The sequence below is a fragment of the Zoogloea sp. genome (genome assembly GCF_041914405.1).
GTDB lineage: Bacteria > Pseudomonadota > Gammaproteobacteria > Burkholderiales > Rhodocyclaceae > Zoogloea.
This window is the reverse complement of sequence record NZ_JAYSDK010000004.1, coordinates 52,893-109,666: the sequence shown is the minus strand read 5'-3', so window position 1 is coordinate 109,666 and position 56,774 is coordinate 52,893. Positions and strand designations below refer to the sequence as shown.

Sequence of the window (56,774 nt, the reverse complement as noted above, 5' to 3'; positions counted from 1 at the left end):
TCGTTAAACCGCTCGGTAGCAATCCTTCTGGCTGCATTGAATGTCACTGCTGACAGTCCTTTTGTACTAGGGAAAGGCGCTCGATTAGCATCTTCCGACTATTCGTGGCGCCAGTTGTCAGCCTTTTTAGCTTTGGACTATCCAGCAGAGCCTTGAGCTTCTCAGGGGATATTGACTTCTTGCCAGCAATTGCTAACGCTGTACCAACACTAATTGCCTCAAAAAGGACTATCGGCGTAGTGTTTTTACGAGGGGTGCGAACGATTCCATCAGGCAAACTACTGTTCAGTACTTTGAACGTTGAATTGAATATTGTTCTTAATTCTTTCGTATTCTTGAAGGACGAAGTCTTGCGCTCCATATAGTTGTTGAGAAAGCCTTCGACACTATGAACGAACTTATCTTGGTCCTCGTAATATGCGAAGAATTTTAAGACCAATTCTTCGAGGCTGCCACTACGTTCTGCATCCTTTGGCAATTTGATGACATTTCGGAAGTCTTCGTTCTCGGCGCAAGTTTTGATAAAGTCATTGAACGGTCCAAGGAAGATGCAATTCCGGATTTCCTGTGGATGTAACGTAATGCCGCCGGTATTAAGGCGCTCAAACAAATCAAATCGAACTCCAAAATCACTGCGGTCATTTAGAACAGTTACCCTGATTGGACGGGTGAGAAACATCATTTGAACCGATTTTGGAAGGTCTTCAAATATCAAGCCATTCATTGTTGTCAGTTTTTCAAGGCCAGTTAGTCGTAGTTTACTTCCTTGAGAGTTAATCTCTTCGATCTGTTCAGATGTGCCGATGAAATTTATGATCGTAGTTAGCCGCTGCAGTCCATCAATGACTTCCCACGATGAGTCTCTGTTTGTTGCCATAAATAGGCTCGGGACAGGTATCCCAAGCATAAGCGATTCTATTAGTTGAGACTGTCGTTCAGGGTTCCACTTAAAATGACGTTGATATTCAGGAGCGATATCGATCATTTTCTCCATAAGCATATCAACTAGTTGCCGAACAGCAAGGTCATAGCTGTCAAAAGCAACGCTACGACGATTATTATTAAGTTGATCTTGAATGCTTTCGACATTCATCTCTTTGCTCCTCTTGTCTTGTCTATCCGTGGTTTTGCAGTACATGTAATGGAATCATACTGCTTTCTTTTATTTGAATCGTGCGAAGCATTGTGGGTGTCTTCGGAGTCAGTTTTGCACTGCATGTGTATCGTGTGATGGATGGAGGGCAGAGGACAGCATTGGCCGAGATGCCTTCATTCAATGCATCCAAGGCCATTCGTTGAGTGCTGGGCTGTCTGCAGGGGGCGATGAAGAGCGAAGGGCCATTAATCGTGACGATGGGACCGAACTGACTTGTGGATATTTTAGGGAGATATTTCCACGATCTCCGCCACGAACGCTGTGGCGTCCTTCACTTCCCTCGCGCGGCATCCGGCGAGCTCCATGCAATCTGATTGACATAATCTACCCCTCTCTCCCAGAATCCGCTTCGCACAATTTCGTGCCAATGTCATGAATCGGCAAGCCGAGAAGGAGCGAGAGGATGACCCAGAATGTGATTTCACTGCCGCTGTCTGCGGAGCAGATCGACCTGGTCCAGAAAGCCCTGGAGGTGCTGGAGCAGCAGTTGGCGGGTTTGATTTCCCTGTCGGTGGATCAGCGGCGTGAGCTGAGCAAGATGGGCCCCAAGTCCGAGATGTTTGCGCGCAAGGCGTATGACGTGATCGCCCAGTCTCCGGAGATTCTGCCGGGGACTTTCGATCTCAAGGAGTTTGGCGCGGACATCCAGGCGCTGGATCGCCTGCGTCCGGTGCTGGCCCGTCTGACCGCGCTGACCCAGCGTGGGGACGACACCGAGATGGCGCTGGGCAGCGACATCTACGGCGCGGCGCTGGAGGCTTACCGTTTTGCCAAACTCGCGGGCAAGGGCACGGCGCTGGATGAACTCCGCGCCCAGGCGTCGACGCGTTTCAAGGGGCAGAGTCGGCGTCGCGATGAAACGGGTGCCGTTCCGGCCTGATGGTCCTCGCTTGCAGGGGAGTGCGCGAGGTTCGGATTGAGACCCGTGTTGCACTGGGCGGCACGGGTTTCAATTTTTGGGAAGCCAGCCTCCTCCGGACATGAGTGGGTTTCCATCAGGGGTGAGCCAGCTCATGTCGCAGCCTCTAGCGCTTCGCTCCGAGGGAAGTGGGCTTCAATCACGGGATCAAAAGTTCAGCTCCGAGGGAAGTGAGTTCAAGTCCCGGCATCAAGCGTTCGGCTCCGGGCATCGAAGGTTCAAGTCGGGGGGGCGAGCGGCCAGGTCTGGCGCGTTTTATCCGCGGGCATGTCAGGCGGGCCGGGCCTTCCCGTCCTTGCCGCCGCCCCGCCCGCCTTGCTTGAGCATTCCGCTATTTCCCAATCTCGTACCGCAATTCCACCATGCTGCTCCCCATCTGGCGAACTGACATCAGCCGCAGCGTTGGGCTCAGGACGCGGCGTGGGAAGATCTGTTTCCCCTTGCCGAGTGTCACGGAGCCGACCTGGATGATGATTTCATCGAGCAGCCCGGCGTCATGAAATTGCCCGGCCAGGTCTCCGCCGCCGACGATCCAGATGTTCTTCGACCCCGCTGCGGCGCGCATCTGCTGGTGCACCTCGCGCACGTCGCCTTTGACGAAGCGGATGTCCGCTGCTTCCACGACGGGGAGCTGGCGGGTGGTGAATACCCAGGCCGGCTGCGTGTAGGGCCAGGGGGAGCCGGTCTCGGCGGCCACCTGGTCGGCGTTGCGGAGCATCCATTCATAGGTGGAGGACCCCACGGCCAGCGCGCCGACTTCGGCGATGAAGGCGGGATAGCTGGACGCGTTCAGATCGCCAAGGGGAAACAGCCATTCCAGCGAGTCGTCCTCGGTGGCGATGAAGCCATCGAGACTGGAGGCGGTGTAGTACTGGGTCTTCATGATTCACCTCTTGGGTCATGCTCAGGCCACCACCAGCCGCAGCACGGTGATTTCCGACGGCGCGCCGAAGCGTTTCGGCGGCCCCCAGTAGCCGGTGCCGCGGCTGGTATAGACCTGCAGGCCGCCGTGGCGGTGCAGGCCGGCAGTGAAGGGCTGCTGCAGGGGCACGAAGAAGTTCCACGGCCAGAACTGGCCGCCGTGGGTGTGGCCGGAGAGCTGCAGGTGGAAGCCGGCGGCGTCGGCGGCAGGGGCCGAGCGCGGCTGGTGGGCGAGGAGGATGCGCGGCAGGTCGGCGGGGCTGCCGGCCAGCGCCGCATGTGGGTCGCTGGCGTGGGCGGCGTCGAAGGCGCCGGCGGAATAATCGGTCACGCCGGCCAGCACGAAGCGGGCGCCCCGGTGGTGGATGACTACGTGGCGGTTGTGCAGCCCGCGCAGGCCGATGCGCTCAAACTCGCGCATCCACGGCGCCGCACCGGAATAGTATTCGTGGTTGCCCGTCACGAAATAGCTGCCATGCCGGCTCAGCAGGCCACCCAGCGGCGCGGTATGGGCGCGCAGCTGGTCGACGCTGCCGTCGACCACGTCGCCGGTGATGGCGACGAGGTCGGCATCCAGTTCATTGACGCGGTTCACGATGGCCTGCACGTAGTCGCGCTTGATCGTCGGCCCGACGTGGATGTCGCTGAGCTGCACGATGGTGAAGCCGGCCAGTTCCGGCGGCAGGTCGGCCAGCGGGATATCCACGCGGACGATGTCGGCCAGCCGCCGCGCATTGAAATAGCCGACCAGCGTGAACAGGCTGGCCAGCCCGACGACGGCGAGGGCGCTCGGCTCGGCCAGCGACGGCGCATCGGCGATCAGCAGGGCGACATCGCGCAGCACCGTCAGTACCAGCACCGAGGACAGCCAGCCCATCGCCAGGCTGCTCAGCCAGGCGAGCCGGTCGGCCAGCGCCTGGCTCACGACAAGGAAGCGCCCCAGCAGGCCGAGCGGCATGAGGCCGGTGGACAGCACCAGCCCGCCGATGGCCAGCGTCAGGCCGGCCGGGCCCAGGTCGAGGGGCGGCAGCAGCCGCCAGCCGATGTAGGCGTGCAGGGCGCCGATCAGCGGCAGCATGCGCCACAAGGCGCGGCGCAGGTGGCTGGGCAGGCGCGTGTGGCTGTGTGCAGGCGCTGTCTCGGTGCGGGTTTGGGGCATGGGGGGCATTCCGTTCTGGTTGTCTCAGGCGGTGCCGGAGGGTTGATCGCTGTTGCCACCGGTGTTCTCCGGTGCTTCGACCTTGCTCGGCGCACCGCAGTTGCCCCAGCGGCTGTGGAAGCGGCCCTTGAGCTGCTGGCGCTCTTCCGGCGTCAGGCTTTCCCACTGGGCCCGGCGCTCGCGCCAGTGGCCGTGGCAGCCGCCGCGCAGCCCGCCGAAGAGGATCCGGCTGAGCACCAGCACGCCCAGCGCCTGCCAGTAGCCGATGCGCGAGACGCCGGTAAACAGGTCGGGCAGCAGGCAGTTCCACAATTCCATGACGACCCAGGTGAGGGCGCCGACGCCCGCCACGGCCAGCAGGCCGATCTTGATGCAGCGCGACACGCAGCTGGATTTCTCGGTAGAGCATTTCATCTTGGTGGTTTCCCGTTCAGTTTCGTTCGTCGTAAAGGGGCTGGAGGCGCTCGCGCAGGTGCAGCACCGCCTGGCGCTTCCAGCCGAGCAAGGTGTTCAGGGGGACGCCGCTGTCGGCCGCCATGTCCTTGAAGCTGCGCCCGTCGATCTCGTGGCCGATGAAGGTGTCGCGCGGCCCCGGCGGCAATTCGTCGAGGGCCGCCGCGATGGCTTCCAGCCACAGCCGCCGCAGATGCGCCGCCTCGGGCCCGCCGTCGCTGGCCGGTAGCGCGTTGTCCAGCCAGTGCGTGTCGTCGTCGCCGTCCTCCGGCCCGGCGAGCGGCAGGGGCTCGTCGCGCCGCTTGCGAAAGCGGTCCACGATGCGGTTGCGCGCCACCCGGAACAGCCACGCGCCAACCTGCTCGATCGGCTGCGGCAGGCGCCAGGCCTGGACCAGCTCGAAAAAGACATCCTGCAGGATGTCCTCCGCCTCGCCCGAGTCCGGCACCCGCTGACGGATGAAACTGCCCAGCCGCCCGCTCTCGCGGGCGATGGTTTCAGTCAGGCGTCGGTCCTGCTCGGCCATCGGCGTGGGCTCTTCGTGGGGCAGAGGAAGTGAAAACGGTGCATCCATGCCTGGGGAGACGAACGGCAGGCGGGGATATTGTGGGGTGGGGGAAAAATAGTTGCTTATCAGAACTTCGCATAAGCGCAGCCCTTTCCGCGCAAGGTTCGCCCAAGCCCTGCGCGTTATCATCAGCGCCCCTTCATGACGTTTCCGAGCCCCGCGCCATCATGTCCCTGATTCCCCGTCGCCTGCCCCTGGCCGTGTTTCTTGCCGTACAGATGCTGATGCCCGCTGCGGAGGCCGCGGGGAAAACCGAGGCGGTCGTGCCGAAGGCGGAGGCCGAGGCGGGCGGGTTTGCGTCGTACCGGCTGGCCAATGGCTTCAAGATCATCCTGGCGCCGTTTCCGTCGGCGGCGAGCGTGCGGGTGGAGTTGCTGGTGAAGACCGGCAGCAAGCAGGAGGGCTATGGCGAGACGGGCATGGCGCATCTGCTGGAGCACATGCTGTTCAAGAGCGCCGGCCCGCGCGCCGACCTGAAGCGGGATCTGACCGCGCTGGGGGCGACGTGGAACGGCACGACCTCCACCGACCGCACCAACTATTTCGAGGTGGTGGCCGCCGAGCCCGAGAAGGTGGACGAGGTGCTGCGCCTGGAGGCGGACCGCTTCATCCGCGCCAGCTTCACCAAGGCCCATCTGGCCAGCGAGATGACGGTGGTGCGCAACGAGCTGGAGCGCAACGACACCGATCCGGGCAGCGTGGTGATGCGCGCGCTGCAGCGCCAGTCCTATTTCTGGCACGGCTACGGGCGGCCGACCATCGGCGCGCGCAGCGACATCGAGGATGCGCCCTTCGAGGCGCTGCAGGCCTTCCACCGCAAGCATTACCGGCCGGACAACGCGGCGCTGATTGTCACCGGCAATTTCGACGCCCAGCGCGTGCTGGCGCTGGCCAGCCGCCTGTTCGCCGAGGCGCGCAACCCGGCCGAGCCGAAGCCGGCCACGTGGACGCGGGAGGAGCCGCGCGCCGTCATCAACCGCAGCGAGCTGTTCCTGCCCGCCGGCACCACCATCGCCGCCAGCGGCTGGAAGCTGCCGGGCATGCGCGACCGCAGCCTGTACGCCTTCGATCTGGGCGTCAGCGCCATCTGCGCGCAGGACTGGGGCAGCCTGCGCAAGGACCTGGTGCTGGAGCGCAAGCTGGCGGTGTCGGCCCAGTGCCGTACCCAGATCCAGCCCGATTACAGCCTGCTGGTCGGCAGCGCCTCGGCGGGCAAGGACGCCGATGCCGAAGCCCTGGGCCGCGCGTTGCGCGAGCACCTGGAGACGGCGGCGCGCCAGGGCATCAGCCAGGAGCAACTGGAGCGCGCCCGCCAGGCCGAGCTGAACGGCTACGAGCGCCTGGCCAGCAACCATGAGAGCGTGGCCAGCCTGCTGTCCCGCGCCGAGGTGGCTGGCGACTGGCGCCTGTTCTTCTGGCAGCGGGACCGGGCCCGCGACGTGACGCTGGACGAGGTGAACGCGGCGCTGCGCAAGTGGGTGGTGCCGACCAACCGGGCCGATGTGCTGCTGCGCCACGGCGACAAGCCGGAGGTGCCGGCGAGTTCCGCCGCGCCGTCCGCGCAGGAACTGGTCGCCGGCGGCAACTGGCCGGCGTTGGCTCAGGCCAGCGACCCGATTCCCGCCAGTGCGGCGGAGCTCGCCAAGGCCAGCGTGCCGGTGCCGCTGCCCAGCGAGATGGCCAAGGCCGTGCTGATCCCGCGCAAGACCCAGGGTGCGCTGGCGTGGATCAGCCTCAACAACGACTACGGCAACACCCAGGCCTTCACCGGCCGCCGCGTGGCCTGCAACTTCGGCAGCAGCCTGCTGGCCTATGGCGGCGCCGGCCTCAACCGCGACCAGCTCGATGCGAAGCTCGAAGCCCTGCAGGCCCAGTGGTCCCTGAGCCTTGGCGAGATCACGCTGGAAGTGCCGCGCAAGAACGCCGAGGCCGCGCTGGATATCCTGCTGGCGGTGTGGGCCAAACCGAGCCTGCCGCAGAACGAGTTCGAGCGCATGAAGGCGGCCTCCATCGCCCGCCTGGAGGCCGCGTTGAAGGACCCGGCTTCCGTCGCCTCCAGCCAGGTCGCGCTGCGCTTCGACAACTACCCGGACGAGCATCCCAACCAGCCCTGGTCGCTGGAGCGCCAGCTGGCCGCGGTGCGGGCCGCCACCTACGAGCAGGCCCGCCAGTGCGTCGCCGACCTGCATGGCGTCGGCCGGCTGCGCCTGGCGGCGGTGGGCGACTTCACGCCGGCCGACGTGCAGGCGGTGTGGGGCAAGGTCGCTCAGCTGCCGAAATCCCCGGTGCCCTACGAACGCATCCGCGAAGAGGCGGCGCCGGCCGCCGTCGATACAGCGCCCATCGTGGTGAGCATGCCGGCCAAGCCGAACGCCTCGGTGGTCGGCCAGGCCCTGCTGCCGATCACCGACGATTCACCGGATTTCCCGGCGCTGCGCATTGCTGCCAAGGTGCTCGGCGGCGACGCCGACAGCCGCATCTGGCAGCGCCTGCGGGAGAAGGAAGGCCTGGCCTATGGGGCCGGCGTCAGCCTCGCCGGGCGCAGCTTCGACCCGCGCAGCAGCTTCCGGCTGCAGGCCTCGGCGGCCAGCCCGCAGGCAGAGGCCGCGTTGGCCAGCCTGAAGGCCGAGCTGGCGCGTGCCTTGAAGGACGGTTTCAGCGAGCAGGAAGTGGAACGCGCCAAGCGCACCTGGCTGGAGGAGCGCAAGACCGGGCTGCGCAATGAGAAGGGCTTTGTCGGCGTGCTGTCCGCCGGCCTGGAAAACGGTCACGACTACGCGTGGATCGCCCAGTACGACGCGCAGATTTCCCGCCTCAGCGCCGCCGACGTGACCGCGGTATTCCGCAAATACCTGCAGGGCGCGCCGCTGGTGTGGTCGGTCGGCCGCGGCGAGTAGGCGCGCCGTCGCCAAAGCCGTTGAATGTAGGGGCGAATTCATTCGCCCGTGGACTCCGTTCCTGCGACCAAGGGCGAATGAATTCGCCCCCACGACAGCCGCAGGCTAGCTGTGGATGGCGCCCAGGTAGTGCGCCATGTAGTCCTCGAAGCTGCCTTGCTGCTCGTATTCCAGCCTGGCCTGGGCGGCCAGGGAGTCGCGGGCGGCCTGTTCGAAGCGGGCTTCCGTGGCGGCGTCCAGCGGGTGCTGGCGGAACCACTCGGCGTGGCGCTCGGCCTGGCGGCGGCCGAAGGCGAACAGGCTGATCTGGTCGTCCTGCAGGCTCTTCAGCACCTGGGCAGACGGGGTCAGCGACACGTCTTCCAGCTTGGCCCGCTGGGCATCCAGTGCGCGGCGGTGCTGGTCGTGGCCGAAGGCGGCATCGAGGCGGTCGGCACAGGCGCCGATGCGCTCAAGCAGTTCCAGCCCCCATTCCTTGAGGCCGATCGGCTTGCCGTGGCGCTTCAACTGCAGGCCCGGTTTGCGCCCTTCATTGACGCTGCGCGCGAAGTTGCCGGTGCATTCGCCGCATTCGCCGGAGATCAGGCCGGGGCCGTCCTCCAGCGCGCAGAACAGCAGGAAGGCGTCGAGGAAGCGCGTCTCGGTGAGGTCGATGCCCAGCGGCAGGAAGGGGTTGAGGTCCAGGCAGCGGACTTCCACGTACTGCACGCCGCGGGCGCCCAGCGCCTGCAGCGGCCGCTCGCCGCTGTTGATCACGCGCTTGGGGCGGATTGTCGAGTAGTACTCGTTCTCGATCTGCAGCACGTTGGTGTTGAGCTGCACCCACTCGCCGTCCCGCTGCGTGCCGACTGCGGCGTAGGGGGCGTAAGGCGTGGTCACGGCGCGGCGCAGGCTGTCCAGGTAGCTGTCCAGGCTGTCGTAGCAGGGCGTCAGGCTGGCCTGGGCCTCGCTCTGGTAGCCCAGGTCGCTCATGCGCAGGCTGGTTGCCCACGGCAGGTACAGGGTTTCGGCGTCCAGCGTGTCGAGGCGGTGCGGCTGGCCGCGGAAGAAGCTGGCGCCCACCGCCGGCGAGGCGCCGAACAGGTAGGGCAGCAGCCAGCTGTAGCGGCGGAAGTTGCGGATCAGCGCGATGTAGCAGGCCGATTGCCAGTCCTGCGCGGAGCGCGTGTCGCCTTCCTCCTGCTGCAGCAGCGGCCACAGGGCCTCGGGCAGGGAGAAGTTGTAGTGGATGCCGGCGATGCACTGCATCGTCTTGCCGTAGCGCACCGCCAGGCCCTTGCGGTAGACGTGCTTGAGCTGGCCGACGTGGCTTTTGCCGTAGTCCGCGATGGGAATGGTGGCTTCGTCCGGCAGCCGGCACGGCATGGAGTTGGGCCACAAGCGCTCTTCGCCGAGGTGGGCCTGCACGAAGCGGTGGATGGCGTCCAGCTCGTCCAGCGTGTCGGCGGCGTCCTCGCGGGCGTCGGTGATGAACTCCAGCAGCGCTTCGGAGTAGTCGGTGGTGATCTGGGTGTGGGTCAGTGCCGAGCCGAGGGCCAGCGGGTGGGGCGTCAGGGCCAGGTCGCCGGCGGGATCGACGCGCAGGCTCTCCCGCTCCACGCCGTGTCGGCAGTGACGCAGCAGATCGTGCTGGTCGGCACGGTCGAAGAGGGCCAGGCGGCGCAACAGGGGATCGCTCAAAAGTCGGATTCCTAGGGGCAGATTCAGTCGGGGCGGATGGGGCGGCCGGGTCGCAAGGGCGCTGACCCGGCGCGGCTTCATCCTCCAGTATCGGGCGGCATTATGAAGTAAGCCGGTGTATGCACGCTTATTGTGCGCGCTCTATGCGGAGCTGGGGACTGGGGGTTCCCGCAGTGGGATAGCCGGGCGCCGCGTTGGTTCCCGGCGCAAGGGGCGTCGTGACGCAAAAAAAGCCTCCGCGCCGGGGCCGGCGGGGAGGCTGAGGAGATGCGGATGCCGGGGCATCCGCGTCAGGGATCAGGCCTGGGCGGGTTGCAGCTGGGCTTCCGCTTCGATCAGCGAGCTGGCGCGGGTGTCGCGCATGAACCAGCACACCAGCAGCGTGCAGGCGATCACCGCGGTGGCGTACCAGTAGAAGCCGCTCTCCAGCCCGGACTGCTTGAACCACAGGGCGATGTATTCCGAGGTGCCGCCGAACACCGACACCGCGAAGGCGTAGGGCACGCCGACGCCGGTGGCGCGGATCGACGCCGGGAACATCTCGGCCTTCACCAGCGCGTTGATGGAGGTGTAGCCGGACACGATGAGCCAGGCGCAGGCGATCAGGCCGAAGGCTTCCCACGGGCCGCTGGCGTGGCGGATGGCGGTCAGCAGCGGCACGGTGAACAGGGTGCCGAGCAGCGCGAAGCCGACCAGCAGCGGGCGCCGGCCGATACGGTCGGACAGCGCGCCGTAGAGCGGCTGCAGGCACATCGCGAAGATCAGCGAGGCGGCCGACACGGCGGTGGTCTGCGCGTCGGTGAGGCCCACGGACAGGCGCAGGAACTTCTGCATGTAGGTCGTATAGACGTAGAAGGCCAGCGTGCCGCCCATCGTCAGGCCGACCACCAGCAGCACTTCGCGGGGGTGCTGGGCGAGCTGCTTGAGGCCGCCCATCGACGCGGCCTTCTTGCGGGCGTTCTCGAAGGACTGGGTTTCCGGCAGGTCGTGGCGCATACGCAGGGCCAGCAGGGCCAGGCCGGCACCGACCACGAAGGGGATGCGCCAGCCCCAGGCGCGCAGCTGTTCGGCGTCGAGCAGGAAGTTCTGCAGCACGAGCAGCAGCAGCAGGGCCAGCAGCTGGCCGCCGATCAGCGTCACGTACTGGAAGCTGGCGTAGAAGCCGCGATGGCGCGAGTCGGCCATCTCCGACAGGTAGGTGGCGCTGGCGCCGTATTCGCCGCCGAGGCTGAGGCCCTGCAGCAGGCGGGCGATCAGCAGCAGGATCGGCGACAGGATGCCGGCGGTGGCGTAGGTGGGCGCACAGGCGATCAGCAGGGAGCCGAAGCACATCAGCAGCACCGACAGCATCAGCGCCACCTTGCGGCCGTGGCGGTCGCCGATGTGGCCGAACAGCACGCCGCCGAGGGGGCGGATGAAGAAGCCCAGCGCGAAGATGCCGGCGGTGGACATCATCTGCGCGGTGGGGTCCTGGGCCGGGAAGAAGGAATTGGCGAAATAGAGGGCGAAGGCCGCGTAGCAATAGAAGTCGAACCATTCGACCAGGTTGCCCGCCGAGCCGACGATGATCGCGCGCAGGCGTTGCCCGCTGATGCGCTCGCCGCGGGCCGCCGCCAGCGGGCGCTCCAGGGCCAGTTGTGCCGTGCCAGTGCTCATGTCTTGTCTCCTGTGGAACCGCGTCTGCCCCCGGATGGAGGTTCGCGTTATGGAGCGAGTATCCGCAGGCGGCGGGGCGGGCACATCCGCAGCATTCACCCCCGGTCCCTCCGTAAAACTACGCAGAGCGCGTCTGTCTGCCCCGTTGTGGGCGGCAGACGCGCTATCGTTGACGCTCCCGAATGCCGCTGCCGCGATGACGCCGACCGCCCGTTTTTCCTTCCTGCGCCACTGGCGCTGGGGCCTCGCCGCCCTGGCCGCGCTGCTGCTGATCGTCGCGGTCGGGCGCTGGGCGGAGAACCGCGAGTTCCAGCTCAAGGCCGCCACCCTGCGCCAGGCCGCCGCGGCGCATGCGCTGGGCCTGCGCGGCATCGTCGAGAAGCACGACTACCTGCCCTACGTGGCGGCGCGCCATCCGGACGTGCTGGGCCTGCTGCTCCACCCGGCCGATGCGGCGCTGCCGGACCGGGTCAATCGCTATCTGGCCGACCTGCAGCAGCGCACCGGCGCCGCCGCGTTGTTCGTCGTCGATGCCCAGGGGCAGACGCTGGCGGCCAGCAACTGGGGCACGCCGACCAGCTTCGTCGGCCAGTCCTACCGCCAGCGGCCGTATTTCGAGGACGCGCTGCAGGGGCGGCGCGGGCTGTTCTACGGCCTCGGCCTGACCACCGGCCAGCCCGGCTTGTTCATCGCCGAGCCGGTGCGCAGCGGGGCGGCCATCGTCGGCGTGGCGGTGGTCAAGCTGGGGCTGGAGCGGCTGGAGCAGACCTGGTCGCGCAGCGTCGATCCGGTGGTGCTGCAGGACAGCCGCGGTATCGTCTTCCTGAGCTCGGTGCCGGAATGGCTGTACCACAGCGACCGGCCGCTTGAACGTGCCGACCTGGACTGGCTGCGCCAGCATGGTCAGTACGGTGCGCGGGAGCGTTACGAGCGCCTGCCGTGGCAGCTCGAGCGCAATGGCGACGGGGACGGCTTCACCTTGCAGGCCAGCCTGCAGAACCGCCGCAAGGACTATCTCGCGGTGCAGACGACGTTGCCGGAGCTGGGCTGGACGCTGACCGTTACCAGCGATCTGGTGGAGGTCCGCCAGGCCCGCCAGGAGGCGCTGGTCATCGCCACGCTGGCCGCTGCGCTGCTGCTGCTCGGCGTGCTGTACTGGCGCCTGCGCGAGAAGCGCTATGCGGAGCAACGCCAGGCCCGCCTCGAACTCGAACGCCGCGTGCAGGAACGCACCCACGACCTGCAGGAAGCCCACGCCTTCCGCAAGGCGATGGAGGATTCCCTGCTGATCGGCATGCGCGCCCGCGACCCGCAAGGCCGCATCATCTACGTGAACCCGGCCCTGTGCGAGATGGTCGGCTACAGCCAAGAGGAGCTGCTCGGCTGCATGCCGCCTTACCCCTACTGGCACCCGGACGACCTCGACAAGCACATGCGCGAAAGCGACGACGCGCTGCAGGGCCGCGCCGCGCCCCATGGCTTCGAGTCGCGCATCCGCCACCGGGACGGCCACGATGTGATCACCATGGTCTATACCGCGCCGCTGATCGATGCCGAGGGCGAGCACCAGGGCTGGATGAGTTCGGTGGTGGACATCACCGCCCAGAAGCAGGCCGAGGCCCGCCAGCGCGAGCAGGAGCGCCAGCTGCAGCGCAGCGCGCGCCTCGCCAGCGTCGGCGAGATGGCGTCCACGCTGGCCCATGAACTCAACCAGCCGCTGATGGCGCTGTCGAACTTCGCTGTCGCCGCCCGCGCGATGATCGGTCATTGCCCACAGGACATGCTGGTCACGGCCCTCGACGAGATCGTCGAGCAGGCCACGCGGGCCAGCGAGATCGTCAAGCGCGTACGCGCCTTCATCAATCCCCAGCGGGGGAGCTACGAGGGCTTGGCCATCGACGGCGTGATCGCCCACTCGCTGGCACTGCTGCAGCCCGAGCTGCAGCGCGGCCACGTGGCGGTCCGCAGCGTGCTGGCGGACGGCTTGCCGCCGGTACGCGGCGACCGCGTGCTGCTGGAACAGGTGCTGGTCAACCTCGTCCAGAACGCCGTGCAGGCCATGCACGACACGCCGCCGGCGCGGCGTCGCATCGAGTTGACCGCCCGCCAGGCCGGGCCGGCCGTCGAGGTGACGGTGGCCGACAACGGCCCGGGCATCCCCGCCGAGCAGCTGGAGCAGGTCTTTTCGGCGTTCTTCAGCACCAAGTCCGATGGCCTGGGGCTGGGCCTCAACATCTGCCGCACCATCGTCGAGGCCCACGGCGGCCATCTGGCGGTGGCCAACCGTCCCGGCGGCGGGGCCGCCTTCACCTTCACCTTGCCGACAAACCCATGAAAGACACGCCGCTGACCCTCTACGTGGTGGACGACGACGAGGCCCTGCGCCGCTCGCTGCTGATGCTGCTGTTCTCCCAGGGGCTGGCGGTGCAGGCGTTTGAGTCCGGCGAGGCCTTCCTGAACGCGGTGGACATGCGCCAGCCCGGCTGCGTGATCCTCGACCTGCGCATGGGCGGCATCAGCGGCCTGGAAGTGCTGGAGCGCCTGCGCCTCGGCCACAGCCCGCTGGTGACGCTGTTCCTGTCCGGCCACGGGGATATTCCCACCGCGCTGGAGGCGATGCGCAACGGCGCCTACGACTGGGTCGTCAAGCCCGACACCCAGCAGCTGCTGCAGAAACTGCCCGCCGCGATGGCCGAGGCGCGGGCCCGCAGCACCGCGCTGCGCCTGTGGGCCGAGCTGACCCCGCGGGAGCGGGAGGTCGCCCGCCTGGTCGGTGTCGGCCAGCCCAACAAGGAGATCGCCCGCCTGCTGGTGCCGCCGTGCAGCCCGCGCTCGGTGGAAACCCACCGCGCCAACCTCTTCGCCAAGCTGCAGGTGGCCAACGACAACGAGCTGGGACGCTGGCTGGCGTCCCATCCGTGGCTGGCCTGAGCGGCGGAAGCGCCGCGGATCAGCCGCCCGCGGGCAGCGGCAGCGGGTCCATGTCCTTGAAGCCGGGAATCGCCGCGACCCGCGCCAGCCAGGCCTGGATGTTCGGGTAGGGGGCGAGGCTGATGCCGCCCTCCGGCGCGTGGGCGATGTAGGCGTGGCAAGCCAGATCGGCCAGCGTCGGGTGATCCGCGGCGAGGAAGCGGCGTTCCGCCAGGTGGCTTTCCATGAAACCGAACAGGCGCGCGGCGATGGCCTTGGCGGCGGCCAGATCGCCGGGCAGCTGCCACTGGCTGATGGCTCGCGCGATGGCCGGGCCGAAGCGGACCTCGGCGGAGGCGATCGACAGCCAGCGCTGCACCTCGGCGCGGGTCAGCGGATCGCGCGGCAGCCACGGGCTGTCCGGCGCGTATTTCTCCGCCAGGTAAATGAGGATCGCGGTGCTGTCGCAGATCACCGCGTCGCCATCCACCAGCACCGGGATCTGCCCCAGCGGGTTCAGTGCCAGGAACTCCGGCGTCTTGCGCACGTCGGCCGTTGCCGTCACATAGGTATAGGGCAGGCCCAGCAGGGTCAGGAAAACCTCAACCCGGTGGGCATGGCCCGACGGCGGGGTTCCGTAGAGGGTGATCGAAGCGGCGTGGCTCATCGCAGTTCCTCGGCTTGATGGGGGAGGGGAAATGCTGAATGGTTTTCCTGGGCTTGGCAACCGACAAGCCCGGCACGCTCACCCGCCGTGGTAGAACAGGTAGCCCACGATGATCGCCCCGATCAGCCCCACGAAATCGGCGATCAGGCCGCAGGCGACGGCGTAGCGGGTGCGGGTGATGTTGACGCTGCCGAAATAGACCGCCAGCACGTAGAAGGTGGTTTCGGTGGAGCCCTGGATGATGGCGGCGAGGCGGCCCTGGAAGGAGTCGACGCCGTAGGTCGTCATCACGTCCACCATCAGCCCGCGGGCGCCGCTGCCGCTGAGGGTCTTCATCAGGCCGACCGGTAGCGCTGGCACGAAGTCGGCGTTGATGCCGAGGGCCACCACCACGTGGCGGATGCCGTCGATCAGGTAACCCATGCAGCCGCTGGTGCGGAAGATCGAGATCGCCACCAGCATGGCGATCAGGTAGGGGATGATCTGCACCGCGACGCCGAAGCCTTCCTTGGCGCCTTCCACGAAGGATTCATAGACGTCCACGCCGCGCCACGCGGCGACGCCGACGAACAGCACGATCAGCGAGACGATGATGCCGCTGCCGAGCAGGCCGATCATCTGGGCCATCTCGGTCGGCGGCAGCGGCGCGAGCCATGCGTAGAGCGCGCCCATCAGCAGGCCGAAGCCGGCGAAGAAGGCCAGCATCGGGGCGGACAGCAGGTTGATGCGCTGCCAGGCGGCCACCGCGACCAGGCCGGCGCAGAAGGAGATGAAGGTGCTCAGCAGCGTCGGCAGGAAAATGTCCGCCGCGTTGAAATGGGTGAGCCCCTGCTGTACGGCCATGCTCTGGCGGATCGCGATCACCGACGTAGGGATCAGCGTGATGCCCGCCGTGTTGAGCACCAGGAACATGATCATCGGGTTGCTGGCGGTGTCCTTGCGCGGGTTGATCTCCTGCAGCTCCTGCATCGCCTTCAGGCCCAGCGGCGTGGCGGCATTGTCCAGCCCGAGCAGGTTGGCGCTGAAATTCATGACGATGCTGCCGCTGGCCGGATGGCCCGGCGGAATGTCCGGAAAGACGCGGCGGAAGAAGGGCGCGACGAGCCGCCCGAAGAGCTGGATCAGGCCGCCTTTCTCGCCGATCTTCATCACGCCTAGCCACAGGCTCATGACGCCGGCGAGACCGAGGGCGATCTCGAAGCCGCTCTTGGCGGTGTCGAACAGGCCGGTCAGCAGGCGCGAGAAGATGTCGAGATCGCCCTGGACGGTCTGGACCAGGGCCGCGACGAAACCGACGAGGACAAACGCGACCCAGATCCGGTTGAGCACGATGACGGGAGCGGCCCGGCGCCTCGCGGGGCGCGGGCGGGGAAGGGTTGAAATGCCGGCAGTCTATCGGCGGTGCCGGCGCCTGTCACCGCCGGGGCAGACCCCAGGCGTGCTGGTACTGCGCGAACGCTGCGTCGGGGAGTTGCACCAGCAGCGGCTGGCGCTCGCCGTCCAGCCAGGTGGCAAGGGCCTGCATGTCGGCGAGGCTCATCGCGGTGCAGCCCGCTGTCGGTGTGTCCGGTGTTTCCCACACATGCAGGAAGATGCACGAGCCCGCGTCCGGCAGCGGTGGCGCGGTGTTGTGGGCGACGACGGCGCCAGCCTCATAGCGCCGGTCCTGGCGCAGCATGTCCTCGCAGGAGGCCCAGTCGGCTGCCACCGCGGCTTGATCGACGAGGCAGTTGTAATGGGCCGAGGCCGGATCGTCGACGCATTTGAGTCCGGGGCGCGCCGCGAAGTAAGGCAGGCGCAGGCCCGTCGTCCACCCGTCGCCCGCCGCCGCGTAGCCGAACAGCCCCGTTATCGCGAACACCCCGGCCGGCGCCCGGCCATCGCCTTCGCATTTGCCCGGGCCGTCCATCGGTGGATGCAGGCCGCGCCCCCAGGCCATGCCGTTGCGCCCGAGCGTCACGGCGATCGGTGAGCCCACGGGTTGCCAGTCTTCGCCGGCCTGCCGCTCAAAGCGCTGCAGGTGACCGGCCGGCGCGTCCCAATTGGGCGACAAGCACAACACTAACTGTGTGGGGCCCGCGGGGATCATGGCTGCATCGTCCCGCCTGCATCGCCCTGCACGTGCGGGTTCCTGAGCGGCAAGCTCACGACGAAGGTGCTGCCAGCGCCGACCTCGCTGGACACCTCGATGCTTCCGCCGTGCTTCTTGATGATGTCGTAGGACAGGGACAGCCCGAGGCCAGTGCCTTTGCCGACGGGCTTGGTGGTGTAGAAGGGCTCGAAGATCCGTTTCAGCACGTCCGGCGGCATGCCCTTGCCGGTGTCGCTGATCTCGATGCGTGCGTGGTCCTCGTCGCTGCGGGTGCGGATCGTGATCGTGCCGTGGTTCTCGATGGCCTGGGCGGCGTTGACGACCAGGTTCATCACCACCTGGTTGATCTGCGCGGCGATGCACGGCACCGGTGGCAGCGTGCCGAAGTCCCGCACCACGTCGGCGCGGTATTTCAGCTCATGGGCGACGACGTTCAGCGTGCTGTCGATGCCGGCGTTGAGGTCCGCGTCCTGCCATTCGGCCCGGTCCACGTGGGAGAAGTCCTTCAGGTCGGCGACGATCTTCTTCACGCGGGCCAGGCCGTCGCTGGATTCGTGGATCAGGTCGACGATGTCGGTCTTCAGGTAGTCGAAGTCGATCGCGTCGTAGTCGGCCTGGATGGCCTCGCCACGCCGGCTGCGTTCAAGCAGGTCGATGACACTCTCGCTGTAGCGCTTCAGCGTACCCATGTTGGAGCTGACGAAGCTGACCGGGTTGTTGATTTCATGGGCCACGCCGGCCGCCAGCTGGCCGATGGCGGCCATCTTCTCGGACTGCAGCAGCTGACCCTGGGTGGCCTGCAGTTCCCGTACCTTGTCGTCGAGTTCCAGCCAGCGGCGCCGCAGCTGCTCCAGTAGCAGCCAGCCGACGGCGGTGCCGAACAGGAACACCGCGCTATGCGTGAGCAGCGAATCGCGGATGCCGGCGGCGACGGCGTCCTCGATGGGTTGTTGCCGCTGCGATACGCTGAGGCCGCCGCGCACGTCGCCGACCTTGTAGCCCTGGTCGCCGTGGCACTGAAGACAGCTCGGCTCGACCTTTAGCGGTGCCATGAAGCGCAGCATGTTGCCGTCCGGCCCCTTGGCATTGCCGATGTACTCCCGCGCACCGCCCTCGAAGGCCCGCAGGGCCTCGGCCTCCCACGGGTCGGGGGCGTTGCCGGGGCGCAGCGGCTTGAGGCTGGTGAGGCGGAACACCGCGCCCGATGAGGATTCCGCCGTCTCGCCAATCAGGCGGGTCATGTAGGCGGGGTTGACCAGGGTCAGCTGCTGCCCGTCGCTGGTGATCACGTCCCGGTTGGGCACGTGGAGGTAGGGGTTGGGCTGGGTCTGCGGCGTGACCGGCACATAGACGCCGCCGTGGCTGGCGTTCCAGTTCCGGGCGAGCAGCACCGAGCGGAACATGTTGCGGGCGCCCTCGATCGCCACCGCCGTGGTCTGCTGCCTGATCTGCTCTCCGTGGGAGTACAGCGACAGGGCCGTGGCGGCGAACCACGCGGCGAGCAGGAGCAGCCACCAGCCGCGGTTCCGGATGCTGCTGGGGACGCGGCTGGCGGGGTGGGCCGGATTTTCCGGTGGGGGAAGCGGGCTGCTGGCAGGCATGGCGCGGGCGGGCGTGGATCGGATGAAGCCTAATTTATAGCAAGCCAGGCTTGTGCTTCCTTGAGACATATCATCAAGGCGGCCCGCCTGACCGCCGGAAGCGCCGTTCAGTGCCCGGTCAATGCCTGGCGCAGCACCAGCACGATCACCACGATGGCCAGCAACACGGTGCTGCCTTGCCAGAAGCGCACCGGATTGCGTTCGATCAGCGGCGGCGTCCGCGGGTTGCGGAACTGCTGGCCGGGGGCGTGCAGGTCGTGGACGAACTCGGAGACGACTTCCTGGCGCTTGCCCGGCGTGACTTGCAGCGCCTTGCCCAGCACCGCGTCCACCCACGCCGGCAGATCGGGGCGGTGGTGGCGCAGCGGCACGTAGCGCAGCCGGCGCAGGTCCTGCGGGTTGCGCACGCGGGCCGCGTCGAGGCCATAGGGCAGCTGGCCGCTGAGCATGCGGTAGGTGAGCGCGGCGAGGGCGTAGAGCTCGGTGCGCGGGCTGCCGGGGTGGCCGAGCAGGCATTCCGGCGCCAGGTATTGCAGCGTGCCGGGGGCGGCGTCGGCGTGGCGGTCGGGCTGGTCCTCGGCCAGGCCGGCGACGTGGACGGTGGCCAGGTCGATGAGCTTGACCGTGCCTTGCGAGTCGATCATCACGTTCTCGGGGCGCAGGTCCTGATGCACCATCTCGCGCCGGTGCAGGGCCTGCAGGCCCTGGCCCAGCTGCGTGACGATGGCGCGCACGCTGTCGAGCGCCGGCTGTGGGTGGTCCACCATCCACTGGGCGAGGGTCTGGCCGTCGATGTACTCCATCGCCACGTAGAGGTGGCTGCGCGGCCGCTCGCCGGCCCAGGCCTTGATGACGTGGGGGCTGTCCACGCGGCGGGCGACCCATTCCTCCAGCACGAAGCTGTCCAGGTAGGCGGCGTCCTCGCGCCGGTCGACGGATGGCGCCTTGAGCACCACCGCCGCGCCGCTGGCGTCATCGACGGCGAGGAAGACGTGGCTGCGGGCGCTGACCTGCAGCTCCCGCACGATGGTGAAGCCTTCAAAGGCCATCCGTGGCGCCAGTGGCGGCGGCAGCGCCAGCCCGTCGCGGCGCAGGTCGGCACGCGGCGCGCCGGCGTCGGGCAGCGCGTCGATGCGCAGCAGCTGCAGCGTGGCGTCGTCGCTGCTGCCGCGCAGGCGGGCCTGCTCCACCAGCCATGCCGCGGCGGCGTCCAGGTCCTGCGGGTGGTGACGCAGCGCGTTGTGCACCGTGGCCGCGTCGAGCTGGGCATAGGCGCCGTCGGTGGCGAGCAGGTAGAGCTCGCCGGCCTCCGCCTCCCAGCTGCGGTAATCGATTTCGATGTTCGGGCCGATGCCCAGCGCACGGCCCAGGTAGGACTCGACGGACGACAGCCGGACCCGGTGGTCTTCGGTGAGCTGTTCGAGGGCCTGGGCGTGCACGCGGAAAATGCGCGAATCACCGACGTGGAACAGATGCAGGTCGCGCCCCTTGAGAATCAGCGCGCTGAAGGTGCACACATAGCCCCGATCCTTCTCGAAGCGGGCGTCGCTGGCGATGGTCTGGGAATGCAGCCAGGAATTGGCCGCACTGAGCACCCGCTCGGCGGCCCGGCGCACCGACCAGGCTTCGGAGGTGGCGTAATAGTCTTCGAGGAAGGCGCGGACGGCGGTCTGGCTCGCCACCTGGCTGACCCGGCTGGAGCTGATGCCGTCCGCTATCGCCAGCGCGATGCCCTTGCCAGCGAGCTGGCTGCCCTTGGGCAGCACGGCGCCGTGGAAGTCCTGGTTGGTGTCGTGGGCCCCGGCCAGGGAGGCCTGGCCGAGACTCACGCGCAGGGTTGCCGACATGGGCAGCCGTCCGTGCCGGTCAGGCGGCGCTGCGCTTGGGGGCGGTCTTGTAGTGGGTGGAGTAGAGCGTGGCGCCGACGAAGGTCAGGCCGCCGACCACGTTGCCGAGCACGGTGGGGATCTCGTTCCAGATCAGGTAGTCCATGAAGGTGAAGTTGCCACCCAGCATCAGGCCCGACGGGAACAGGTACATGTTCACCACGCTGTGCTCGAAGCCCATGTAGAAGAACACCAGGATCGGCATCCACATGGCGATGACCTTGCCGGACACGCTGGTGGACATCATCGCGGCGACCACGCCGGTGGACACCATCCAGTTGCACATTACCGCGCGCACGAACAGCGTCAGCATGCCCGCCGCGCCGTGGGCAGCGTAGCCGACGGTGCGGCCTTCGCCGATGTGACCGATCTTCTGGCCGATGGCGTTGGCGGGCTCGGAGAAGCCGTTGGTGAAGATGATCGCCATGAAGACCGCCACCGTCAGCGCGCCGGCGAAGTTGCCGGCGAAGACCAGGCCCCAGTTGCGCATCACGCCGCTCCAGGTGGCGCCGGCGCGCTTGTCGAGCACGGCCAGCGGGGCCAGCGTGAACACGCCGGTCAGCAGGTCGAAGCCCATCAGGTAGAGCATGCAGAAGCCGACCGGGAACAGCAGCGCGCCGATCAGCGGGTTGGCGGTGTTGACCGACACCGTCACCGCGAAGGCGGCGGCGAGAGCCAGGATCGCGCCGGCCATGTAGGCGCGGATCAGGGTGTCGCGGGTGGACATCAGCAGTTTGGATTCGCCGGCGTCCACCATCTTGGTGACGAACTCGGCGGGAGCGAGATAAGCCATTTCAGTTCCTTTCTGAATTCGGGGCGGGGCTCAGCCCAGGGCGACCAGCACGCGCTGGTCGTCGATGCGCACCGAGTGGGCGCGCACGGAGTGCTCGGGCGCCTCCAGGCACGCGCCGGTGGCCAGGTCGAAGTGGTTCTTGTAGAGCGGCGAGGCGACCACGACGTGCTCGCCGAGGTTGCCCAGCAGGCCGCGCGACAGCACGCTGGCGCCGGACTTCGGGTCCACGTTGTCGATGGCGTAGAAGTCGGCTTGGCCGACACGGAAGACCGCCACGTGGCGGTCCTCCACCAGCGCGCAGACGCCGGTATTGGGCAGGATTTCATCCACCTTGCAGATGGTGGTCCAGACGAGGGGGGCGATGCTCATGGCGGGTCTCCTCAGGCGGGAATGGCGGTGTCGTCGAGCGCGTCGGCGGGGCGTTCGTCGGCGCGGGCCGGGCGGATCTGGCCGCGCTCCTGCACGAAGACGATGTGCTCGTCGGCCTTGTCGCTATTGACGAAGGAACGGAAGCGCTGGCGCACCTCGGGGGTGGTGACGGCGGTCTTCCACTCGCACTGGTAGGTGTCCACCACGTGCTGCATCTGGGCTTCCAGCTCGGCGGCGAGGCCGAGGCTGTCGTTCACCACCACGTCCTTCAGGTAGTCCAGGCCACCGTCCAGGTTGTCGCGCCAGGTGCTGGTGCGCTGCAGGCGGTCGGCGGTGCGCACGTAGAACATCAGGAAGCGGTCGATCAGCTGCACCAGCTGGGCCTTGGTCAGGTCCGCGGCGAGCAGCTCGGCGTGGCGCGGCTTCATGCCGCCGTTGCCGCACACGTAGAGGTTCCAGCCTTTCTCGGTGGCGATGATGCCCACGTCCTTGCCCTGGGCCTCGGCGCATTCCCGCGTGCAGCCGGACACGCCGAACTTGATCTTGTGCGGTGCGCGCAGGCCTTTGTAGCGGTTCTCCAGCTCCACCGCGAGGCCGACGCTGTCATCCACGCCGTAGCGGCACCAGGTGCTGCCGACGCAGCTCTTCACGGTGCGCAGGGACTTGCCGTAGGCGTGGCCGGATTCGAAGCCGGCGGCGATCAGCTCTTCCCAGATCAGCGGCAGCTGCTCGACGCGGGCGCCGAACAGGTCGACCCGCTGGCCGCCGGTGACCTTGGTGTAGAGGCCGTACTTCTTGGCCACCTGGCCGACGGCGATCAGGCCGTCCGGTGTCACTTCGCCGCCCGCCATGCGCGGCACCACGGAATAGGTGCCGTCCTTCTGGATGTTGCCGAGGAAGTAGTCGTTGCTGTCCTGCAGGCCGGCCAGCTCCTTCTTCAGCACGAACTCGTTCCAGCACGACGCGAAGATGCTCGCCGCGGCGGGCTTGCAGATGTCGCAGCCGAGGCCCTGGCCGTGCTTGGCCAGCAGCTCGTCGAAGGTCTTGATCTGGCCGACCTTGATGAGGTGGAACAGCTCCTGGCGGGAGTAGGAGAAGTGCTCGCAGAGGTGGTTGTTCACCGCCATGCCCAGGCGGCTCATCTCGGCCTTCATCACCTGCGTCACCAGCGGCACGCAGCCGCCGCAGGTGGCGCCGGCCTTGGTGCAGGCCTTCAGCGCGCCGATGGTGGTGGCGCCGTCGGCCACCGCCGCGCAGATCTGGCCCTTGCTGACGTTGTTGCAGGAACAGATCTGGGCGCTGTCGGGCAGCGCATCCACGCCCAGGCCGGGCTTGGCCTTGCCGTCGCTGGACGGCAGGATCAGGAATTCCGGGTCGGCCGGTAGCGCGATGCCGTTGAGGGCCATCTGCAGCAGCGTGCCGTACTCGTCGGCGTTGCCGACCAGCACCGCGCCGATCAGCTGCTTGCCGTCGGCGCTGGTGACGATCTTCTTGTAGATCTGCTTCACCTCGTCCATGTAGCGGAAGCTGCGGCAGCCGGGGGTGCGCCCTTGCGCGTCGCCGATGCTGGCCACATCCACGCCCATCAGCTTGAGCTTGGTGCTCATGTCGGCGCCGGCGAAGGCCGCATCCTTCTGGCCGGTCATGTGGCGGGCCGCCACGCGGGCCATGTCGTAGCCGGGGGCGACGAGGCCGAACAGCTGGTCCTTCCACGCCGCGCACTCGCCGATGGCGTACACGTCGGGATCGGTCGTGCGGCAGTGGTCGTCCACCGCGATGCCGCCGCGGGCGCCGACGGCCAGTGCGTTCTGGCGGGCCAGCTCGTCGCGCGGGCGGATGCCGGCGGAGAACACGATCATGTCGGTCTCGAGGTAGGTGCCGTCGTCGAACACCATGCGGTGGCGGGCGCGGGCGCCGTCGGTGATCTCCGTCGTGTGGCGGCTGGTGTGCACATGCACGCCCAGCTCCTCGATCTTGTTGCGCAGGATGCGGCCGCCGTCGTCGTCCACCTGCACCGCCATCAGGCGCGGCGCAAACTCGACCACGTGGGTTTCCAGGCCCAGGTCGCGCAGGGCCTTGGCGCATTCCAGGCCGAGCAGGCCGCCGCCGACCACCACGCCGCTCTTCGAGCGCTTGCCGGCCTCGGTCATCGCTTCCAGGTCTTCGATGGTGCGATAGACGAAGCAGTCGGCCCGGTCGGCACCGCGCAGCGGCGGCACGAAGGGCACGGAGCCGGTGGCCAGCACCAGCTTGTCGTAGGACAGCACCTCGCCGTCGGCGGTGGTCACCGTCTTCTTGCGGCGGTCGATGGCGCTGGCGCGGGTCTTCAGGCGCAGCGCAAAGCCGCTCTCCTCGAAGAAGCCGGGCGCCACCAGGGACAGTTCGTCGGCGCTCTTGCCGGCGAAGAATTCGGACAGATGCACCCGGTCGTAAGCCGCGCGCGGCTCCTCGCAGAGCACGCTGACTTCAGTGGGAACGGATGCCAGTTGGTGAAGTTCTTCGAGGAACTTGTGGCCCACCATGCCGTGGCCGACAACGATGATTTTCATATTCGATCCTGCGAGTCCGGCTCCACCGGAAGCCTCGCAGGATCACCGGCGATTCACGGACGTGAATGGCACGGCGCATCAAGGGCCCCCGCAGAACGCGGCTCAAACTCGGGTTGGAACTGGCGAGCGGCGCCCAAGGGCATCCTGCTCACTCGAATCCCGCCGTCGTTGGCGGAGGCAAATTCCCCTTCGGCAGCGTTGCCAGCCGGGGTCTGGTTTCTCTTTAGCAAGAGGTGGGCCAGCCCCGGATTGGGCGGAAAATGGGCGGTGGGCGGGGCTTGGGGGCGGAAAAGCGCCGGGGGATGCACTTGGCTGGTGCAGGGGGCACGGGTTTGGAGCGGGGCGGCCTGAGGGTTAATCTGACACCAAAATTTGCCGGGGTGAGGCGGCGCGCAGCGCATAATTCTGCAAATGCATTGTCATGTTTTGCGTCGTTGTCTGTGGCCGCTGCTTTTCGCTGCCTTGCTGGTGCCTGCCGGCATGGCCCACGCTCTGGAAAAGGTCTCCCTGCAGCTCAAGTGGAGCCATGCCTTCCAGTTTGCCGGCTATTACGCGGCGCTTGAGAAGGGCTATTACCGGGAGGCCGGCCTGGATGTCCAGTTGCGTGAAGCCACGCCGGGCGTCGATCCGCTGCAGGCGGTCCTGACCGATCAGGCCCAGTACGGCGTAGGAACCAGCAGCCTGCTGCTGGCCCGCAAGTCCGGCAAGCCGGTGGTCGTGCTCGCGGTGATATTCCAGCATTCCCCGTTGGTGCTGATTGCGCGCGAGGACAGCGGTACCCAGGCCATCCATGACATCGTTGGCAAACGCGTCATGATCGAACCGCAGTCGGATGAGCTGTTTGCCTATCTCAAGCAGGAAGGCATCACGCTCGATCGCCTCGTCCAGTTGCCCCACAGCTTCAATCCGGAAGACCTGATCGAAGGCCGCGTCGACGCCATCTCCGCTTACGTCAGCAACGAGCCTTACTACCTGGACCGCGCCAAGTTCGACTATCAGGTCTATACGCCACGGGCCGGCGGTATCGACTTCTACGGCGACAACCTGTTCACCACCGAGCAGGAACTGAAGGCCCATCCGGAGCGCGTGCGTGCCTTCCGGGAGGCCAGTCTGCGCGGCTGGCAGTATGCAATGCAGCATCCGGAGGAAATCGTCGATCTGCTCCTGGCCAAGTACTCCACGCAGCATCCGCGCGACTTCTATCTCTTTGAGGCCCAGCGCATGGCGTCGCTGATGCGTACCGATCTGGTTGAAGTCGGTTACATGAACCGTGGGCGCTGGCGCCACATCGCCAACACCTATGCCGATCTCGGGCTGCTGCCTGGCAACTACGCCCTGAATGGTTTTCTTTACGAGCCCGCTGCCCCGCATGATCCAACGACGCTGTATATCGCCCTGTCGCTACTGGCGGGCGTCAGCGCCATTGCAATGTACATCTACCGCATCAACCATCGCCTGCGCCTTGCCCTCTGCGAGAGCCGGGAGGCAGAGGGGCGCATCCGCCATCTGGCGCAACACGATCCGCTGACCGATCTGCCCAACCGCGCACTGTTTTCCGATCGCCTCGAGCAGGCGTTGGTGAACGCGAAGCGCGATGGCCAGCAACTGGCGGTCATTTTCATGGACCTGGACGACTTCAAGCAGATCAACGACAACCTGGGGCATGGCATCGGCGACTGTTTGCTGCAGCAGGTCGCCATCCGCCTGCGCCACAGCCTGCGCGAATCCGATACCGTGGCGCGGGTGGGCGGCGACGAGTTCATCCTGCTCCTGCGCAACATCACGGACGCGCCCGATGCCCTGGCCGTGGCGCAAAAACTCTGCTCAGCCCTCGCCAGGCCCTTCGAGATCGACCGTCATCTCATAAACATTTCCGCCAGCATCGGCATCGCCCTCTATCCCGAGCACGGCCTCGGCAGCATCGAATTGCTCAAGCATGCCGATGAAGCCATGTACGAGGCCAAGCGCGCCGGCCGGAACCGGGTCCAGGTCTTCGCGCAGGCTTGAAGCGAAGCCGGGCGTCGGCGTCGGGCTTAGCTTTCCGGAACAAGAAATTCCGGCTGCTGGTATTTGGGCAGGCGCAGCGCCACCAACTGGTGGGCCCGTGTCAGCGCGGCCTTCAATTCCGCCTCGCCAAGGGGGTAGGGCAGGTCCATCGCGATCCAGCGTGCACGGGCCAGGTAGGGCGCTGGCCGGATTCCGGGGCGGTCGGTGTACCCCAGGAACAGATCGCCATCGACCTTGAAGGCCAGCCCTGCCACGCCCTTGGCCGGCGCGCTGAGCATGGCGAACATCTTCTCGTCCGCAATCGAAAAAACCCGGTTGTTGCCCCATTTGAAAGACTCACGGGTACCCGGCAGGGTCAGGCAGAACTCGGCAACCTGGTTCGGCGTCATCGACATGTGGAGCGCTCTCTTTGGGTGAGGCATCGGCGCTTGGATGTAGCGGATCTTCCACGCCTGTCCTTGGAGGCCCGATTTTAGTCCTATCGACGTCACCCCCAGACCAGTTCGACTGGGCTTCCGTACCGGGGCGACCGCCCCTTCGGCCCTCGTGGCCGAACTGTCCGGAGGGGCGCGCGTTCAGGGTGTGTCAGAACTCTCCGAGGTAGCGACGCGCATAGCGACGTCCCAAGCTGGTCAGGATCTCGTAGCCGATGGTGCCGGCCCGGGCGGCAATGGCGTCGACGCCATTCAGCGGGTCGGCGAGGTCGAGCAGTTCGCCTTCCGTGATGCGTCCTTCCGGTAGGTCGGTGATGTCGACAATCAGGGTGTCCATGGAGATGTTTCCGATGAGGGGTAGCGGGATGCCATCGCAACTGAGTGTGCCGCGGTTGCTCAGGCTGCGCAGGTAGCCGTCGGCATAGCCGACCGCCACGGTGGCGATGCGCGAGGGGCGTGGTGCGGTCCAGGTGTGGGAATAGCCGACCGCGGTGCCGGCGGCGATGGTACGCGTCTGCAGGACCTTGCCCTGCAGGCGGATGACGGGCCGCATCGGGTTGGCCTGTCCGGCCACCGGTGCAACGCCGTAGAGCGCGGCGCCCGGGCGGACCAGGTTGAAGTGGTAGTCGTCGCCGAGAAAGATCCCGGAGGAGTTGGCGAGGCTGCCGGGGACGCCGGGCAAGCGCGCCATGGCCTCGCGAAAGCGTGCGAGCTGCAGGGGATTGGCCGGGTTGTCCTGGTCTTCGGCGCTGGCCAGGTGGCTGATGATGAACTTCAGCGAGAGCCCCAGCAACGAGGCCGGGCTGCTTACCAGGCGGTCGAATTCGTCCGGGGCGAGGCCGAGGCGGGCCATGCCGGTGTCCACCTGAAGGATGGCGGGCAGGACGGTATCCAGGTCGCGGGCGAGGGCCTGCCAGGCGCCGAGTTGCGGCAGGCTGTTGAGGACGGGAACGAGCCGGTGGTGGACGAACTCGCGCTCGTCGCCAGGGTGGGGCCCGTGCAGGACGTAAATGGATGCATCGGCGGGCAAGGCGGGGCGGAGCGCAATGCCTTCGTTGAGGTGGGCGACGAAGAAGTTGCGGCAGCCGGCGCGATACAGCGCCGGGGCAACGCGCTCGGCGCCCAGGCCATAGGCGTCGGCCTTGACCACGGCGGCGCATTCCGCACTTGCCAGCTTTGCTTTGAGGCTCCGCCAATTGTCGCAGAGGGCGTCGAGGTCGATGCTGAGCAGGGCGCCTGCCCTGATGGGGTGCTGGTCGGTCATGCCGGGGTCCTTCGAGATGAGGCGTGAGTGTGTGGCGTCGAACGGCCCCGCCCGGGGCCGGGCCGGGGGGAATCAGGCGCTGGTGGCTACGAGCTGCGGTCTTCCGGCCTTGCTCAGGCGATAGCCGATACCGAGCAGGGCGAACCAGGCGGGGGCCACGTAGAGGGCGACCCGCGTGCTGGGATCGAGGGCGAGGAGGGCGCCGACGGCGACCATGAAGGCGACCACGATCCAGTTCATGTAGGGGGCGCCCGACATGCGGAAGGCCACCGCCTTGGCTTGCCCGGCGGCCACGGCCTTGCGGTAGCCGAGGTGGGCGATGACGATGACCGACCAGGTCCACAACGCGCCGATGAGGGAGATGCTGGTCACCCAGACGAAGACTTCCTCCGGCACGATGTAGTTGAGCACTACGCCGATACTCATCAGGGCCGCCGAGAAGGTGATGGCGTTGGCCGGCAGGTGGTGCCGGTCCACCTTGCCGAAGGCTCGCGGCGCCTGGCGGAACTGGGCCAGGGTGTAGAGCATGCGGCCGGTGCTGAAGATGCCGCTGTTGCAGGACGATGCCGCCGCGGTGATGACGACGAAGTTGATCAGCCCAGCCGCGCCGGGAATGCCGATGCGCTCGAAGACGAAGACGAAGGGACTGACGCCGGGCTTGAGCTCGCTCCATGGCACCAAGGCCATCATGACTACGAGGGCGCCGAGGTAGAAGGCCAGGATGCGCCAGATGATGCTGTTGGTGGCGCTCGGCAGGACCTTCTCCGGGTTTTGCGCCTCGCCGGCGGTGACGCCGATCAGTTCGACCCCCTGGTAGGCGAACATGACGATCTGCAGCGTCATCACGACGCCCAGGATGCCGAAGGGCATGAAGCCCTGGTGGCTCCACAGGTTGGAGAAGCTGGCCGTAGGTCCGAGGGGCGTGAGGTCGAAACAGATGATGGCCAGGCCGATCAGGATCATCGCGACGATGGTGACGACCTTGATCAGCGCGAACCAGAACTCCAGCTCGCCGAACAGCGCCACCGAGATGCGATTGACCGTGTACAGCACGGCGAGGGTGACCAGCGCCGGTATCCACTGGGGGACCTCGGGAAACCAGTAATGGATATACACGGCGACGGCCGTGATCTCGGCCATGCCGATGGTCACCCAGGTGAACCAGTAGGACCAGCCGGTGGCGAAGCCGGCGAAGGGCCCGATGAACTCTTCGGCGTAGGTGGCGAAGGAGCCGGCCACCGGGCGGTAGAGCAGGAGCTCGCCAAGCGCGCGCATGATGAAAAAGATGATCAGGCCGCCGAGGGCATAGCTCAGCAGCAGCCCCGGCCCGGCAACGGCAATGGCCCGGCCGGCGCCCAGGAACAGGCCGACGCCGATGGCGCCGCCGAGGGCGATCATCTGGATGTGCCGGTCCTTCAGGCCACGGTGGAGATCCCTCGCCTCGTGACGCCCTTCCTCGGCAAGCAGTGTTTTGACATCTGTCATGACAAATTCCTTTCAGTCCGGCCCCGCCGGATCAGACGATGGGACGCGCCGTCAGCCCAGGCGGGCGATGGCTTCGATCTCGACCTGGACGTCGCGGGGCAGGCGCGCCACTTCGACCGTTGAACGGGCCGGCTTGTGGGCGCCGAAGCGGCGCTCATAGACGGCGTTGAGACGTGCGAAGTCATTCAGGTCCTTGACGAAGACGGTGCATTTGACGACCTGGGCGAGGGACGCGCCGGCCGCTTCCAGCACGGCGGTGAGGTTGTCGAACACCTGCTCGGTCTGGGCTTCGATATCGGTGGCGAGCAGCTCGCCGGCGGCGGTCAGCGGGATCTGCCCCGAACTGAACAGCCAGCCGTCGACAACGATGGCCTGGGCGTAGGGACCGATGGCCTGGGGGGCTCCGGATGTGGCGATGACGTGCATGGTGGTGTCTCCTCTGTTATGGATTGGTGTGGGGTCGTGCAGGGTGGGATCAGGCGTAGCGCGCGACGCTGAGGTCGGCCACGGGGATCTCGGGTTTGCGGCCGCTGAGCATGTCCGCCACCACGCGGCCGGTGCCGGCGGCCATCGTCCAGCCCAGCGTGCCGTGGCCGGTGCTGAGGGTCAGGTTGTCGAAGCGGGTCTTGCCGATGATGGGCGTGCCGTCCGGCGTCATCGGACGCAGGCCGGTCCAGAACTCGGCCCGGGACAGGTCGCCGCCGTGGGGAAAGAGGTCGGACACCACGAACTCCAGGGTCTTGCGTCGTCCCGCTTCGAGGCCCAGATCAAAGCCCGACAGCTGCGCGGTGCCGCCGACCCGGATCCGGTCGCCCAGGCGGGTGACGGCAACCTTGTGGGTCTCGTCCATGATGGTGGACTCCGGCGCCATGGCCTGGTCGGTGATGGGCACGGTGATGGAGAAGCCCTTCACCGGATAGACCGGAACGTCGATGCCCACCTGCTTGAGGAGCCGGGTCGAGTAGCTGCCGAGGGCGAGCACATACTGGTCGGCCGTCAGCGTACCGGCGCTGGTGTGGATGCCGGTGATGCGCTGCCCATCCTGTTCGATGTCGGTGATGGTGGTGCCGAAGCGGAACGTCACGCCCAGCGACTCGGCCATGCCGGCCAGGTTGCGGGTGAACTTGTAGCAGTCGCCGGTCTCGTCCCCCGGCAGGCGCAGGGCGCCGACGAACTTGTGCTTGACTTGGGACAGGGCGGGCTCGTAGGCCAGGTAGCCGTCCCGGTCGAGCACCTGGAAGGGCACGCCGGATTGGCGCAGGATCTCCACGTCCTTGCCGATGCCGTCGAACTGCTTCTGGGTGCGGAACAGCTGCAGCGTGCCCTGGGTGCGCTCGTCGTAGGCAATGCCGGTGTCGGCGCGCAGCTGTTTCAGGCAGTCGCGGCTGTACTCGGCGATGCGCACCATCCGGCTCTTGTTGACCTGGTAGGCCGCCTCCGTGCAGTTGCGCAGCATGGCCATGGTCCAGCGCCACATGGTGGGGTCGAGCATGGGCTTGATGACCAGCGGGCTGTGGTGCATCAGCATCCACTTGATCGCCTTGACCGGAACGCCTGGCCCTGCCCACGGTGCGGAATAGCCGGGTGATACCTCTCCGGCGTTGGCAAAGCTGGTCTCGAGTGCCGGTCCGGGCTGGCGGTCCACCACCGTGACCTGGTGCCCGGCCTTGGCCAGGTAGTAGGCGATGGTGGTCCCAATGACGCCACTGCCGAGGACGAGGACATGCATGGAAGTTCTCCTTGATGAAACGGGTTGCCATTCGGATGAGTGGCATTTAGCGATTACCGTGCCATCAAGGAAAATTCATTAAAAACAATTGGTTGCGTAATTTCTCGGTTGTTTCTCAAAAATTTTCGTATCGATATCGTTACGGATTGCGCGGCACAGGCCGGTTTTGCTGCTGATTACCCTTATTACTCAATGGTTTGGATGGGCCGTATCATTATCGATACGCTGTATCGAATTCATTACGGGCTCCGTCATGCGCATCGATGTGTTCTTTTCCGACCGGGTCGGGATCGCCCAGGAAGTGCTGGCAGAGCTGGCCCGGCGCAGCTTCAACGTGACGGCGGTGGAGGTGGATCCGCCGCATATCTTCATCGAGGCCCCCGCTGTTGATCAGGCCTGCCTCGACGAATTGCGCGCCCAGTTGATGGGGGTGGCAGGGGTACGCAGCGTGGAGCCCGTGCAGATGCTGCCGGGCGCCCAGCGGCGTCTCTACCTCGACGCCCTGCTCGCCTCCCAGCCCGATCCGATCTTTGCGGTCGATGAAGCAGGCTGCATCGTGGTCGCCAATGGGGCGGCAATCGGCGCCTGCAGCCTGGACGAGACACGCCTGATCGGCACCTCCATGCAGGAATTGATCGGCAACCCCGAACTGCTGCGCGAGCTGGTCAATGGGGGCTACCACCTGCCGGTGTGCGAGGTCGTCATGAACGGCGAGCCCTACATGCTGGAAACCATGCCGCTGCACGAGGCGGGCGGCCGCGTCGCCGGCGCTGTGATGACCCTGCACGCCCCGAGCCGCATGGGCGAGCGCATGAGCGCCCTGCAGAACTACGATGCCGGTGGTTTCGAGGCCGTCCTCGGCAGCTCGCCCGCCATGGAGCAGCTCAAGCAGCGCGCCGCCCGCATGGCCACGGTGGATGCGCCGCTGCTGATCACCGGCGAAACCGGCACCGGTAAGGAGCTGCTGGCTCACGCCTGCCACGCCGGCAGCAGCCGCAGCGGCCAGCCTTTCTTTGCCCTCAACTGTGCGGCCCTGCCGGAAAGCCTGGCCGAAAGCGAACTCTTCGGTTACGCCGCGGGCGCCTTCACCGGCGGCCTGCGCGGCGGCAAGCCCGGCCTGCTCGAGCTGGCGCATGGCGGCACGGTGTTCCTCGACGAAATCGGGGAGATGTCACCGTATCTGCAGGCCAAGCTGCTGCGCTTCCTCAACGACGGCAGCTTCAGGCGGGTCGGCGGCGATCGTGAGGTGAGGATGAACGTACGCATCATCAGCGCCACCCATCGCAAGCTCGAGGACATGGTGAGCAGCGGCCATTTCCGCCAGGATCTGCTGTTCCGCCTGAACGTGCTCCACCTGCACGTTCCGCCGCTGCGCGAGCGCCCCGGCGACATCCTGCCGATCGCCCACGCCTTCCTCGGTCGCGCCTGCACCCAGGCATCACGCCCACCGATGCGCCTGTCCCAGGGCGCATGCGCCGCCATGCTGTCCAACCCGTGGGTGGGCAACGTACGCCAGTTGCAGAACGTGATCTTCCGGGCGGTGACGATGACGGAGCGCAACGTCATCAACGTGGAAGACCTGGAGCTTGCCCAGGTCGCCGCGCCTGCGCAGGCCGGCGATGAGCGAGAGGTTGCGACCCTGGAACAGGCCGTTGCCGACTTCGAGAAGAGCCTGCTGCAGCGCCTGTACCGCGAGTTTCCGTCGAGCCGCCGCTTGGCCAAGCGCCTTGGTACCTCCCACTCCGCCATCGCCAACCGGCTGAAGCGCTATGGCATCGATTAAGGCCTGCGCCCCAACCACGCCCTCCACCCGCCGTACCCGGTGATGTCCTCCGCCCCCGCCAGGCCGCCGCTTTCGCAGATGAAGCCGCAGACCTGGCTGCCGTCTTCCAGTTTCACCTTGCCGATGCCCAGCGGGGCGGGGATGGCGGCGACGAAGCTGCCGAAGTGGCGGGCGGGGAGTTCCCAGATTTCCATCTCGATGCGGGCGCCGCCTTCCGCCACGCGGACCATGCCGGGGCGCTGGGGCGGGCCGCCGGCCAGCGCGTAGAAGCGGTATTCCGGCGCGGAGCGCACGCTGCGCAGCAGGCGGCCGCCGCGCTGGGTGAGCTGCCCGTTGAGGGGCAGGCCCGACAGGTGGGCGCCGCACACGGCGACCTGCACCATGCCGTCGGCGCCGGCTACGGCCGGGAAGGCCTGCTCCGGCAGCGGCTGGCCGGTGGCGCCGAGGGGCAGGCCGGTGTCGGCCTGCCAGCGGGCCGCCAGTTCGAGCAGCGGCAGGTCCTGGTGGGCGGGGGCGAAGAGGGTCACGCCAAAGGGCAGGTCGTCGGGCCGGAAGGCGGCGGGCACGGCCACGGCGGCGTAGTCCAGCAGGTTCATGAAGTTGGTGTAGTGGCCCAACTCCGTGTTGATGCGGATCGGCTCGCTCTCCACGGCGGCAATGGTCGGGTGGTAGCCGGCGGTGGGGGTGAGGATCAGGTCCACCTCGTGCCAGGCGGCGTCGCAGCGGCGCTTGAGGGCGCGCAGCCGGTAGTGGGCGTCGAAGGCGTCCACCGCGCTGGGCTTGGCGCCGCTGAGGGTGATCGCCCGCGTGACCGGGAAGACGGATTCCGGCTGGCGCTCGATGAAGTCCCGGATCGCGTGGTAGCGCTCGGCGACCCACGGGCCGCCGTACAGCAGGCGGGCGGTTTCCAGGAAGGGCTCGAAGTCCAGTTCCACCGGCGTGCCGCCGAGGCCTTGCAAGCGGGCCGCGGCGGCAGCGAACAGGCCGGCGTTGTGGGCGTCGCCGAAGAAGGCCAGCTGGTCGGCGCGCGGCACGCCGAAGCGGAAGGGCTGGCCGGCCGGGAAGCGCCGGCCGTGGCCTTCCGCCGGGCGGCTGTAGGCATCGGTCTCGTCGAAGCCGCGGGCGATGCCGAACAGCGTGGCGGCGTCGGCGGCGGTCAGGGCGAAGATCGAAACGGTGTCGAGGCTGCGGCAGGCCGGCACGACACCCATGGACGACAGGAGGCCGCAGCTCGGCTTGAGACCGACCAGGTTGTTGAAGGCGGCCGGCACGCGGCCGGAGCCGGCGGTGTCGGTGCCCAGCGCAAAGCTCACCTGGCCGGCCGCCACGGCGACCGCCGAGCCGGAGCTGGAGCCGCCGGAGATGTAGTCCGGCTGGAAGGCGTTGCGGCAGGCGCCGTAGGGGCTGCGGGTGCCGTTGAGGCCGGTGGCGAACTGGTCCAGGTTGGTCTTGCCGAGGGGGATCGCGCCGGCGGCGATCAGGCGCGCCACCACTGCCGCGTCGGCTTGCGGCGCGTAGGCGAAGCCCGGGCAGCCGGCGGTGGTCGGCAGGCCGGCCAGGTCGATGTTGTCCTTCACCGCGAAGGGCACGCCGTACAGCGGCAGGCTGGCCGGGTCCTGCCCGTCCAGCGCGTGGGCGCGGGCCAGCAGTTCGGCCTCCGGCAGCAGGCTGATCCAGGCGTGGTGGGTGTCGGCGGCGGCCTGGGCGTGGAGGTGGGCGAACAGGGCGCTGGGCTTGAGGCCGGCGCGGTAGGCGGCGGCCAGCGTGGCGAGGTCGAGGCTGTTGGGCAGCATGGTCATCTCTCCGGAATCAGTGGGTGGCGGTGCGCAGGATCAGCAGATCCTGGCCGGCGGCGACGGGGCTGGCTTCGCGGCACAGCAGCTGGAGCACCTCGCCGTCGGCGGGGGCGGTCACGGTGAATTCCATCTTCATGGATTCGACGACCGCCAGCGGGTCGCCGGCCTTGACGTGCTGGCCGGCCTCGACGAGCAGCTTCCAGATGTTGCCGGGCACGTAGCTGGCCACCAGCTGGGCGCCTTCCGGCAGGTCCAGTTCGGAATCTGCGGCCGCTGCGGCGATGTCGGCCTCGCTGATGTATTCGGCCTGGCCGGCGGCCTTCCAGCGTTCCCGCTCGGCCTCGAAGGCGGCCTGCTGGCGGGCCTTGAAGGCGCCGATGGGGGCGGCGTTGTCGGCCAGGAAGCGCCGGTAGTCGGCCAGGCGGAACACGCCGTCCTCGATGCGCAGGCGGGCGCGGCCGGCGGCGAAGTCCTTGCGCAGCTGCAGCAGTTCTTCCTCGCCCACCGGCACGAAGCGCACCTGGTCGAAGAAGCGCAGCAGCCAGGGTTTGTCGAACTGCTCGGTGCCGCGGGCGCCGTGGTTCCAGCGGTTCCACATCTGCACCGTGCGGCCGACGAATTGGTAGCCGCCGGGGCCTTCCATGCCATACACGCACATGTAGGCGCCGCCGATGCCCACCGCGTTCTCCGGCGTCCAGGTGCGGGCCGGGTTGTACTTGGTGGTGACGAGGCGGTGGCGCGGGTCCATCGGCGTGGCCACCGGCGCGCCGAGGTACACGTCGCCGAGGCCCAGCACCAGGTAGCTGGCGTCGAAGACGGTGCGATACACCTCGTCGATGGAATCCAGCCCGTTGATGCGGCGGATGAACTCGATGTTGGACGGGCACCACGGGGCGTCCTTGCGCACCGACTGCATGTACTTGTCGATGGCCAGCTTGGTCGCCGGGTCGTCCCAGGACAGCGGCAGGTACACCGTGCGGCTCGGCACTTCCATGTCGTCGATGGCGGGCAGCGCGTCCTCGGCGGCCTGCAGCGTGGCGAGCAGCGCGGCGCGGTCGGTGCGGCGGGCGTCGAAGTGCAGCTGCAGGGAGCGGATGCCGGGGGTCAGGTCTATGATGCCCGGCTGGGGATGGGCCTTCAGCCAGTCCATCAGCGCATGCACGCGGAAGCGCAGCTCCAGGTCGAGCACCAGCGGGCCGTATTCGACCAGCAGGTAGGCGTCGCCGGCCTGGCGATAGACCACGCGGGGGCGCTCGCCGGCGGCCGGCAGCTCGGCCAGCACTGGCGTGGTGACGGTGTCCGGCTCGGCGATCACCGGCAGCGCGAGGGGGCCGTCGGCATGGGCCAGCGCCGCGTCGGCAGCGGCCAGGCGCCGTGCCGCAGTGGCCGCGCTGACCGGCACGAAGCGCAGGGTGTCGCCGGGGCGCAGCTGGCCGAGTTTCCACAGGTCGGCCTGGATCACCACCGCCGGGCACACGAAGCCGCCCAGGCTGGGGCCGTCCGGGCCGAGGATCACCGGCATGTCGCCGGTGAAGTCGATGGCGCCGATGGCGTAGGCGTTGTCGTGGATGTTGGACGGGTGCAGGCCGGCCTCGCCGCCGTCGGTCCGTGCCCACTGGGGCTTGGGCCCGATCAGGCGCACGCCGGTGCGGCTGGAGTTGTAGTGGATCTCCCAGTCGGTGGCGAAGAAGCCGGCGATGTCCGGATCGGTGAAGAAGTCCGGTGCGCCGTGGGGGCCGTAGAGCACTGCCACTTCCCAGTGGTGGCCGTAGACGGGCGGCTGCAGGTTTAGCGGCGCGGGCAGGGCGGTGGTGGGCTGGATCGCCAGCACGTCGCCGAGGCGCAGGCAGCGCCCGGCGTGGCCGCCGAACTGGCCGAGGGTGAAGGTGGATCGGCTGCCCAGGTAGTCGGGCACGTCGATGCCGCCGGCGATCGCCAGGTAGCTGCGGCAGCCGGCGTCGGTGACGGCGCCGACCTTCAGCGTGGCGCCGGCCTTCACCGCGTGGGCCTGCCACCAGGCCAGCGGTGCGCCGTCCAGCGTGGCGGCGGTGGGCGCGCCGGTGAGGGCGATCACCGTGTCGCAGTTGAAGCGCAGGGTCGGGCCGCTCATCGTGCATTCCAGGCCGGCGGCGCCTTCCGGGTTGCCGACCAGGCGATTGGCGGCGCGCAGGGCGAGGTCGTCCATCGGGCCGGACGGCGGTACGCCCACGTCCCAGTAGCCGACGCGGCCGGGCCAGTCCTGCACCGAGGTCTGCACGCCGGGCTCCAGCACGTCGAAGGTCGCCGGGCGGTAGTTGAAGCTGTTGAGGTAGCGGGTGGTCTGGCGGCCGGCGCGGAACACCTCGCCGTCGAGGATCTGGCGCAGGTAGGCGCGGTTGGTCTCGATGCCGTACACGCGGGTGGCGTCCAGAGCGGCGATCAGCTTGTCGGTGGCGGCTTCGCGGCTGTCTGCATGGACGATGATCTTGGCGACCATCGGGTCGTAATAGGGCGGTACTTCGGAACCCGTGGCGACGGCGGTTTCGACGCGCACGCCGGGAGGAAAGCGCACCTCGGTGAGCAGGCCGGACGACGGCTGGAAGTTCTTGGCCGGGTCTTCGGCGTACAGGCGCACCTGGATGGACGCGCCCTGCGGCTGCGGCGCGGCAGCGGGCAGCGCCAGGTCGCCGGAGGCCAGCAGCACCATCCATTCCACCAGGTCGGTGCCGGTCACTTCCTCGGTGACGCCGTGTTCTACCTGCAGGCGGGTGTTCACCTCCAGGAAGTAGAAGGCGCCGCTGTCGGCGTCCATCACGAACTCGACGGTGCCGGCCGAGCGGTAGGCGATGGATTCCATCAGGCGCACCGCGGTGGCGGCCAGCCCGGCGCGCTGGGCGGCGGACAGGCCCGGCGCCGGGGTTTCCTCGATGACCTTCTGGTTGCGGCGCTGCACCGAGCAGTCCCGCTCGCCCAGGGCCAGCACGCGGCCGCGGCCATCGCCGAAGACCTGCACCTCGATGTGGCGCGCGGCGGTGACGTACTTCTCCAGGTAGATGCCGGCTTCCTTGAAGTTGGCGCGGGCCAGCCGGTCCACCGACGCGTAGGCCTCGTCCAGCTCGGCCTCGCCGCCGATTAGGCGCATGCCGATGCCGCCGCCGCCGGCGGTGCTCTTGAGCATCACCGGGTAGCCGATGCGGGCGGCCTCGCGGCGCGCCTCGTCGACGCCGGACAGCAGGCCGCTGCCCGGCAGCAGTGGCACGCCGGCCTGCTCGGCCAGCTCGCGGGCGGTGTGCTTGAGGCCGAAGGCCAGCATCTGGGCGCGGGTCGGGCCGATGAAGGCGATGCCGGCGGCCTCGCAGGCGTCGGCAAAGTCGGGGTTCTCGGACAGGAAGCCGTAGCCCGGGTGGATGGCCTGGGCGCCGCTGGCGCGGGCCGCGGCGAGGATGGTGTCGGCCTTGAGGTAGCTCTCGGCGGCGGGGGCCGGGCCGATGCACACCGCCTCGTCGGCGAGGCTGACGTGCAGGGAGTTGGCGTCGGCTTCGGAATGCACGGCCACCGAGGCGATGCCGAGCTTCTTGAGCGTGCGGATCACCCGGCAGGCGATGGCGCCCCGGTTGGCGATGAGGACTTTGCTGAACATGGTGGAGGCTCTCGGAGCGAGGGGGCGGGTCGTCCCGCCCGGTCATCCTGTCCGCCCGGGTCGTCCCGGGGGCCGGCGAGTGCCGGAAGCGTGCTGCTGCGGATCAGTTCCAGATCAGGAACTGCACCGGCGTGGGGTTGTAGGCGTTGCAGGGGTTGTTGAGCTGCGGGCAGTTGGAGACCAGCACCCACAGGTCCATCTCGGCGCGCAGCTCGACGTACTTGCCGGGGCCGGACACGCCGTCGTCGAACTTAAGGCAGCCGTCGGCGGTGACCGGCACGTTCATGAAGAAATTGACGTTGGGCACCAGGTCGGCCTTGGTAAGGCCGCTATCGGAGTGCTGGATGGCCAGCAGGTAGTTGTCGCGGCAGCTGTGCATGTACTTCTTGTGCAGCGCGTAGCGCACCGTGTTGCTCTCGGCGGCGCAGGCGCCGCCCAGCGTGTCGTGGCGGCCGCAGGTGTCGGCGACGAGGGTCAGCATCGGGTGGCCTTCGTTGCTCATCAGCACCGAGCCGGTGGTGAGGTAGATGCCGCCCTGCTGCAGCAGGGTCTGGGTGGCGCTGTAGTGCTCGTCGGTGTCGTGGCGGTTGTAGAAGATCACGTCGGCGGCCTGGTTGCCCTGCAGGTCGACGATGCGCAGGGTCTGGCCCTGCTTCACCTCGTGCAGCCAGGGTTCGCCGGCGGGCAGCACCACGTCGGTGACGGCCTGGGCCGGGTCGAGGGCGCTTTCCCGGAGGCGGATGGCGGTGGCGGTCATGGCGGTCTCCTCAGGCCAGGTAGTGCAGGTCGGTGTTGTGCAGCGCGCGGGCGCCTTCCGGGCGGAACTGGCGGCACACGTCGTCCGCCGCCGCCGGGCCGGAGCGCCAGGCGACGATGCCGACCGGTGCCGGCGCATAGTCCGGGCGCGGGTCGAGGGGGTGCGGCGCGGCGGACACGGCGACGATCACGTCCATGTCGAGGCGCACTTCCACCATCGCGCCGGCTGGCGCGTGATTGGGCTGGAAGTGGAAGCGGCCTTCCTCGTCCACGCTGACCTTGCTGAAGAAGTTCACCGGCGCCACCAGGTCGCGGCGGCGCAGGCCGTACTTGCCGATCTCGATCAGCAGGCCGTCGCGGCCGGCGCGGTACATGCCGTTGCGGTATTGCTGGTACGGGTGCTGGCCGTACTTTTCGTGCATGCGCGGGGCGTCCAGCAGCAGGCCGAGGGGGTCGTGCCAGCCGAGGCTGTCGGCGGTGATGGAGGCCATCGCGCAGCCCATGTCGCTCATCAGCACGTGGCCGCGGCTGTAGTGGGCGGTGTGCTGGGCCTTGAGGGAGTCGGGCATGTTGTAGCGCTCCAGCGGCTGGCGGGCGTTGTAGAGCACCATCGACAGGTTGGCGCCGGCGGCCTGGGCAACCAGGCGCAGCGTGGTGCCGCGGGGCAGCGTCCACGACCAGTGGCAGCCGCCGGGGACCACGTCGGAGAACAGGATTTTGTCTGCCGGCAGGTCGGCGGCGAGTTGTTGCCAGCGGGTGTCCACGTCGACGGCGTCGGTGGGGGTGAGCAGGGCGTTCATGGGCTTCAGTCCGTGGTGAGGGCAGCGTCGGCGCCGACGGCGGCGTTGAGGCGGGCGAGCTGCTCGAGGTCGGTTTTCATGCCGGAGGTCTCGCGGATGCGTTCCAGGATCTCGCGCTTCAAGGCGAGAAACTCGGGGGCGAGCTTCATGTCCTGGTGCCGCTCGGCAGGCAGGGGCACGTCGTAGAGGGTGTCGATGCGGCCGGGGCGGGGCGCCATCAGCACGATGCGCTGGCCCAGGTAGATGGCCTCTTCCACGTCATGGGTGACGAACACGATGGTGCTGCCTTCCATGCGGTGCACGTGGCGGATGAGGTCGTGCATCACCTCGCGGGTCTGGGCGTCCAGCGCGCCGAAGGGCTCGTCCATCAGCAGGATCGGCGGCCGGCTCATCAGTGCGCGGGCGATCGCCACGCGCTGCTGCATGCCGCCCGACAGCTGGCTGGGGTAGGCGTCGGCGACGTGGCTGAGGCCCATCAGGCGGATCAGCGCGTCGGCGCGGCCGGCGGCCTTCTCCACGTCGGCCGAGGTCCGGTCGCGGGTGTGGGCCTTGAGCTGGCGGCAGAACTTGATGTTCTGGGTGACCGTCAGCCACGGGTAGAGGCTGTAGTGCTGGAACACCATGGCCCGGTCCACGCCGGGGCCGGCGATGGGCTGGCCGTTCACCGCGATGCTGCCGCGGCTGAGGCTCTCCAGCCCGCCGATCATGCGCAGCAGCGTGGATTTGCCGCAGCCGGAGGCGCCAACGAAGGTGACGAACTCGTTGGGGCGGATCGCCAGGTTGGCGTGCTCCAGCGCGTGGATGGCCTGGGGGCCGTGGCCGAAGGTCTTGAAGGCGTCGCGGATGTCGATGCTGGCGGTCATCGGTGTCTCCCGGCGAGGTAGGGGAAGGCCTTGCGATGGACCAGGCGGAAGCCCTGGTCGATGAGGAGGCCGATCAGGCCGATCAGCAGGATGCCGGCGAAGATCTTGTCGGTCTGCAGGAAGCGCTGGGCCTTGAGCACCGCGTAGCCGAGGCCGGAGTTGGAGGCCACCAGCTCGGCCACCACCAGGTAGGTCCATGCCCAGCCCATGGTCACCCGCAGGGTGTCGAGCAGGGCCGGCTTGGCCGACGGGACGATGACCTTCTCGAGGATCTCGCTGCGCGTGGCGCCCATGGTCTGGGCTGCCTCGATCTGCGCCAGCGGCACGCGGCGCACGTCTTCGGCGACCATCAGCACCATCTGGAAGAAGGTGCCGATGAAGATGATCGCCACCTTGGAGCCCTCCTCGATGCCGACCCACAGCATGACCAGCGGGATGAAGGCCACCGCCGGCATGTAGCGGATGAAGTCGGTGAGGGGCTCCAGCAGCGCCTGCACGGCCCGGTAGCTGCCGATGAAGAGGCCCAGCGGCAGCGCGATGGCGGCCGACAGGGCCCAGCCGGCCACCACGCGCCAGGTACTGATCGCCACGTCAGCGGCCAGGTCGTCATCGGTGGCCCAGCTCCAGATGCGCGCCAGCACGTCGGCTGGGCCGGGCAGGAAGACCTTGTCGGTGCCGTCCAGGTGGCTCGCCACCAGCCACGCGACGAGCGGCGCGACCAGCCCGAACAGGGCCAGCAGCCAGTACTGGCGCGGGTCGATGGCGGCGCGGATCTGCCACAGGGAGCTGCCGCCCCCGCCGGCTCGCTTGCTTGCGCTCATGGCCGTCTCACTTGCCGAGGGCTTCGGCGAGCAGGCTGGCGTCGATGCCCTTGGCGGCGTCGGGCTTGCCGTCGATCAGCTTCTTGTCGAGCAGGAAGGCCGAGATGGTCGGGGCGACGGCCTGCAGGGATTTTGCGTCAGCCGGCGTCAGCGCGGCCTGGTTGGCCGCCGCGTCGAAGAAGCGCGTGCCGGGCAGGAAGACCTTGTAGTCCTCGGCCTTCATGCCGACCACCTTGGACATGATCCTGGCCGCCTCGTCCGGGTTGTCGCGGATGAACTTCTCGGTGTCGAACCAGGCCCGGATCATGCCGACCAGGTCCTTGTGCTTGGTCTTGATGGCCTTGTCCTGAGCCACCAGCAAGTCGGGGATCAGGCCCGGCATGTCCTTCGACGTGAACAGCGGCTTGCCCTTGCCGCTCTTCTCGATCTGCGAGACCCACGGGTTCCACACCACGGCGGCGTCCACGCGGCCGGCCAGGAAGGCCGCCGCGGCGTCGCCGGCGGACAGGTTCACCACCTTCACGTCCTTCTGGGTGAGGCCGTTCTTGGCCAGCGCGGTGGCAAGCACGAAGTGGGAGATGCTGAACTCTTCGAGGGCGATGCGCTTGCCCTTCAGGTCGGCGAAGCCCTTGATCTTGTCGCTGACCATCAGCGCGTCGTTGCCGGCCGAGTTGTCATTGACCAGCACCGCCTTCACCGGCACGCCCTTGGCCAGCGGGCCCATCGTGTCGGACCAGGTCTGGCAGTTGGCGTCGAGCTGGCCGGAGGACAGCGCGGAGATGGAGTCGGTGTAGTTGGAGAACCACACCAGCTTCACGTCGGCCTTGTGCTTCTTGAAGAAGCCCTTCTGCTCGGCCACGTACCAGGCCACCCAGCCCGGCCAGTCGGAAACGCCGACCTTGACCTCGGCGAGGGCCGGCGCCGGTGCGGCGAGCAGCGCACTGCCCAGGCCCAGCACGGCGAGGGTGGTCTTGAGACGCTTGACGATGGAGTAAGTGGCGGTGGCGCGCGTGTCGCGGAGGACGGTCGGACGAACGCGGCGGGTGTCGGTCTGGTACATGAAGGGCTCCTGTCGTTTGGGAGAAAACGGGCGAGAGGGCGCTTCATCCAAAGCGTTCCTCCCGGGCTTTTATCCCTCCGTGGAGCCACGACATGCCTGCTCGGCCTGTTGCAGCCGGCAGCTCTCGGACCAGACATCCCCCGATATGTGCGCATATCCGAAACGGGACCGGAACCCTAGCCACCCTTCGATGAAACGAACGCGATACAGCGCGATTCGCTCCCTCTCGCCGATCGTTTAGCAATAGCGGTGCCAGTTGTCGTGACAATCCCGTGAAAGCCTTGTGGACACTGGCCTGCCAGGGTTTTGTCGAGCGGGATGCGGGTGGAGTCCGGCATCTCGCACTGGCCATGCCGAAAGGGTGCATGCACCGCCGTGGTGCCGCCGGAAATGGGCAGGCACGCCGCGGGTGCATCGCCGGAGGGCGTGCCGTGCCCGGATTGGGTGGGGCGGATTGCGTCGCCATGTATATGCAAGCTCGGCATCGCATCCATCCCCGCGCTGGCTGGTCCGCTTTCTGCTAGGAGGACGGCGCGCATATCCGGAACCTCAATCGGAGTCTTCTCTCGTGATGCTTGATAAAGCCATCGCAGGGTCGCTGTGCGCCCTGTCCGTCCTCGCCGCTTCCGTCAGCCCTGCCTTCGCCGCCGATGAAGTAGCACCGCCCTACACCCTTACCCGACACGTGGATCTCGCCAGCCGCTACTACCTGCGCGGCGCGACGACGACCTATGGCAACGCCAAGCCCGGCCTCGGCAACCAGGGCGCGGACGCCCCCGAGTCGGACCGCTTCACACCCCAGTGGGGCGTCGACTTCACCCATGAAAGCGGTTTCTACCTGGGCTACTGGGCGTCGGCGATCAACTACTCGTACAAGCAGCTGGGCCGTTCCTACGACCAGTACGCGGCCACCGGCAATGTGGCGGTCAGCGACTTCCAGGACGGCAAGTCGGTGGAGAACGACTTCTACGGCGGCTACACCGGCAAGCTTGGCGACGTCTCCTACACGCTGGGCCTGACCGCCTACTACTACCTCAACGGCCGCCACGCCAATGCCACCGAGACCAAGCTCGGCCTGGCCTGGCAGGAGTACGCGCTGAACGCGCAGACCCTGCTCAACGACACCGTGTGGGGCAACCGCGGCGACACCTACTGGACGCTCAACTACACCCGCCCGCTGCCGGCCGAGTTGACCTTCACGGCCAGCCTCGGCTGGTACACCTACGCGCGGGAGGGCAAGTACCTGGGCACCGGCGACGCCGCCACGGGTGGATCCTGCGCGCCGGGCACCGCCTTCGTCGTCAACGGCTGCTTCGCCGGCAAGGGCCCGATCAGCGACGGCTTCCGCCACCTCGTCCTCGGCCTGTCCCAGCCCATCGGCAGCACCGGCCTGACGTGGACGCTGCAGGGCATCATCGGCGGCGACAACCGCTTCGGCGTGAACCAGGTGAGCAAGCTGGTGGGGCTGATCAGCTACGGGTTCTGAGCAGGGTCTTCATGAAGTGAGGGATCCGCCCGCCATTCCATGGGGAGAATGAATTCGCCCCCACGGGCATTCGCCTTCCCGGCGTATTTCCCTGATGCTCCTGCGCAGAATTGACCAGCATCAATTCCCCGATCTGTATCGGCAGTAAACCATTTCATCTGTTCCTTCCGCGGCCGGGCCGGTGGCGAAGAATGGCGGCTGCCGAGCAATGGGGAAAACGATGACTGCCAATACCATGACTGTAGCGGGACCGGATTTCGAGGAGGCGCCGGGCGGGCGGATTCCCGGCAACAAGGGGATCTGGGTCGGGATCTGCTGCGAGTTCGTAGAATTCCTGGTGCTCTTCGTCGTCTATTTCGTCGCCCGCGCCCATTTTCCGGAGGCCTTCGAGAAAGGCGCGGAGGGCTTGTCCACCACGCTTGGCACCGTCATCACGCTGGTGATGATCAGCAGCAGTTTCTGCATCGCCTGTTCCACGGCGCTGATCCGCGTCGGGCGGCGCCGGGCCTCGATTGCCTGGCTGGTTGGCGGGCTGGTGCTGGCGCTGGGCTATCCGCTCGCCAAGATCATCGAGATCCAGTGGAACCTGGCCCATGGCATCGACGGGCAGGCCGGCATCTTCTCGGGCGTTTATTACTACCTGACCTTCAACCACATGGTGCATGCGGTGTGGGGCATCCTCGGCATCCTGTGGGTGCTGGCGCGCCACTTGGCTGGCGGCTATTCGGCCGACGACTACAGCGGCCTGGAGGCGCTGGCCTGCTACTGGCACGCCACCGACATCATCTGGCTGGTCATCTTCTCCTTCTTCTACGTGCTGGTGTGAGCATGAACGACATGCATTGTGAATCGGCGGCTCCGCTGGCGCCGCTCGTGAAGACCTGGCTCGGTCTGCTCGCGCTGACCGGGCTGTCGCTGCTGCTAGGCCATGGGTTGCACGGCCAGGTCGGGCTGCAATGGTTGGTGGCCGCCATCCTGTGGCTGAAGGGCTGGCTGGTGATCCGCCACTTCATCGAAGCCGACCGCGCCCATCCGCTGATCCGCCGCGTGCTGTACGGCTTCATCACGATCACGCCGGTGCTGCTGCTGGTGACCGCTCTGTTCGGCCGCCAGCTGGCACGGCTGACGACGCTGTAGGTGGTGAGGCCCGCGCGGCGGCTTCGGCCGCATGTAGGCCGCCAATAATTGCCGGATCCCGATAGCCGCCTGCCGTTTCCGGACAGGCGGCGGCCTTGTCCCGACATATCGTCCTTCCGCCCGCCCGGCCTCCGGGTTTCAGGGCGGGCGCGTCAAGCGGACCACAACGATATGAGGAGACAAGGCATGACGGTAAGCACAAGCACATTGACGGCCGTCCTGGATTCCGTACTGGACCAGGCGGTGCACCGGGCCGGCGGGGTGCCCGGCGTGGTGGCGATGGCCACCGACCGGGACGGCAATTTCTACGAAGGCTGCGCGGGGCTGCGGGAGCTGGGCGCCGAGTCGGCGATGACGCTCGATTCGGTCTTCGCGATCTTTTCCACCACCAAGGCGCTGACCGGCACCTGCGCGATGCAGCTCATCGAGGAGGGGCGCCTGTCGCTGGCCGACCCGGTGCGTAAGTACCTGCCCGAGTTCGCTGAGCTTCAGGTGCTTGACGGCTTCGACGCGGCGGGCCAGCCGCGCACGCGGCCGCCGAAGCGCGACGTGACGATCAACGACCTGTTCCTGCACACCTCCGGCCTCGGCTACGAGTTCTTCAGCCAGGACGACCTGCAGTACCGCACGGCGAAGGAGATCCCGACCATCGTGTCGTGCGAGTTCCCGTCCATCCGCAGCGTGCTGCTGCACGATCCGGGCGAGCGGTGGACCTACGGCGTCAACATCGACTGGCTCGGGCTGGTGGTCGAGGCGCTGCGTGGCCAGCGCCTCGGCGAGGTGATGAAGGAGCGGATCTTCGAACCGCTGGGCATGGCGGACATCGGCTTCACGATGTCCGAGTCCATGCGGGCGCGCCGTGTGACCATCCACGAGCGGGCCGCCAACGGCGCGCTCAGCCCGTTGCCCGAACTGGTGCTGCCGCAGCCACCGGCGATGGACTGCGGCGGCCACGGCCTGTACGCGACGGTCGGCGAGTACATGAAGTTCATCCGCATGCTCCTCAACGACGGCGCCGGCCCCCACGGCCGCGTGCTGCGCCCGGAGACGGTGGCGCTGATGGCCCGCGACGGGCTCGGTTCCCTCGAATGCACCGGTTGGCCCACGTCGATCCCGTCCCTCGCCAACGCCGGCAGCTTCTTCCCCGGCGTGCCGAAGGGCTGGGCCTACACTTTCATGACCAACCGCGCGCCGACCCCGTCGGGCCGCCCGGCCAATTCCCTGGCCTGGGCCGGGCTGGCCAATTCCTTCTACTGGATCGACCGCCAGACCGGCATCGGCGGCTACTGGGCGACCCAGTTGCTGCCCTTCCAGGACTGCGTGGCCTACCCGCAGTTCGTGGAGTTCGAGACGGCGGTCTATCACCACCGCTGAGACCACTGCGGCACCCCTTCCCAAAAATTGCCGGCGCGCGACAGGCGCATGCCGGAACGAGACATGGCCCGATCGGGGGCCTGTCACAGTAAGCCCCGGCGTCAGGCCGTCCCGAATGCGAGAGACGGCCGCCGCCACCCAGAGGAGATGTGGAGACATGAAACGACGTACCCCCACGGGCCGTCGCTGGCACGCTGTTGCCTGCGCCGTGGCCCTTGCCGTGCCCGGGCTGGCTGCCGCCGTGACCATCGATGCCGGCGACTACACCTACCTGCCGGCCGGCACCAGCCTGGCCGTCGGCTATTACCAGCACACCGAGGGCCGCCAGCTCTACGCCGGCGGCAAGCGGGTGGCCGACCAGGCCCGCGTCGAGGCGGACGTGGGCATCCTGCGCGGCGCGCATTACGTGGATGTCGGCGGCCTCACCATGGCGCCCCAGTTCCTGCTGCCCTTCGGCCGTGTGCATACCGGCGGCGACCTGGCAGGCGTGGATGCCACCAACGGCGTCGGCGACCTGATCCTGGCGTCCACCCTCCACCTGATGAAGGACCCGGAAGGCCGCCGCGCCTTCGCGGTGACGCCCTGGCTGTGGCTGCCCACCGGCCGCTACGACCGCAATGCGCCACTCAACCCCTTCGGCGAGAACCGCTGGAAGTTCGCGCTGCAGACGGGCTGGATCACGCCGCTGTCGGAACGCTTCACGCTGGACCTGATCGCCGACGGCCAGGTCTTCGGCCGCAACGGGGACTACGGCCCTGCCGGCGCGACGCTCAGGCAGCGCCCCGCTTGGGAGCTGCAGTCCCACCTTCGCTACAATTTCGGCGCGGCCACGTGGGTGGGCGGCATGCTGTCCCAGGCGGGCGGCGGCGAGACGGAGATCGACGGCATCGCCCAGGGCGACCGCCAGCGCCGTACCAAGGCCTTGCTGAGCGTGGCGCATTTCGTGGCGCCGGGCTGGCAGGTGCTGACCTCGCTGGGGCGGGATCTGTCCGTCCGCACGGGCGTCAAGGAGGATGCACGGCTCAACCTGCGCCTGCTGAAAGTGTTCTGAGTTCGCCCTTCGCCCCGGGAGCGCCGCCCGGGGCGGTCGCAAGGTCTTGGGAGCTGCCATGGAAAGCCTGTGCAATGCCCTCGTCGTGGATGCCGGCGGACGGCCGACCGACGCCCACCAACTGATTGCTACTCGTGACTTCGATGAACTGGAGGCGTGGACCCGGCGCGTCTATATGCCTTACGCGGTGCGCCCCACCGGCAACATCCTGGTGCCGAGCTCCGACCTGCACGCGGTGCCCATCGGCAGCATGATCCTCAGCCGTTTCTCCTACGGCATTCCGGTCCATCTCAGCGACTTCTCGGAAGGGGCCGGCATGGGCATGGCGCTGACCACTGTGCGCGGCGCCGGCCGGCACTGGGTGGATAGCCACGAGCCGGCCGAGACGGCCGCCGGCGAGAGCTTTCTCGTTGATACCAGCCGCACCGAGTACTGGGCCGATTTCGACCTGGATCACCTGCAGGTGAACGTCACCTTTCCGCACCGCTATCTGGAAGAGCTCTACCTGCGGTGGACCGGCCAGCCGGCCCATGAGGCCCTGTGGCGCCTGAAGATCCGCTTCGGCGGCGCCGGCTCGCCATGGCATGCGCTACTCGCCTACTGCTGCCGCTGCGTGGCGGAGTACCCGCGCCAGGTCAGCGAGGGGCCGCTGGGACGCCAGCTGGAGGAGATGCTCGGCACCCAGATGCTGATGGAGTGGACCCGCCGCTGGGGCGAGCTGCCGGCCCGCCCGTGCGCGCTGGCGCCGCGCTACGTGCGCCAGGCCGAGCAATACATGCGCGAGCATGCCCGCGAGGCGCCGACCTTGAGCGCGGTGGCGGCGGCGGTGGGGATCAGCGTGCGGGCGCTCAGCGGTGCGTTCCGCGAATTCCGCCGCACCACGCCGATGGCCTTCCTGCGCGAGGCGCGCCTGCAGGGCGTGCGCCAGGCGCTGCTGGCGGCTCCGCCGGAGAGCACTGTCGCGGCGATTGCGGAGCAGTGGGGCTATTACAGCCTCGGTGTCTTCGCGGCGCGCTATCGGGCGCGCTTTGCCGAGAACCCCTCGGACAGTCTGCGGCGGGTGGGGCGCTGAGACGGGGCATCACGACGGATCAAAAACCGTAGTATCGGTGTGGTTTATTGCAAAGCGGCACGTTCGTGTCTGCCACAAAGCCGTGGAGCGCACAGCCCTCGCCAGCAGCGAGGCTCAGGTTACCGTCCAATCGGTCGGTTATGGTCCGCGATGGCCGATGAACGCGCCCTTATGGGAGGCGGTGTGCCAGGTCCGCGTGAAGGCTGGCCATAAAGCGTTCGACGGCGTGCGTATAGGCGTTGTCGAGGCCCAGCTGGCTGTTGATGTCGCCGTGGGACAGGTCTTCGCCGAGTACCTGGACCTGGATGCCCAGTCCGTCGGCGCGGGCGGCGAGGCGCCGGGCCTGGTCGCAAGAATCCTCCCGCCGCGTCGAGCACACCGCCAGCAGCGGCGCGGCCCCCGGCGTCAGCGCGTGGTAGGGCGACAGCGCACGCCAGTAGGAGGGGTCGGTGCCGAAGGGGCGGTCGTAGAGACGCAGATGGCGCTGGTTCATGATTGCCTCCACGTCCATCGCGGCGCTGTCCAGGGCCACCGTGCCAAGCACCGGCAGCGGTGGCGGCGTGAATCGGGCCGGCGGCGAGACGGCCAGCAGCGCCGCCAGGTGGGCGCCGGCTGAGTGGCCCATCAACACGAAGCGCTGCGGGTCGCCACCCCACGCCGTGGCCTTTTGCTGGGCCATCGCCAGGGCCCGCGCCACGTCGCGCAGCTGCACATCGACGGCGGCCTGCGGCAGCATGCGGTAGTTGATCGAGATGAAGATGATGCCGCGCGTCACCCAGCGTGCCACCTTGGCATCCACGACGCGTTCCATCGCCTTGTCGCCAATGGCCCAGGCGCCGCCGTGGACCATCAGGATCACCGGCGCGCCGTGGGCCTCTGCCGGGATGTAGACGTCCATCGTCTGGGCCGGGTCGGCCCCGTAGGCGACGTCGGCCAGCTTGCGCGCGCCGGCCGGCAGGCCGTGGCCGGTGTCCTCGTCGGTCGCGCCGAGGCGTGCTGCGCGCCGTTCACGCAAGCGGTCGAGCAGGGGGCCGGCATGGGCGACGGAAGCACTGGCGGTGAGGCCGAGGACGGCGAGCAGGTAGCGCCGGCGGGCGGGCTGGGCAAGGTGGCTTGGCTGCGGCGAAATGTTCATGGGATACATCCTCCTATTCCGGAATGCTAGCCTGTGGGCCCTGTCTCCTCCAACCCGAAGTCCAGCACGCCCATGCATGACCTCTTTCTCGGCATCGCCATCCTCTTCGACGTGGTCGCGCCTCGGCCCTGCTCGGCATGGGCCTGATCGTCGCCGGCGTGCTGGTGATCCAGCTGTTCTCCCGCTCCCAGGCGCATTGAGGGCGCGCGCGGGTTTCAGGCGGCCAGCATGCCCTCGATGCGTTCGTAGAGTTCCTGGGCTTTGATCGGCTTGGTCAGGTAGTCGTCCATGCCGGCGTCGAGGCAGCGTTCCCGGTCGCCGTTCATCGCGTTGGCGGTCATCGCGATTATGGGCACCCGCGGCTGGCCGGCCGTCTGCTCCATGCTGCGGATCTGGCGCGTGGCCTCGAGGCCGTCGAGCACCGGCATCTGCATGTCCATCAGGATCACGTCGAAACGGCCGGTGCCGACCATGTCCACCGCGTCGGCGCCGTTCTCGGCCAGGCTCACGGCGTAGCCGCGCTTCTGCAGCAGAACCTGGGCGAGGCGCTGGTTGACCGGGTTGTCCTCGACGAGCAGGACCCGGGCGCCTGCCAGCGCGGCCTCTTCATGGGGTGCGGCCGGCGGACTGGCCGGGGGCTCGGTGCCGGTTTGGGCGTCGGTGCTCGCCGCCGAGCTGTGGCAGGGCAGCGTGAAGTGGAAGGTCGAGCCTTGGCCCGGCGTGCTGTCCACCCAGATGCGGCCGCCCATCAGTTCGATCAGGCGGCTGCAGATCGACAGGCCCAGCCCGGTGCCGCCGAACTTGCGGGTGATCGACGTATCCTCCTGGGAGAAGGCGTCGAAGATTTGTTCCTGGGCCGCCGGCGAGATGCCGATGCCAGTGTCGCGCACCGAGAACAGCAGTTGCTGGCCATCGCCGCGGCGCGCACGCAGTTCCACCTCGCCCGTCTCGGTGAACTTCACCGCGTTGCTGAGCAGGTTGATGAGTACCTGGCGGACCCGAACCGGGTCGCCGCTGAGCCTCCGGGGAACGTCGTCATCCACCTGGCTGCGAACCTGCAGGCCCTTTTCCCCGCCCTGCAGGATCACCGGGCGCAGCACGTCATGCAGCAGTTCGCGCAGGTCGAAGTCGATGTTCTCGATGGCCAGTTTCCCGGCCTCGATCTTCGAGAAATCGAGGATGTCGTTGATGATGGTCAGCAGCGCGCCGGCCGAGGAGCGGACGATGTTCAGGTAGTCCCGCTGCTCGTCGTCGAGCCGGGTGTCGAGGGCCAGCTCGGTCATGCCGATGATGCCGTTCATCGGCGTGCGGATCTCGTGGCTCATGTTGGCCAGGAAGTCGCTCTTCGCCCGGTTGGCCGCCTCGGCGGCATCCCGTGCTTGTTCCAGCGCGACGCGGCTGGCTTCCCGTTCGGCGACCAGCCGGCCGATGGCGGCGGTGACCGCCTCGATGTCCTCGTCGGACGGCGTGCTGGTCACCGTGTTGGGGATTGCCTGCAGGCCGGCCAGCACCTCGCGCAGGGAGGTCAGGGCCTTCTCGCGCTGGCTGAGTTCCCGCTGCAGGCGGGCGGCGGTCTGGTTGAGCACGTCGAACATCGGGCGGAATTCGAGCGGCAGGTCGGCCAGCAACTCAGCCTCGTCCTGGGGCACCCGCGCTTCGTGCCGGCTTTCGTCGAAGCCTTTCACGCGGCCGAGGCTGCCCAGCCACAGCTTGAGCGGGAACCAGATCAGCACGAGGCCACCGGTGAAACCCAGCAGGGTCAGCAGCAGTGCGGTGCGGAACAGTTTCCACAGCCCGCCTGCGATCATGTCCACATCGAATTCGAGGCGCAGCACCCCGTAGTCACGCCCGCCGGCGGTGATGTTGCGATTGACCTCGTAGAGATCGGTGGCGACGCGCTTGCGCAGCCAGGCGGGCGGCACGACCTCTGGCTTGTCGCGATTGACGCTGCGCAGCCCGCCACCGGCCAGGTCGATGAAGGTGGCGGAGGCGAACTGGGAGCCGACGATGGATTTGTCGAGGGTGCGCTGGATGGTGTCGTAGTCGCCGATCACCGCGCTGTCGGTGATGGTCTGGGCGGTCACCTCGATCAGCATGGTGGCCGACTGCTGGGCGGTTTCAAGTTCCTGGGTGAACTGGTACTGGTAGAACAGCACCAGCCCGCCGCCGATGAAGAACAGCAGCGCAGCCGAGTACAGCGCATAAATGCGGGCGACCAGCGACTGTGGCAGCAACCTCGAGAGTTTGCCCATGGGCCTGGTGCCGGTCAGCGTACCGCCGCCGGTGCGCTCTGGTAGAACTTGCGGTAGGACGTGTAGTCGGCGCCGCTGGCCGGGATGAAGAAGGCGTCGTTGCCGAGGCCGACCTCCTGGGAGGCGCGGTGCAGGATCTCCTGGCCGCGGGTGTCCTTGTGCATGCCGAAGAAGGCCGCCGAGATGGCCTTCAGGTCCTTGTCGGGCACCCGGCCGGAGACCATCAGGGCCAGGTCGTGGTAGGGCTCGGAGGTCCATAGCACGCGGAATTTCTTGCCTTCCCGGTTGGAGTAGCCTTCCACCAGCATGGAATTGCTGCCGACGGCCTTGGCCTTGCCGGCGAAAAGCTGGGCCATGGCAGCGTTCTGGTTGCCGCCGAAGACGGTCTTCACGTCCACGCCCTTCGAAATCAGGTAGGCGTAGGGCACCTTGTAGCCGATGAAGGCTTCCGGGCCGGCAAAGGCGACTTCCTGGCCTTTCAGCTCCTCGATGCGGGTGATCGGCGAGTCGGCCGGCACGACGATCTGGCCGCGCAGCGGCGGTGCATTGCGGCGCCCGAAAACCTTCCAGCCCAGGGATTCCCGTTCGGGGCTGAACAGGTGGTTGGTGAATACGAATTCCACTTCCTGCGCCAGCACGTAGCTGGTGGTGTCGGCCGAGGTGCGGCCGATCTTGAGCTGCAGCCTGACCCCGCTCTTTTCGGAGACGTACTGGATGATCGGGTTCCAGTAGGCTGCCGTCTTGTTGATATCCCACTGGTTGACCGGCGAGAAGCGGTAGACGGCTTCCTGAGCGTGGGCGGTGGCGATGCCCAGGGTCAGGGCGAGGACGGCGGCGAGGCGCACAAGCATGTCGGATCTCAGCAAAGGGAAGCGCCGCCGATTATAGACATTCAGTCTTAAGCCTGCCTTGGCGCATCTCACGGCGCCAGGCGTGCCTTGTGCCAGCTGCCGTCCGGCTGCAGGCGGTAGGTGATGCGGTCGTGCAGGCGCGAGCTGCGGCCCTGCCAGAATTCCCAGTAGTCCGGCACCAGCCGGAAGCCGCCCCAGTGCGGCGGGCGCGGTGGGTTGAGGCCGAAGCGCAGGCCGTATTCGGCGGCTCGGGCGACCAGCACGCCGCGCCCGGCGATCGGCTCGCTCTGCGGGGAGGCCCAGGCGCCGATGCGGTGGCTCAGCGGGCGGCTGGCGAAGTAGGCGTCGGACTCCTCGGCGGAGACCTTTTCGACGCGCCCCTCGATTCGCACCACCCGTTCCAGTTCCACCCAGTGAAACTGCAGCGCGGCGAAGGGGCGGGCCTCCAGCTCGCGGCCCTTGCGGCTGGCGTAGTTGGTGTACCAGACGATGCCGCGGGTGTCGTAGCCCTTGATCAGCACGACACGGGTGGATGGCCGCCCGTCTTGGTCGACCGTGGCGACGGTCATCGCGTTGGGCTCCGGCAGGCCCTTGTCCAGCGCTTCCCTCAGCCAGGCGGCGAACTGGTTCAATGGGGAGTCGGCGGCTTCGTCATCGTCGAGGCTGCCGTGTTCGTAGCTCTTGCGCAGGTCGGCAAGCTTGGGGTCGTCATTCATAGCGGCTTCGGACAACGGTGGAGATACGGGATTGTGGCACTTTGCGGCTGCTTTGACCGGGCTGCCCTCGCTAAATGACGTAGTGGTATCGTGGGCGCCCCGTCTCCTCGAGGAGCCCGTCGATGGCCGCCGTCCCCCGTCTCCGCGTGATGCTCTCCAGCCGTGCCCTGTCGCCCGTGTTCGACGGCGAACGGCTCACCGACCTGCGCCTGGAACTCAAGGGGCGCATCGAGGGCATCCGCGTCGGTGATCACCCGCTTTTCGAGGTGTGGATTCACGAGGATGACCCGGAACCGGCCGGCAAGACCATTCTCGAAGGCTCGCTGGAGGAGATCGCCAGGGCCGACATCGTGCTGGTGCTGTACACCGGCGAGGCCGGTAGTGCGGATGGCGGCAGCGAAATCGGTATCTGCCACGCCGAACTGCAGGAGGCGCTCACCCACCGGCGCGACGTGGTGTCGGTGATTTCCCTGGAGCCGACCCGTTCGGCAGTGGAAGATCGTGACAAGGTGTTTCAACAGTATGTCGCCGCCCGGCGCCTGATCCATACCCGCGTGACTGATCGTGACGCGCTGTTCGCCGCCGCGCTGCGGCTGGTCTTGCAGCGGGCCGTCGAGCTCGCCAAGCGCGGTGCGCGGCCCACCGGGCGGCGTGTCGACCAGGGGGCGGCACTGGACTGGGCGCGCCTCGACCTGCCAGGCCGGGCAAAGGAGATGCGTACGGCCCTCGTTGAAGCGCTCGACGGCGAGGCGCCGGAGGACGGTGTCGTGCTGTCCGACCTGGGCTTGTCCGGCTTGGACCCGGCCCGCTTGCTGCTGCGCGTGGAGGCGATTCCGGCGGCGCTGGGCGTGGCGGCAGCGCGGGAGCGGGTTGGCCAGCCTTTCTACCAGGACCACGACTACGCGGCGTTGCTGGTGGAAACGGATGCCGTCGGCCCGGTACATGTGATTGCCTGCCACCGGGGCGTCACCGAATCCCAGGCCCTCAAGTTGCTCGGTACCAGCAACGCGGTGGCTGTGGCGTCCGAGTTTGGCGTGTTTGCCGCCGAAGACGTGATGCAGACCCAGCTCGTGCTGCTGTCCCACTGCGTCGAGGAAGGGGCCGTGCGGCTCGGCCTCAGGCGCTTCCACGAATGGCTGGAGCGGGAAGGGGAGGCGGCCAATCTGTTGCGCCGTGCACGGGCCCGCCGTGGCATCGTCGAGGCCATCGCACGGGGGCGTGCGGCCACCTGAGGAATGGCATTACCCAAAATGTGTTGTTACAGGATCGCCCTTGAAGAGGCATGGACCGGCCTGCCAGCATAAAGTGCTGCCCGCCAGGCGGGCCTTCCATGATTTCGAGGAGAACCATAATGAAACGCTTAAAGCAGACTCTTGCTGCCCTGCTTATTGTCAGCACCACCCACGTGGCCTTCGTGCAGACCGCCCAGGCCACCATGATCGGTACCGAGCAGGTTGCCCAGGCCAGCCAGGGCTCCGCCCGCAGCGGCGCCGAGGCGCGCGCCCACCTGAACGAGCTGCTCGACCGCGCCGACGTGCAGTCCCGCCTGGAGAGCATGGGCGTCAAGGCCGCCGATGCACGCGAGCGCGTCGCCGCACTGACCGACGAGGATGCGAGCCGGCTGGCCACGCAGATGGACAAGGCGCCGGCCGGCGGTTTCATCGAGGTGATCATCTTCCTGTTCCTGCTGCTGCTGGTAACCGACATCCTCGGCTTCACCAAGGTCTACCCCTTCACCCGCTCCATCCGCTGACCTTAGCGAATAAATCTACTGCGCACTCCGATCTCGCAATTCCGGTGCTCGCCGTACTCATGTACGGCTGCGCTCCTCGTTGCGACCTCGGAGCGCTCGCTACGATTTGTTCGCCAAGGTCGAACCTATGAGTGAATTTCTCTTTCTCGAAAAGCGGCGGCGTTTGATCGGCGCGGCCGCTGCGCTGGTGGCGCTCGGGCTGAGCGGTTGTGCGGCGCAGACGGCGGCTTTGCGGGCGGCGCGGCCGACCGGAGTGCCGCCGCGGGTCGAGTTGGCGGCGGTGCCGTATTACGCGCAGGAGGATTACCAGTGCGGGCCGGCGGCGTTGGCGATGGTGTTGGGGGCCAATGGCTTCGGCGTCACGCCGCAGGCGCTGGCCGGCCAGGTCTTCCTGCCGGGGCGGCAGGGTTCGCTACAGATCGAGATGCTGTCCGGCGCGCGGCGCCACGGGGCGCTGGCGGTGGAGATCCCCGGCACGCTGGAGGCGCTGATGCGCGAGACGGCAGCCGGGCATCCGGTGGTCGTGCTGCTCAACCTGGGGCTGTCGTGGGCGCCGACCTGGCATTACGCGGTGGTGATCGGCTACGACCTGGACGACGAGTCCTTCCTGCTGCGCTCCGGTCCAATGGAGCGCCAGGTGATGCCTTTCCGGACCTTCGAGTTGACCTGGGAGCGGGCCGGCAAGTGGGCCTTCGTCGTCGTGCCGCCGGGCCAGCTGGCCGCCACGGCCGACGAGGCACTGACGACCCGCGCGCTGGTGGCCTTCGAGAAGGCCGCGCCGGCCGGGCGCGCTGTGCCCGCCTACCGGGCCGCGCTGGCCCGCTGGCCGGACAGCCTGACGCTGGCGATGGGGCTCGGCAACAGCCAGTACCAGGCCGGCAACCTGCGCGGGGCGGAAGCCGCCTTCCGCGATGCGGCCAAACGCCATGACGCGGCGGCCGCGTGGAACAACCTGGCCAACGTGCTGCTGGAGCTGAAGCGCCCGGTCGAAGCCCGCAAGGCCGCCCAGCGCGCCGTCGAGCTTGGCGGCCCTACGCAGGACGCGGCCCGCGATACCCTTCAGCGTATCCGGCGGTAAAGGCGGCGTCCTTCCTGGGGCCATCAGGGGCGAATGTCCCGTTCGGGAGGAATGTCCTGTGGGGGGGGGGGTGAATAGCGCCCCCCCCGGTTGAGCGAGCACCCCCCGGGGGTCAAAACACCCCCCCCCCCCCCCCCCGCCCCCCCCCAATCCGACAACAACCACCCCCGGCGGGG

47 protein-coding genes and 1 riboswitch (1 of these 48 only partly in view) are annotated in these 56,774 nt (G+C 67.6%); of the genes, 15 read left to right on the top strand and 32 right to left on the bottom strand.

The window, feature by feature from the left end; translation table 11 throughout:
- Positions 1-47 carry the start of an MAE_28990/MAE_18760 family HEPN-like nuclease gene (locus tag ACE3RX_RS03790; RefSeq protein WP_374480476.1) on the bottom strand. Its footprint begins 637 nt before the window's first position, so the window shows 47 of its 684 coding nt (coding positions 1-47); the start codon lies at positions 45-47; its stop codon lies off the left edge, out of view.
- A complete protein-coding gene (locus ACE3RX_RS03785) occupies positions 44-1,093 on the bottom strand; it encodes a DUF262 domain-containing protein (protein ID WP_374480474.1) in 1,050 nt (349 codons plus the stop codon). Before ACE3RX_RS03785 ends, ACE3RX_RS03790 begins: the two co-directional genes overlap by 4 nt.
- A gap of 466 nt (positions 1,094-1,559) precedes the next feature.
- On the opposite strand from ACE3RX_RS03785, the gene ACE3RX_RS03780 reads away from it, so the two are divergent.
- Positions 1,560-2,036 carry a hypothetical protein gene (locus tag ACE3RX_RS03780; protein ID WP_374480472.1) on the top strand — a complete coding sequence of 159 codons (477 nt, stop codon included), beginning with the start codon at positions 1,560-1,562 and terminating at the stop codon, positions 2,034-2,036.
- 370 nt (positions 2,037-2,406) lie between these two features.
- On the opposite strand, the gene ACE3RX_RS03775 is transcribed toward ACE3RX_RS03780, so the two are convergent.
- From ACE3RX_RS03775 to ACE3RX_RS03760, 4 genes are read right to left on the bottom strand one after another with little or no spacing between them, the layout of a single operon-like run.
- The gene (locus ACE3RX_RS03775) at positions 2,407-2,958 is read right to left on the bottom strand and encodes a dihydrofolate reductase family protein (protein ID WP_374480470.1); all 552 of its coding nucleotides are present in this window, start codon (positions 2,956-2,958) and stop codon (positions 2,407-2,409) included.
- A 21-nt stretch (positions 2,959-2,979) separates the two neighbouring features.
- Positions 2,980-4,155 carry a metallophosphoesterase gene (locus ACE3RX_RS03770; protein WP_374480468.1) on the bottom strand — a complete coding sequence of 392 codons (1,176 nt, stop codon included), beginning with the start codon at positions 4,153-4,155 and terminating at the stop codon, positions 2,980-2,982.
- A 24-nt stretch (positions 4,156-4,179) separates the two neighbouring features.
- Complete coding sequence (locus ACE3RX_RS03765; RefSeq protein WP_374480466.1) at positions 4,180-4,569, bottom strand: hypothetical protein; 390 nt, start codon at positions 4,567-4,569, stop codon at positions 4,180-4,182.
- A 16-nt stretch (positions 4,570-4,585) separates the two neighbouring features.
- A complete protein-coding gene (locus ACE3RX_RS03760; RefSeq protein ID WP_374480464.1) occupies positions 4,586-5,182 on the bottom strand; it encodes an RNA polymerase sigma factor in 597 nt (198 codons plus the stop codon).
- 161 nt (positions 5,183-5,343) lie between these two features.
- Here ACE3RX_RS03760 and ACE3RX_RS03755 point away from each other — a divergent pair, with 161 nt between their 5' ends.
- Positions 5,344-8,073, top strand: coding sequence for a M16 family metallopeptidase (locus tag ACE3RX_RS03755; protein WP_374480462.1), 2,730 nt, complete (start codon positions 5,344-5,346; stop codon positions 8,071-8,073).
- A gap of 105 nt (positions 8,074-8,178) precedes the next feature.
- On the opposite strand, the gene gshA is transcribed toward ACE3RX_RS03755, so the two are convergent.
- Both gshA and ACE3RX_RS03745 read right to left on the bottom strand, forming a co-directional pair.
- Positions 8,179-9,753, bottom strand: coding sequence for a glutamate--cysteine ligase (gene gshA, locus ACE3RX_RS03750; RefSeq protein WP_374480460.1), 1,575 nt, complete (start codon positions 9,751-9,753; stop codon positions 8,179-8,181).
- Positions 9,754-10,050: 297 nt separating this feature from the next.
- On the bottom strand, positions 10,051-11,409 hold the full coding sequence (locus tag ACE3RX_RS03745; protein ID WP_374480458.1) for an MFS transporter: 1,359 nt from the start codon (positions 11,407-11,409) through the stop codon (positions 10,051-10,053).
- A gap of 169 nt (positions 11,410-11,578) precedes the next feature.
- On the opposite strand from ACE3RX_RS03745, the gene ACE3RX_RS03740 reads away from it, so the two are divergent.
- Together ACE3RX_RS03740 and ACE3RX_RS03735 are read left to right on the top strand one after the other, a co-directional pair.
- Complete coding sequence (locus ACE3RX_RS03740; protein WP_374480456.1) at positions 11,579-13,744, top strand: ATP-binding protein; 2,166 nt, start codon at positions 11,579-11,581, stop codon at positions 13,742-13,744.
- Positions 13,741-14,340, top strand: coding sequence for a response regulator transcription factor (locus tag ACE3RX_RS03735; protein ID WP_374480454.1), 600 nt, complete (start codon positions 13,741-13,743; stop codon positions 14,338-14,340). Before ACE3RX_RS03740 ends, ACE3RX_RS03735 begins: the two co-directional genes overlap by 4 nt.
- A 19-nt stretch (positions 14,341-14,359) precedes the next feature.
- On the opposite strand, the gene ACE3RX_RS03730 is transcribed toward ACE3RX_RS03735, so the two are convergent.
- From ACE3RX_RS03730 to nirB, 8 genes are all read right to left on the bottom strand, one after another.
- A complete protein-coding gene (locus tag ACE3RX_RS03730; RefSeq protein WP_374480452.1) occupies positions 14,360-14,986 on the bottom strand; it encodes a glutathione S-transferase family protein in 627 nt (208 codons plus the stop codon).
- A 78-nt stretch (positions 14,987-15,064) separates the two neighbouring features.
- A complete protein-coding gene (locus ACE3RX_RS03725; RefSeq protein WP_374480450.1) occupies positions 15,065-16,315 on the bottom strand; it encodes a nucleoside recognition domain-containing protein in 1,251 nt (416 codons plus the stop codon).
- A gap of 85 nt (positions 16,316-16,400) precedes the next feature.
- Positions 16,401-17,039, bottom strand: coding sequence for a L,D-transpeptidase (locus ACE3RX_RS03720; RefSeq protein WP_374480449.1), 639 nt, complete (start codon positions 17,037-17,039; stop codon positions 16,401-16,403).
- A 32-nt stretch (positions 17,040-17,071) separates the two neighbouring features.
- On the bottom strand, positions 17,072-18,679 hold the full coding sequence (locus ACE3RX_RS03715) for an ATP-binding protein (protein ID WP_374480447.1): 1,608 nt from the start codon (positions 18,677-18,679) through the stop codon (positions 17,072-17,074).
- Between the two features lie 107 nt (positions 18,680-18,786).
- On the bottom strand, positions 18,787-20,526 hold the full coding sequence (locus tag ACE3RX_RS03710; protein WP_374480445.1) for a protein kinase: 1,740 nt from the start codon (positions 20,524-20,526) through the stop codon (positions 18,787-18,789).
- A 19-nt stretch (positions 20,527-20,545) separates the two neighbouring features.
- Positions 20,546-21,358, bottom strand: coding sequence for a formate/nitrite transporter family protein (locus ACE3RX_RS03705; RefSeq protein WP_374480443.1), 813 nt, complete (start codon positions 21,356-21,358; stop codon positions 20,546-20,548).
- A 30-nt stretch (positions 21,359-21,388) separates the two neighbouring features.
- Positions 21,389-21,727 carry a nitrite reductase small subunit NirD gene (nirD, locus tag ACE3RX_RS03700; protein ID WP_374480441.1) on the bottom strand — a complete coding sequence of 113 codons (339 nt, stop codon included), beginning with the start codon at positions 21,725-21,727 and terminating at the stop codon, positions 21,389-21,391.
- 11 nt (positions 21,728-21,738) lie between these two features.
- Positions 21,739-24,276 (bottom strand): nitrite reductase large subunit NirB, encoded by a 2,538-nt coding sequence (nirB, locus tag ACE3RX_RS03695; protein WP_374480439.1) that lies wholly within the window; start codon positions 24,274-24,276, stop codon positions 21,739-21,741.
- Positions 24,277-24,756: 480 nt separating this feature from the next.
- On the opposite strand from nirB, the gene ACE3RX_RS03690 reads away from it, so the two are divergent.
- Positions 24,757-26,283 carry a diguanylate cyclase domain-containing protein gene (locus ACE3RX_RS03690; RefSeq protein WP_374480437.1) on the top strand — a complete coding sequence of 509 codons (1,527 nt, stop codon included), beginning with the start codon at positions 24,757-24,759 and terminating at the stop codon, positions 26,281-26,283.
- Positions 26,284-26,309: 26 nt separating this feature from the next.
- Here the strand turns inward: ACE3RX_RS03690 and ACE3RX_RS03685 are convergent, their stop codons facing one another.
- The 5 genes from ACE3RX_RS03685 to ACE3RX_RS03665 form a co-directional block, all read right to left on the bottom strand.
- Positions 26,310-26,678, bottom strand: a complete 369-nt coding sequence (locus ACE3RX_RS03685; RefSeq protein ID WP_374480435.1) for an MmcQ/YjbR family DNA-binding protein — start codon at positions 26,676-26,678, stop codon at positions 26,310-26,312.
- A 190-nt stretch (positions 26,679-26,868) separates the two neighbouring features.
- Positions 26,869-27,981, bottom strand: coding sequence for an alanine racemase (gene alr / locus ACE3RX_RS03680; RefSeq protein WP_374480433.1), 1,113 nt, complete (start codon positions 27,979-27,981; stop codon positions 26,869-26,871).
- A 72-nt stretch (positions 27,982-28,053) separates the two neighbouring features.
- Positions 28,054-29,466 (bottom strand): amino acid permease, encoded by a 1,413-nt coding sequence (locus tag ACE3RX_RS03675; RefSeq protein ID WP_374480431.1) that lies wholly within the window; start codon positions 29,464-29,466, stop codon positions 28,054-28,056.
- A gap of 51 nt (positions 29,467-29,517) precedes the next feature.
- Complete coding sequence (locus ACE3RX_RS03670) at positions 29,518-29,892, bottom strand: RidA family protein (protein ID WP_374480429.1); 375 nt, start codon at positions 29,890-29,892, stop codon at positions 29,518-29,520.
- 49 nt (positions 29,893-29,941) lie between these two features.
- Entirely contained in the window at positions 29,942-31,195 is a 1,254-nt protein-coding gene (locus ACE3RX_RS03665; protein WP_374480427.1) for a D-amino acid dehydrogenase, read from the bottom strand.
- A gap of 253 nt (positions 31,196-31,448) precedes the next feature.
- On the opposite strand from ACE3RX_RS03665, the gene ACE3RX_RS03660 reads away from it, so the two are divergent.
- Positions 31,449-32,978 carry a sigma-54-dependent transcriptional regulator gene (locus tag ACE3RX_RS03660; RefSeq protein ID WP_374480425.1) on the top strand — a complete coding sequence of 510 codons (1,530 nt, stop codon included), beginning with the start codon at positions 31,449-31,451 and terminating at the stop codon, positions 32,976-32,978.
- Here the strand turns inward: ACE3RX_RS03660 and atzF are convergent.
- From atzF to ACE3RX_RS03625, 7 genes are all read right to left on the bottom strand, one after another.
- Positions 32,975-34,771 (bottom strand): allophanate hydrolase, encoded by a 1,797-nt coding sequence (atzF, locus tag ACE3RX_RS03655; RefSeq protein ID WP_374480423.1) that lies wholly within the window; start codon positions 34,769-34,771, stop codon positions 32,975-32,977. The genes ACE3RX_RS03660 and atzF overlap by 4 nt on opposite strands.
- Before the next feature lie 16 nt (positions 34,772-34,787).
- Positions 34,788-38,393 carry an urea carboxylase gene (gene uca, locus ACE3RX_RS03650; protein ID WP_374480421.1) on the bottom strand — a complete coding sequence of 1,202 codons (3,606 nt, stop codon included), beginning with the start codon at positions 38,391-38,393 and terminating at the stop codon, positions 34,788-34,790.
- Between the two features lie 103 nt (positions 38,394-38,496).
- Positions 38,497-39,150 (bottom strand): urea amidolyase associated protein UAAP2, encoded by a 654-nt coding sequence (locus ACE3RX_RS03645; RefSeq protein WP_374480419.1) that lies wholly within the window; start codon positions 39,148-39,150, stop codon positions 38,497-38,499.
- A gap of 10 nt (positions 39,151-39,160) precedes the next feature.
- Positions 39,161-39,949 (bottom strand): urea amidolyase associated protein UAAP1, encoded by a 789-nt coding sequence (locus ACE3RX_RS03640; protein WP_374480417.1) that lies wholly within the window; start codon positions 39,947-39,949, stop codon positions 39,161-39,163.
- Positions 39,950-39,954: 5 nt separating this feature from the next.
- Positions 39,955-40,812 carry an ABC transporter ATP-binding protein gene (locus ACE3RX_RS03635; RefSeq protein WP_374480415.1) on the bottom strand — a complete coding sequence of 286 codons (858 nt, stop codon included), beginning with the start codon at positions 40,810-40,812 and terminating at the stop codon, positions 39,955-39,957.
- A complete protein-coding gene (locus ACE3RX_RS03630; protein ID WP_374480413.1) occupies positions 40,809-41,633 on the bottom strand; it encodes an ABC transporter permease in 825 nt (274 codons plus the stop codon). Before ACE3RX_RS03630 ends, ACE3RX_RS03635 begins: the two co-directional genes overlap by 4 nt.
- Positions 41,634-41,640: 7 nt before the next feature.
- Positions 41,641-42,693, bottom strand: coding sequence for an ABC transporter substrate-binding protein (locus ACE3RX_RS03625; protein ID WP_374480411.1), 1,053 nt, complete (start codon positions 42,691-42,693; stop codon positions 41,641-41,643).
- Between the two features lie 56 nt (positions 42,694-42,749).
- Positions 42,750-42,884, bottom strand: a riboswitch (guanidine-I (ykkC/yxkD leader).
- A gap of 380 nt (positions 42,885-43,264) precedes the next feature.
- On the opposite strand from ACE3RX_RS03625, the gene ACE3RX_RS03620 reads away from it, so the two are divergent.
- The 6 genes from ACE3RX_RS03620 (at position 43,265) to ACE3RX_RS03595 (ending at position 48,813) form a co-directional block, all read left to right on the top strand.
- On the top strand, positions 43,265-44,179 hold the full coding sequence (locus ACE3RX_RS03620) for a TorF family putative porin (RefSeq protein WP_374480409.1): 915 nt from the start codon (positions 43,265-43,267) through the stop codon (positions 44,177-44,179).
- 220 nt (positions 44,180-44,399) lie between these two features.
- On the top strand, positions 44,400-45,005 hold the full coding sequence (locus ACE3RX_RS03615) for a cytochrome c oxidase subunit 3 family protein (protein ID WP_374480407.1): 606 nt from the start codon (positions 44,400-44,402) through the stop codon (positions 45,003-45,005).
- Positions 45,006-45,007: 2 nt separating this feature from the next.
- Positions 45,008-45,316 carry a hypothetical protein gene (locus ACE3RX_RS03610; RefSeq protein WP_374480405.1) on the top strand — a complete coding sequence of 103 codons (309 nt, stop codon included), beginning with the start codon at positions 45,008-45,010 and terminating at the stop codon, positions 45,314-45,316.
- 186 nt (positions 45,317-45,502) lie between these two features.
- Positions 45,503-46,690, top strand: coding sequence for a serine hydrolase domain-containing protein (locus tag ACE3RX_RS03605; protein WP_374480403.1), 1,188 nt, complete (start codon positions 45,503-45,505; stop codon positions 46,688-46,690).
- Between the two features lie 157 nt (positions 46,691-46,847).
- Positions 46,848-47,741: a transporter gene (locus ACE3RX_RS03600; RefSeq protein ID WP_374480401.1), complete on the top strand. Its 894-nt coding sequence runs from the start codon at positions 46,848-46,850 to the stop codon at positions 47,739-47,741.
- 58 nt (positions 47,742-47,799) lie between these two features.
- Positions 47,800-48,813, top strand: coding sequence for an AraC family transcriptional regulator (locus ACE3RX_RS03595; RefSeq protein WP_374480399.1), 1,014 nt, complete (start codon positions 47,800-47,802; stop codon positions 48,811-48,813).
- Between the two features lie 169 nt (positions 48,814-48,982).
- Here the strand turns inward: ACE3RX_RS03595 and ACE3RX_RS03590 are convergent, their stop codons facing one another.
- The 4 genes from ACE3RX_RS03590 to pdxH form a co-directional block, all read right to left on the bottom strand.
- Complete coding sequence (locus ACE3RX_RS03590; protein WP_374480397.1) at positions 48,983-49,948, bottom strand: alpha/beta hydrolase; 966 nt, start codon at positions 49,946-49,948, stop codon at positions 48,983-48,985.
- A 215-nt stretch (positions 49,949-50,163) separates the two neighbouring features.
- A complete protein-coding gene (locus ACE3RX_RS03585; RefSeq protein ID WP_374480396.1) occupies positions 50,164-52,200 on the bottom strand; it encodes an ATP-binding protein in 2,037 nt (678 codons plus the stop codon).
- Between the two features lie 14 nt (positions 52,201-52,214).
- Positions 52,215-53,051: a phosphate/phosphite/phosphonate ABC transporter substrate-binding protein gene (locus tag ACE3RX_RS03580; RefSeq protein ID WP_374480393.1), complete on the bottom strand. Its 837-nt coding sequence runs from the start codon at positions 53,049-53,051 to the stop codon at positions 52,215-52,217.
- Between the two features lie 68 nt (positions 53,052-53,119).
- The gene (gene pdxH, locus ACE3RX_RS03575) at positions 53,120-53,767 is read right to left on the bottom strand and encodes a pyridoxamine 5'-phosphate oxidase (RefSeq protein ID WP_374480391.1); all 648 of its coding nucleotides are present in this window, start codon (positions 53,765-53,767) and stop codon (positions 53,120-53,122) included.
- Positions 53,768-53,889: 122 nt separating this feature from the next.
- On the opposite strand from pdxH, the gene ACE3RX_RS03570 reads away from it, so the two are divergent.
- From ACE3RX_RS03570 to ACE3RX_RS03560, 3 genes are all read left to right on the top strand, one after another.
- Positions 53,890-54,999 (top strand): hypothetical protein, encoded by a 1,110-nt coding sequence (locus ACE3RX_RS03570; RefSeq protein WP_374480389.1) that lies wholly within the window; start codon positions 53,890-53,892, stop codon positions 54,997-54,999.
- A gap of 119 nt (positions 55,000-55,118) precedes the next feature.
- On the top strand, positions 55,119-55,520 hold the full coding sequence (locus ACE3RX_RS03565; RefSeq protein WP_374480387.1) for a PA2779 family protein: 402 nt from the start codon (positions 55,119-55,121) through the stop codon (positions 55,518-55,520).
- A 127-nt stretch (positions 55,521-55,647) separates the two neighbouring features.
- Positions 55,648-56,598, top strand: coding sequence for a PA2778 family cysteine peptidase (locus ACE3RX_RS03560; RefSeq protein WP_374480385.1), 951 nt, complete (start codon positions 55,648-55,650; stop codon positions 56,596-56,598).
- Positions 56,599-56,774: the final 176 nt, after the last annotated feature.

Coding starts and splice junctions, on each gene's coding strand:
- ACE3RX_RS03745 (WP_374480458.1), bottom strand. CDS start 11,409: ATGAGCACTGGCACGGCACAACTGGCCCTGGAGCGCCCGCTGGCGGCG.
- ACE3RX_RS03630 (WP_374480413.1), bottom strand. CDS start 41,633: ATGAGCGCAAGCAAGCGAGCCGGCGGGGGCGGCAGCTCCCTGTGGCAG.
- ACE3RX_RS03730 (WP_374480452.1), bottom strand. CDS start 14,986: ATGAGCCACGCCGCTTCGATCACCCTCTACGGAACCCCGCCGTCGGGC.
- ACE3RX_RS03560 (WP_374480385.1), top strand. CDS start 55,648: ATGAGTGAATTTCTCTTTCTCGAAAAGCGGCGGCGTTTGATCGGCGCG.
- ACE3RX_RS03605 (WP_374480403.1), top strand. CDS start 45,503: ATGACGGTAAGCACAAGCACATTGACGGCCGTCCTGGATTCCGTACTG.
- ACE3RX_RS03675 (WP_374480431.1), bottom strand. CDS start 29,466: ATGACAGATGTCAAAACACTGCTTGCCGAGGAAGGGCGTCACGAGGCG.
- ACE3RX_RS03600 (WP_374480401.1), top strand. CDS start 46,848: ATGAAACGACGTACCCCCACGGGCCGTCGCTGGCACGCTGTTGCCTGC.
- nirD (WP_374480441.1), bottom strand. CDS start 21,727: ATGAGCATCGCCCCCCTCGTCTGGACCACCATCTGCAAGGTGGATGAA.
- ACE3RX_RS03685 (WP_374480435.1), bottom strand. CDS start 26,678: ATGTCGATGACGCCGAACCAGGTTGCCGAGTTCTGCCTGACCCTGCCG.
- uca (WP_374480421.1), bottom strand. CDS start 38,393: ATGTTCAGCAAAGTCCTCATCGCCAACCGGGGCGCCATCGCCTGCCGG.
- ACE3RX_RS03660 (WP_374480425.1), top strand. CDS start 31,449: ATGCGCATCGATGTGTTCTTTTCCGACCGGGTCGGGATCGCCCAGGAA.
- ACE3RX_RS03770 (WP_374480468.1), bottom strand. CDS start 4,155: ATGCCCCAAACCCGCACCGAGACAGCGCCTGCACACAGCCACACGCGC.
- alr (WP_374480433.1), bottom strand. CDS start 27,981: ATGACCGACCAGCACCCCATCAGGGCAGGCGCCCTGCTCAGCATCGAC.
- ACE3RX_RS03665 (WP_374480427.1), bottom strand. CDS start 31,195: ATGCATGTCCTCGTCCTCGGCAGTGGCGTCATTGGGACCACCATCGCC.
- ACE3RX_RS03635 (WP_374480415.1), bottom strand. CDS start 40,812: ATGACCGCCAGCATCGACATCCGCGACGCCTTCAAGACCTTCGGCCAC.
- ACE3RX_RS03625 (WP_374480411.1), bottom strand. CDS start 42,693: ATGTACCAGACCGACACCCGCCGCGTTCGTCCGACCGTCCTCCGCGAC.
- ACE3RX_RS03780 (WP_374480472.1), top strand. CDS start 1,560: ATGACCCAGAATGTGATTTCACTGCCGCTGTCTGCGGAGCAGATCGAC.
- ACE3RX_RS03565 (WP_374480387.1), top strand. CDS start 55,119: ATGAAACGCTTAAAGCAGACTCTTGCTGCCCTGCTTATTGTCAGCACC.
- ACE3RX_RS03760 (WP_374480464.1), bottom strand. CDS start 5,182: ATGGATGCACCGTTTTCACTTCCTCTGCCCCACGAAGAGCCCACGCCG.
- ACE3RX_RS03765 (WP_374480466.1), bottom strand. CDS start 4,569: ATGAAATGCTCTACCGAGAAATCCAGCTGCGTGTCGCGCTGCATCAAG.
- ACE3RX_RS03705 (WP_374480443.1), bottom strand. CDS start 21,358: ATGGCTTATCTCGCTCCCGCCGAGTTCGTCACCAAGATGGTGGACGCC.
- ACE3RX_RS03645 (WP_374480419.1), bottom strand. CDS start 39,150: ATGACCGCCACCGCCATCCGCCTCCGGGAAAGCGCCCTCGACCCGGCC.
- ACE3RX_RS03570 (WP_374480389.1), top strand. CDS start 53,890: ATGGCCGCCGTCCCCCGTCTCCGCGTGATGCTCTCCAGCCGTGCCCTG.
- ACE3RX_RS03735 (WP_374480454.1), top strand. CDS start 13,741: ATGAAAGACACGCCGCTGACCCTCTACGTGGTGGACGACGACGAGGCC.
- ACE3RX_RS03595 (WP_374480399.1), top strand. CDS start 47,800: ATGGAAAGCCTGTGCAATGCCCTCGTCGTGGATGCCGGCGGACGGCCG.
- ACE3RX_RS03640 (WP_374480417.1), bottom strand. CDS start 39,949: ATGAACGCCCTGCTCACCCCCACCGACGCCGTCGACGTGGACACCCGC.
- ACE3RX_RS03670 (WP_374480429.1), bottom strand. CDS start 29,892: ATGCACGTCATCGCCACATCCGGAGCCCCCCAGGCCATCGGTCCCTAC.
- ACE3RX_RS03690 (WP_374480437.1), top strand. CDS start 24,757: ATGGCCCACGCTCTGGAAAAGGTCTCCCTGCAGCTCAAGTGGAGCCAT.
- atzF (WP_374480423.1), bottom strand. CDS start 34,771: ATGCTGCCCAACAGCCTCGACCTCGCCACGCTGGCCGCCGCCTACCGC.
- ACE3RX_RS03620 (WP_374480409.1), top strand. CDS start 43,265: ATGCTTGATAAAGCCATCGCAGGGTCGCTGTGCGCCCTGTCCGTCCTC.
- ACE3RX_RS03580 (WP_374480393.1), bottom strand. CDS start 53,051: ATGCTTGTGCGCCTCGCCGCCGTCCTCGCCCTGACCCTGGGCATCGCC.
- ACE3RX_RS03615 (WP_374480407.1), top strand. CDS start 44,400: ATGACTGCCAATACCATGACTGTAGCGGGACCGGATTTCGAGGAGGCG.
- nirB (WP_374480439.1), bottom strand. CDS start 24,276: ATGAAAATCATCGTTGTCGGCCACGGCATGGTGGGCCACAAGTTCCTC.
- ACE3RX_RS03775 (WP_374480470.1), bottom strand. CDS start 2,958: ATGAAGACCCAGTACTACACCGCCTCCAGTCTCGATGGCTTCATCGCC.
- ACE3RX_RS03590 (WP_374480397.1), bottom strand. CDS start 49,948: ATGAACATTTCGCCGCAGCCAAGCCACCTTGCCCAGCCCGCCCGCCGG.
- ACE3RX_RS03785 (WP_374480474.1), bottom strand. CDS start 1,093: ATGAATGTCGAAAGCATTCAAGATCAACTTAATAATAATCGTCGTAGC.
- ACE3RX_RS03755 (WP_374480462.1), top strand. CDS start 5,344: ATGTCCCTGATTCCCCGTCGCCTGCCCCTGGCCGTGTTTCTTGCCGTA.
- ACE3RX_RS03710 (WP_374480445.1), bottom strand. CDS start 20,526: ATGTCGGCAACCCTGCGCGTGAGTCTCGGCCAGGCCTCCCTGGCCGGG.
- ACE3RX_RS03610 (WP_374480405.1), top strand. CDS start 45,008: ATGAACGACATGCATTGTGAATCGGCGGCTCCGCTGGCGCCGCTCGTG.
- ACE3RX_RS03715 (WP_374480447.1), bottom strand. CDS start 18,679: ATGCCTGCCAGCAGCCCGCTTCCCCCACCGGAAAATCCGGCCCACCCC.
- pdxH (WP_374480391.1), bottom strand. CDS start 53,767: ATGAATGACGACCCCAAGCTTGCCGACCTGCGCAAGAGCTACGAACAC.
- ACE3RX_RS03585 (WP_374480396.1), bottom strand. CDS start 52,200: ATGGGCAAACTCTCGAGGTTGCTGCCACAGTCGCTGGTCGCCCGCATT.